Here is a 56,300-nt window from a genome sequence, read left to right as displayed (position 1 = left end):
GATCCTGGCCGGAGACTCGGTGAACGGCTGCCCCTGCGGCGCCGGGCTCCTGAAGTGCGGGGTCGCCGAGCGATCCCGCTCCTCGCTCTGCTGCACGATCCGCAAGCGAGACGGAGCACCGCAGCTCATCGTGAAGAACGCGGTCCCGCTCTTCGCGGCGGACGGCCTGCCGGCGGGGACGCTCGAGACGTTCACGGACGTGGCGAGCGCACCGATCGCCACCGCGCCGCCCGCCGGACCCGCCGAGCCCGCGGCGCTCCGGGACGACGGAGCACCCGCCGGGGAGCTGTGCGGCCTCGTCGGTGGTCACGAGGTGATGCGCGAGCTCTTCCGGATGATCGCGCTCGTCGCCCGCACCCGCACGACCGTGATGATCACGGGCGAGAGCGGCACCGGAAAGGATCGCGTCGCCGAGGCGATCCACCGCCTGGGAGATCGCGCCCAGCGGCCGCTCGTGCGCGTGTCGTGCGCTGCGCTCGGCCCGGCCGCGCTCGACGTCGAGCTGTTCGGCGACGCCGACGGCCGGCGCCGCGGCAAGATCGCGGAGGCGGACGGCGGAACGCTCGTCCTCGACGAGGTCGGCGACGCGCCCCCCGCGGTGCAGGCGAAGCTCCTGCGCGTCGTCGAGGAGCGCGCGTCCGGCCGTGCTGGCGAGGAGCGCCCCCTCGCGGTGGACGTGCGCCTCCTCTGCACGACGCACCGGGACCTGCGCCCCTTCGTGAAGGACGGGCGCCTCCGCGCAGACCTCTACTTCCGGCTGGCCGCGTTCCCGCTCCGCGTCCCGCCCTTGCGGGAGCACGCCGAGGACGTGCCGCTGCTCGCGGAGCGCTTCCTCTCGGAGCTCGGCTCGGGGCGCGGCCTGTCGAAGGACGCGCTGCGCCTCCTGCGCGCGTACCCCTGGCCCGGCAACGTCCGCGAGCTCCGGAACGCGCTCGAGTACGCCGCGCTGCGCGCCGGGCCGGGCGAGCTCCGGCCGGAGCACCTCCCGCGGGACGTGCTGGGGTTCCGCGCGGAGCGCCGGTCCGCGCCGGGCGCCGCGCCCGACCCGGAGGCCGAGGCGCGGCGCGCGCTCGTCGAGGCGCTCGAGCGGACGGGCTGGAACCGCACGCAGGCGGCGGAGCTGCTCGGCGTCTCGCGGGTCACGCTCTGGAAGCGGATGCGCCGGCTCGGCATCGCCGACCCGGGCGAGCGCTGACGGCGGCGCGCCGCTCGGGCAGGATTCCCCCGTGCCCGAGCTGCCGGACATCGAGGTGTACGTCGAGGCCGTCGCTGCGCGCGTGCAGGGGAAGCCGCTCCTCGGCGTCCGGCTCGGGAGCCCGTTCGTGCTGCGCTCCGTGGACCCGCCGCTGGAGGAGGCCCGCGGCAAGCGCGTCGAGGCGGTGCGGCGCGTGGGCAAGCGCGTCGTGCTCGCGCTCGAGGGCGAGCTGTTCCTCGCGATCCACCTCATGATCGCGGGCCGGCTCCACTGGCGCGACGAGGGGGCGAAGCTCCCCGGCCGCGTGGGGCTCGCGGCGCTCGACTTCCCCGGCGGCTCGCTCGTGCTCACCGAGGCGGGCACGAAGCGCCGCGCCTCGATCCACCTCGTGCGCGGGGCGGAGGCGCTCGCGGCGCTCGACCGCGGGGGCCTCGAGCCCCTGGGCGTGGATCCCGGCGCGTTCCGCGCGGCGCTCACGCGCGAGAACCACACCCTGAAGCGCGCCCTCACCGACCCCCGGCTCTTCTCGGGGATCGGCAACGCCTACTCGGACGAGATCCTGCACCGCGCCCGGCTCTCGCCGGTGACCCTCACCTCTCGGCTCGGCGACGAGGAGATCGCGCGGCTGCACGCGGCGACGCAGGCGGTGCTCTCCGAGTGGACCGAGCGCCTGCGCCGCGAGGCGGCCGGCGGCTTCCCGGAGGGCGTGACCGCGTTCCGTCCGGAGATGGCCGTCCACGGCCGGCACCGCCAGCCGTGCCCGGTGTGCGGGACCGCGGTGCAGCGCATCGTGCGGGCGGAGAACGAGGTGAACTACTGTCCGCGGTGCCAGACCGGCGGGCAGATCCTGTCGGACCGATCGCTCGCGCGGCTCCTCAAGGAGGACTGGCCTCGCACGATCGAGGAGCTCGAGCGGAACCCCGCGCTCGGCGCCACGCGCCCGCCGCCCGTGGCGGCGCGGAGAGGGAAGAAGCGCTGAGGAGAGGGAGGGGCGGAGTGCGGCGGCGAGAGCGCGTCTGAACTCGACCGCGACCCCGACCCCGACCTGACCGCCCGGCCGCGGCCCCCGCCCGCAGCGCGCCGCTCCACAGCACTCGCCGACTCGGGCGGCCATCACCGCGATCTCGATCTGTCGGGCCGCCCGGCCACGACGGGCCCCCCTACCGCGCAACAGTCCCCGACTCATCGGTGCTCCAACGTTCTACCGAGCGCCCGCCCGTCCTGCTGCCTCCGGAGTGCTAGCTCGCTGGTAGGATCTGCGTGCTGGACGGCGCGCTCACGGCTCCTCTGCAGCCTCTTTTTCGCCCGCCTCGTCGATCGTGCCCCCTCCTGGGAATAACGATCGGCCCCCCTCACGTTCGGTTCGCGTTGGGCCGCTCGCTGCCTCGCCTGGTGTGCAAGCGGCTCCAAGGTGCCTCCAGGCACGCACACCGAGGCGGGTGCCCCCAAGGGCCTGCCGCAACGACGAGGCGAGCACGTGCCCGAGCCGACGCAGCGCCCCATCCGCCGAACCGCCCTTCTCCTCCTCGCCGCAGCCGTCGCCGCACCGCTCCCTGCAGCCGCCGCGCAGGTCTGGACCGCGCTCGCCGCGGAGAAGATCCGCCCCGGCTCGACCGCGAGGTCCGACTCGAGCGCGCGGATCTCCGCCGCGCGGAACGAGTTCGAGGCCTTCCAGGTGGTCGTCACCGGCGCGGCCACGAACGTGCGCGCCACGGCGAGCGAGCTGACGGGCCCCGGCACGATCGGCGGCGTCCGTCTGTACCGGGAGGCGATCATCCAGGTGCAGACCGCCTCGGCGCTCGACGGCGCGACCGGACCCTGGCCGGACGCGCTCGTGCCCGACGTCGACGAGGTCGCCAACGAGCGGCGGAACGCCTTCCCGTTCAGCGTGCCGGCGAGCGAGAGCCGGGCGATCTGGGTGGAGGTCTTCGTCCCGCCCGAGGCGCCCGCCGGCGACTACACCGGCAGCGTGACCGTGTCCTGGGACGGCGGCTCCGCGACGGTGCCGGTGACGCTCACGGTCTGGCCGTTCACCCTGCCCTCCACCGCGTCGCTCAAGACCGCCTTCGGCTTCACCTACGGCGCCATCCCGAGCGGCCACGGCGTCTCCGCCGCCGACGCGTTCGCGGCGATCCGAGCGCGCTACGGGCAGCTCGCGCTCGATCACCGCATCACCCTGTCCCACGTCGACGACGGCAGCTCCGCCCTCGACCACGCCGACGCGCTCTACGGCCCCACGCTCGACGGGACGGCGCCGACGTCGCTGCGCGGCGCGCGCATGACCGCCTACGAGCTCCTCTACGACCCGAAGAGCTGGTCCTCCTTCTTCGACGGGAAGGGCTGGCTCGACCGGCTCTTCCAGTACACCTGTGACGAGCCGCCCCTCACCTGCGCCTGGTCGGACATCCCCCGACGCGCCGCCGCCGCGCACGCGGCGAACGTCCGCACGCTCGTGACGACGTCGATCCAGGAGGCCGACGCGAACGGCGTCACGAGCGCCATCGACGTGATCGTGCCGGTGATCAACTACCTCGACGATCGGGAGGGGACGTTCGCGGGCAACCAGCGCTCGAAGTACGACGCCTTCCTCGCCGCCTCGCCGCGGCGCGAGATCTGGGGCTACCAGAGCTGCATGAGCCACGGCTGCGGCGGCACGGTGAACTTCGGCTCGCCGTCCTCGTCCGACCGCTACTTCACTGGCTGGCCGAGCTACATGATCGACGCCTCCGCGGTCCGGAACCGGGCGATGGAGTGGCTCTCGTTCCGCTACCGGCTCTCCGGCGAGCTCTACTGGGAGACGGCGTACGCGTTCACCCACGACGCCTGGACGAACCAGTGGGACTTCAACGGGAACGGCGACGGGACGCTCTTCTACCCGGGCACGCCGGCGAAGATCGGCGGCGCGACGCACATCCCGATCGCCTCGATCCGGCTCAAGATGATCCGCGAGGGGATGGAGGACTACGAGTACCTGAAGCTCCTCTCCGACGCCGGCGACGACGCGTTCGCGCGGCAGATCGCAGACTCGCTCTTCCCGAACGCGTACTCCACGGAGGTCTCGCCCGCGGCGCTCATGACCGCGCGCGAGCAGCTCGCCAGGCGGATCATCTCGCTCGGCGCGACGGCCCCCACGCCGCCGGGCGATCCGGCGCCGCTGCCCCCCTCGCCGCCCTCCTCGCCGCCGCTCCAGGCCGGTGCCGCGGGCACCCTCGTCCGCGGCGGCTGCGCCGCCGGCGGCAGCTCCGGGCTCCTCGCCCTCGTCGGGCTGGTCGGCACGCTGCGCTTCCGCCGCCGGCGGGCGCGCTGAGCGCGCGCGAGGAGGCACACTCACGGTGAGTGAACGCGGGCGTGCCGGGCGTCTCCGGCACGCCCGCTCGTCCTCTCGTGCCCCCCGAAAGCCGCAGCGCGTCGCTGCGCCACGTCGCGTCAAATGTGGAGCGCTCAGGTGCGGTTGCGGTCCGGTGCCGGGGTCGTCGCCTTGACACTACCGGGCCATGTGCGTTGTGTTCGCGCACCACCCTTACGCAAAGCGCGAAGGAAGGACCATGGCCACGGACTTCACCCCGCCGAAAAACCCGCCGTCCGCACCCATCCCGAAGAAGAAGATCCGGCGGGAGGACGCGCTCGCGTACCACTCGTCCGGCCGCAAGGGGAAGATCGAGGTCGTCGCCACGAAGCCCATGGCGACCGCGCGCGATCTCGCGCTCGCCTACAGCCCCGGCGTCGCCGAGCCGTGCCTCGAGATCGAGAAGGACCAGGATCTCTCCTACCTGTACACGGCGCGCGGCAACCTCGTCGGCGTCATCTCCAACGGCACCGCCGTCCTCGGCCTCGGCGACATCGGCGCCGCGGCGGGCAAGCCCGTCATGGAGGGCAAGGGCGTCCTCTTCAAGCGCTTCGCCGACATCGACGTCTTCGACATCGAGGTCGACCAGAAGGACGTCGACGCCTTCTGCAAGGTGGTGAAGGCGCTCGAGCCCACCTTCGGCGGCGTGAACCTCGAGGACATCAAGGCGCCGGAGTGCTTCATCATCGAGGAGCGGCTCAAGCGGGAGATGCAGATCCCGGTCTTCCACGACGACCAGCACGGGACCGCCATCATCTCGGGCGCCGCGCTCCTCAACGCGCTCGAGCTCGCCGGCAAGGACATCGCCAAGGTGAAGGTGGTCGTGTCCGGCGCCGGCGCGTCCGCCATCGCCTGCACCAAGTTCTATCTCTCGCTGGGCGTGCGCCGCGAGAACGTGGTGATGGTGGACACGAAGGGCGTCATCTACCGCGGCCGCACCGAGGGGATGAACGAGTGGAAGGCGGAGTTCGCCGCCGAGACCAAGGCGCGCACCCTCGCCGACGCGATGAAGGGCGCGGACGTCCTGCTCGGCTGCTCCGCCAAGGGCATGGTGGACCAGGACATGGTCCGCTCGATGGCGAAGGACGCCATCGTGTTCGCCCTCGCGAACCCCGACCCGGAGATCAGCTACCCCGAGGCGAAGGAGGCGCGCCTCGACGTCATCATGGCCACCGGGCGCTCCGACTACCCGAACCAGGTGAACAACGTCCTCGGCTTCCCCTACATCTTCCGCGGCGCGCTCGACGTCCGCGCGAAGGGGATCACGGAGGACATGAAGATGGCGGCGGCCCGCGCGCTCGCCGCCCTCGCCAAGGAGGACGTGCCCGACTCCGTCTCGCGCGCCTACGGCGGTGAGAAGTTCCGCTTCGGCCGCGACTACATCATCCCGAAGCCGCTCGACCCGCGCGTGCTGCTCTGGGTCGCCCCGGCGGTGGCGAAGGCCGCGATGGACACCGGCGTCGCCAGGCAGAAGATCGACCTCGGCGAGTACCGCGACCGCCTGCGCAAGATGCAGAGCCGCGCGAACCAGGTGATGGGCTCCATCACCTCCAAGGCGAAGAAGAAGCTCACGCGCATCGTCTTCCCGGAGGGCCACCACCCGAAGATCCAGCAGGCGGCGGAGATCCTGCGCGAGGAGGCGATCTGCGAGCCCGTGCTCCTCGGCCCGGTGGACGCCATCCAGCGCTCCATCGCCGACCAGCGGCTCGACGACCTCGACGGCGTCACCGTCATCGACCCGATGACGAGCGACCAGTTCAGCCGCTACGTCGCCCGCTACTGGGAGATCCGCCGCCGCCGGGGCGTGACCTTCGAGGAGGCGCAGCGGCGGGTCCGCATGCGGAATTACTACGCGGCCGTGATGGTCGAGCAGGGCGCGGCGGACGGGCTCGTCACCGGCCTCACCTCCGGCTACGCGGCCGCGGTGCGGCCGGCGCTCGAGGTGGTCCGCACGCGGCCGGGGCAGCGCGCCGCCGGCGTCTACATCGTGGTCACGAAGAACGACTTCAAGTTCTTCGCCGACTGCACCGTGAACGTGGACCCGTCCGCCGCCGAGCTCGCGGAGATCGCGCTCACCACGAGCGACCTCGCCCGCTACTTCGACGTCGTGCCGCGCGTGGCGATGCTCTCGTACTCGAGCTTCGGCTCCGCCGCGGGCGACAGCCCGCGCAAGATGGCGATCGCCACGGACCTCGTGCGGCAGCACAGCCCCGACCTCGAGGTCGACGGCGAGATCCAGGTCGACATCGCGACGAACACCGAGGTCCGCGTCCCGGAGTTCCCCTTCTCGACGCTCAAGGACAACGCGAACGTGTTCGTGTTCCCGAACCTCGACGCCGCGAACATCTGCTACCAGATGCTCGCGAACGTCGCGGGCGCCGAGGTGATCGGCCCGGTGCTCATCGGCATGCAGAAGCCGGTGAACGTGCTGCAGATGGGCTGCTCGGTGCAGTCGATCGTGAACCTCGCGGCGATCACGGCGCTCCGGGCGCAGGGCGAGAAGTTCCTGTTTTGAGCTGATCTAACGGGGACTGCGTCCCCGCCCCGCCGACGGCTGACCGCCGTCGGCGGGGCCCCACCCCCGCTCGGCGGGGCCCGTGAACCTGCGCGCCCGCGTTCGCGGGTGCGCGCAGGTTCCCCGCCGGAGGGGCTTCGCCCCTCCCGCGCTTCGCGCGGGGCCCTCCCGCGGCGGATGGGCCCTTGGGGCCGAACGAACCGCTCTCGCTCACCCACGGTGAAGCCGCAGGCTTCTAGCAGCCGTCGGCGTCGTTGCCGTTCTCGTTCGCCCCGTCACGGGGGCGAGGGGGCATTCCTCAAGTGGGTACGCCGAGCCGCGGGAACAGCACCCGCTGCAGGAGGATCCAGCCGGCGAAGAACAGGACGAACAGCAGGAGATCGTTCACTTCACGCCTATCCGATCTTCTCGAGCACCCGCTCGAGACGCGCCCGGACCTCGCCCGCGATCTCGCCCAGCGCGGGCTCCGCCGCGGCGATGGTCTGCATGGGATCGACCGCGCGCACCACGACCTTGCCGTCGTCGCGCTCGTAGACCGCCACGTTGCACGGCAGCAGGACCCCGACCTCGGGGACCGCCGAGAGCGCCCGGTGCGCCAGCGACGGGTTGCAGGCGCCCAGGATGCGGTACCTGCGCCAGTCGACGCCCAGCTTCTCCTTCAGCGTCGCCTGGACGTCGATCTGCGTCAGCACCCCGAATCCCTCGCCCTTCAGCAGCTCGGGGACGCGCTCGAGCGCCTGATCGAACCCCCAGCTGCTCACCTTCTCCATTCCGATGCTCGCCATGGCCCCTCCCGTTCAGGCGTGGTCCGAGCCACCCGCGCTCGGAACGGTTCCTCGCCGAAACGAACTTGCGCCCCGTGGCTCCCACGCGTCAGCGGCGCGTCGCCGCCCCCGGAAGGAGTCCTCGCGATGTCCAGGAGCGTCCTCGTGCTGGGCGGCGGCTTCGCCGGCCTGGAGAGCGCCATCCAGTTCCGGCGCCGCGGCTACGACGTCACGCTCGTGACGGAGCGTCCGTACCTCTTCATCTACCCCACGTCGATCTGGATCCCCACCGGCGAATCACGGTTCGAGGACGCGTGTCTCGACCTCGAGACCGTCGCCCGCGAGCGCGGGTTCCGGCTCGTCGTCGGACGCGTGGACGCCGTCGACGGCGCGGCGAAGCGCGCGACGGTCGGGACGCAGACGTACACCGCCGACCACCTCGTGCTCGCGCTCGGGGCCTCCCGGCTGCGTCCTCCCGGCATCGAGCACACGCAGACGCTCGGCGGGGATCCGGAGGGCACGCGCCGGTTCAAGGACGCGCTGCAGGCGCTCGTCGCGCGCGGCGCCGGCCGCATCGCCATCGGCTTCGGCGGGAACCCCAAGGACGGCTCGGCGGTCCGCGGCGGCCCGGCCTTCGAGATGATCTTCAACGTGGACACGCTGCTCCGCCGGCGCGGCCTCCGCGACCGCTTCGCGCTCACGTTCTTCGCGCCGATGCCGCGGCCCGGGGAGCGGATGGGCGCGCGGGCGGTCGAGGCCGTGGCGCGCATGTTCGCGAGGCGCGGCATCGAGAGCCGCTACGGGAAGAAGATCGCGGCGTTCACGGCCGAGGGCGTGTCGCTCGAGGACGGGGCGCGCATCGACGCCGACCTCGTCGCCTTCATCCCCGCCGGAGACGGGCACCCCGTCGCGAAGGCCTCCGCCCTGCCGCGCAACGAGGCGGGCTTCGTCACCGTCGACGCGGGCTGCGCCGTGCCCGGGCTGCCCGGCGTCTGGGCCGTGGGAGACGTCGCGGCGCTCGAAGGGCCCGCGTGGCGGGCCAAGCAGGGCCACCTCGCCGAGGTCATGGCGCGCACCGCCGCCGCGAACGCTGCGGCGGTGGACGGCGGACGGCCGGCGCGCGCCTCGTACCTCGCGCACATGGCGATCGTGTGCCTCATGGACACGGGCGACGGCGGCGCGTTCGTCTACCGCGACGACGCGAAGGAGCGGCTCGTGCCGCTGCCGGTCGTGGGCCACTGGGCGAAGAAGCGCTGGGCCGCGTACTTCAAGGCGCAGAAGCGCGGGCGCGTGCCGCGCCTCGTGTGAGCCCGGCGCGCCGCGCGGGGCTGCGGCCCCGTCACGGCGTCAGAGGCTCACGCGCAGCGCGACGCCGAGCTGGACGACGGGCGGCGGGACCGAGATGGTGACGTCCGGCGGAAGGCCCGGCGCCACGTCGGAGAGCGGCACGTCCACGCCGAGCCGGAACTCACCCCCGCGCGCCCCGAAGGACGCGGCGACGAAGGACTCGACGCGCAGGTAGGTGAGCGCGAGCAGCGCGTGGTCGAGCCGGGCGACGAAGCTCCGGTCGGACAGGTTCCCCAGGACGGAGACCGTGAAGGTCGTGTCGTTCCAGGTGCCGGGCGAGGGCAGCAGCACGAACGCGCCCGCGTAGTGGCGGCCCAGGTAGAAGGGGCGGAACGCGGTGGGGTCGCGCTGGCGGAGCGGGGCGGAGGGATCGCCGGTGAGCTCGGGCGCCCCGGCGAGCAGGAACGGGTAGACGTCCTTCGAGTCGTAGCCGGCGTCGTCGAAGGAGTACTCCGCGCCGAGCGTGACCGTGTCCTCGTCGCTGTACTTCGCGGACCAGCTCCCGCCGACGACCGCGGCGGGCGTGAAGCCCTGCGGATCGACGCGCCCGAAGCGGGTGACGAGCGGCGCGCCGGGGCTCACCTCGCGCCAGCGGGGCGCGTCGCGGCTCGTGCGGAGCGCCGCCTCGGCGTAGACGTCGAGGTCCCACACGCCGGCGGAGGCGTCGATCCCGAAGCGCGGCCGGTGCCCGTCCTGCGTGAGCGCGTCCGCGCCGAGCTCGACGGTGCCGAGCACCACCTCCGTGCGGCCGCCCACCCCCACCCGGCCGAGCCTGTTCGTGGGCGTGTCCACCCCCGCGGCGTCGTCGAGCAGCGCCACGCCGTAGGCGTTCCAGCCGCGCCGCTCCCAGGGGACGTGGACCTTCACCATCGTCGTGCCGGTCCGCTCGTCGAACACGGCGAGGGGATCGCGGCGGACCGGGTGGAGGTAGTCGGTCGGGTTCCAGAACTTCCCGACGCCCCACTTCACGTGCTGCCGGCCGGCCGTCACGAAGACGCGCCGGGCGACGTCGAAGTTCACCCACAGCTGATCGAGGACCGCGCGCGGGCCGCGCACGCCCGCGGCGATCCCGCCCGTGGAGGTGCCGTAGCCGAGGATCCCCTGCTCCGCCGCGGAGAGGGAGGGCGCCCCGGAGGTCACGGGCGCCGTCGGATCGTAGCGCATGCGCCCGAGCACGAACGCCCGGACCCGGTCGTTCGGCCGCGCGTCGAGCCACAGGTCGAGCAGGTTCGGCGAGGAGAGCGCCCAGTCCGCGGGCGGAACGTCCTCCTGCCAGAGCGCCTGCGCGCGCAGGTAGAGCTGGCCGCCGATGCGCAGCGTCTCCGCCTCGGCGCGGTCCACGAGCCGGCCCGCCGGCGGCGGCGCCGCGTTCGGGGAGCCGGTCCCGCCGAACAGCTCGGCCTCCTCGGGCCGCGCGGGCGCGGCGGGCTCCCCGGGGCGCGGCGCGGGCTCCTTCGGCTCCTGCTGCGCGGCCGCCGGCGGCGACTCCGCGGGCGGCTTCCCGAAGAGCTCGTCCTCCGTGGGTCGATCCTGCCCGAGCGCCGCGGTGGCGGCGGCGAGCGCGACGAGCGCAGCTGCGATCCTCATCGGCCTCTCCATTCCATCGCGACGCCGGCGACGCGGGTTCGTCTCGACCGCGCCAGCCCGCCCCCGCCCCCGCCCCCGCCGCCGGCGGCCGGCGGTCGGGTGGCGGCCCTCACCGGCTCTTCGACTCCAGCCACGCCTTCGTGAACAGGTTCGCGGCGAGCGGGCGGAGGTCGATCTCCTTGATGAGGATGAGCGTCGAGTTGCCCTTCTCGATCTCGTCGAAGAGCCGCATCTCCTCGGGGTACCAGACGTCCGCGCCCTTCGACGGCGAGAACACCTTCTTCCAGCGCGGGTAGTAGGCCGTGCGCATCAGCCGGCCGGAGAGCGCGAGCTCCTGGCGTTTCAGCACGTTGAGGGTCGCCTGGTCCACCCACAGCCGCACCTGGGGGAAGGCCACGTCCACCCCGGGCTTCGCGACGAGCAGGATCCGGTGGACGCCGTACACGCCGAGCTTCTCGTCCGCCTCGAACTTCGCGTCGTACTCCTCGACGAGCCGCGACTCGTCGAGGTCGCCGCGGCGCGTGTCGGTGCCGCCGATCCGCTCGCGCTCGGTGCGCCGCTCCCAGCGCCCCACCGCGGGGTCGTAGAGCCAGAGGTTCTTGTCGATGCGGAGGTAGCCCTTCCCCGCCTCCGCCCGCGGCTTCGTGAAGAGGAACATCTGCTTGTCGTCCTCGTCGCGCCGGTAGACGACGAGCTCGTAGACGACGTCGGTCTTCCCCTTCTCCTTGGCCTCCATGTAGCAGAGGGCCTTCCAGTCGCCGGAGTTGCGCTGCCGCTCGTCGATGGTCGCGACGACCTTGGCGAGCTCCTGCGGGGTGAGCGCCGCGGCGGGGCCGGCGGCGAGGGCGGCGGCGAGCGCCAGGAACGCGAGGGCACGGTGCATGGGAGGGCTCACCCGACGTGGTGCATGGCGGTGACGGGCTTCAGGCGCGCGGCGCGGCGCGCAGGGAACACGGAGGCGGCGACGGCGATCGCGGCGAGGACGAGGGCGTCCGCCGCGATGGCGCCCGGATCGAGCAGGAAGCGGAGCCGCTCCTGCGCGAGGAACACCTGCACCGCCTCGGGGAGCGCGATGCCGGCGGCGTTCACGGCGCCCGCGACGGCGAGGGCGACCGCGACGCCGGCGGCCGTGCCGAGCAGGCCGAGGAGCGCGGTCTCGAGGACGAAGAGCCAGAGCACCTTCCGCCGCTGCATGCCGATGGCGCGGAGCGCCCCGATCTCGCGGGTCCGCTCGCGGATGGCGATGGCGAGCGTGTTGAGGATGCCGATCACGACCACCACCATGAGGATCACGACGAGGAGCCCGGTGACGACGCGCAGCGCCAGGATGAACTGCTTGAACTGGCCCATCTCGTCGTCCGCGGTGGTGACGTCGAGCTTCTGGCCGGTCCAGTCCTCGCTCGGCACCGTCTGCATGAGCTTCATCCAGTAGGGCTGCGCCTCCGGCTCCATCACGCGGTAGCCCGCCTCGGCGAGCGCCGTCCTGAGCCGCGCGGCGACGCGCGCCGCGTCCCTGGGATCGCGCAGGTACAGGTGGATCGCGCCGGTCGTCGCGGGCGAGAGCCCGTACAGCTCGCGGAGGGTGTCGGCCTGGATGAACGCCGAGAACGCGGAGAGGAGCCCCACGTTCCGCGCGATCGCGGCGACGCGCACGTCGGCGGTGTTGTTCACCCCGCGCGCCGTGGGCGCCGAGAGCGTCAGGACGTCGTTCACCTTCAACTTGAGCCGCTCGGCCTGGCCCTCGAAGAGGAGCACCGTCCCCGGCTGCGCGAGCGCCTCGAGGTCCCCGTCCACGACGTGCAGCACCTTGCGGAACGTCGGCTCGTGCGCGACGTCCACGCCGGCGAGCACGAGGTCCATGGAGACGTGCTCCGAGACCGCCTTCGCCCAGCCGCGGCCGCGCACGGTGGCGTAGTCCAGCTCCGGCACCTTCGCGCGCACCGCCTCGAGGACGCGCGGGTACTGCGACACGAGCGGCGCCGCGCTGCCGCTCGTGATCTTGAAGAACCCGCCCACGTTCACGTGGCCGGTCATGAGGGTCGTGGCGGACTGCATCATCGCCGACTCCATGCCGGCGGTGAGCGCGCCGAGGAGGACGAGCAGCGCCGTGACGGCCGCGAGCGCGCCGCCGAGGAACAGGTTCCGCCGGGTGTGGCGGGCGAGGTTCCGGCCCGCGATCATGAGGTCGACGCCGAGCACGCTAGTCCTCCGTGGCCATCGCCTCGACGGGCGTGACGCGCATCGCGATGAGCGCCGGGTAGAGCGCGGAGAGGATCGCCACGAGGAGCACCACCGCGAGCGAGCCCCCGACCGCGAGCGCCCCGAGGCGCGGGAACAGCGCGGGCCCCGAGAAGACGAAGTAGAGGAGGTCGGTCACCGCGGGGATCCCGCCCGCCGCGCGGATGCCCCACACCACCGCGCCGCCCAGCGCCGCGCCGGCGAGCCCGAAGACGAGCCCGACCGTCGCGATCTCCACGAGGAGCATCGTCACGACGAAGCGGCGCTGCGTCCCGATCGCCCGCATCGTCCCGATCTCCTTCACCCGCTGCAGCGTCGCCATGACCATCGCGTTGTTGATGATGACGAGCGCGATGGCGAAGAAGATGACGACCGCGGTGAAGAGCACGACCCGCAGGAGCGTCACGAACTGCCCCACGAGGCCGGCCGCCTCCTGCCAGTCCACGACCTTGAGCCCCAGCCCGGCGTCCGCGATCGCCTTGCGCACGTCCTTCTCGGTGCGGCGGAGCAGGCGCGGGTCGTCGAGGATCAGCGCCGCGTTGAGCGCCACCCCGTGCTCGAGCTCCTCCTGCGAGTACACGTGCGCCGCGAGGTTCGCCGCGCTCGCCCGCTCCTCCTCGCGCCGCTTCACGAGCGCGCCCTCGTCGATCTCGGCGACGTGCGCCTCGCCGACGAGCCCGCCGTCGGCGGCGCCGAACAGCTCCGCCTCCGCCCGCTCGCGGTCGATCTCGCGCGTCCCCATCGACTTCTGCAGCGCCCGGATCTCCGCCGCCTTCTCGGCGGTGAGGTAGCCGTACAGGTCGCGGAAGCTCATGAGGTCGAGGACGCTCATCATGCCGGCGATGCCCGAGCGCTCGATCCCCTTGAACTGCAGGAACCCGTAGACCTTCACGTTCACCGAGCTGAAGTAGCCGCTCTTCGAGGGCGCCTTGATGGTGATCGTGTCGCCGACGTCGATCTGGTAGAGGCGCAGCTTCGGCGCCACGACGTCGTAGAAGATCCGGTACTGCCGGTCGAAGCTCTCGTCGGTGGCCGCGAACAGCCGCCCGAGGAGCGCGTCGAGCGGCTCGGCCGCGGGCGCGCCGAGCGCCGGGCGGAGCTCCTGCGCGAGCGCGTCCGCGCGGAGGGGATCGAGCTGCAGCAGGATCTCCCGGATGCCGCTCCGGTTCTCGCGCACCCAGCGCTGCAGCTCCTCGTCGCCGGCGATCCGCCGCCCGCGCAGGTCGCGCGCGTCCTTGATCTGGTCGAGCCGCCGCGCGTTCTTGAGCTTCAGCCACTCCTCGGCGTACTGCTTGCCGACGAGCACGCCGCGCTGGCCGGTGGGGATCCGCTCCCCCTTCACCACCTCCGCGAGCGGGAAGGCGCGGAAGAACGCGTCCACGTCGGTCCCCACGTAGCGCAGGAACGTGAACGCGGTGTCCATCGCGAGCGGCGCCACGCGGTTCTCGAGGAACTCCAGGCTGCCGTAGCGATCGCGGTCGAGGTCGCGCCAGAACGCGTCGGTGGCGGCGCGCTGCAGCGCCTCCCACTCGCTCTTCCGCTCGGCCGCCTCGCGCCCCTCCGGATCCGAGATCTCGCGCGCCTGCGCGATCTCGTCGCGCAGGAGCTGGACCATGCGGCGCACGTGCGCCGCGTGGGCGGCGTAGTCGCGACGGAGCTCCGGCCCGTCCTCGCCCCCCTCCAGCCGCCGCACGTCGCCCCGCAGCCGCTCGAGGGCGAGGTCGAACGCGTTGCCGGTCGCGACCAACGCCTGGTCGATGCCCATGGGCACGACCTGCTTCACGTTCGGCACCTGGCCGAGCACCGCCTTCACCCGCGAGAAGTCCTCGATGGGCTCGAGCAGCGACTCGCCGCGCAGCCCGCCGTACAGCTCGAGCGCGCCCTCCGAGCGCGCGTCGTACACCTGCAGGTGGCCGCCCAGGCTCCCCTGGATGGAGGTGCGCATCCCGCGGTCGATCGAGTCGAGCACCGACGAGCCCACCACCACGATGAGCGCGCCGACGAGCACGATCGCGCCCAGGATCCCGGTGCGCACCGGGCTCGCGAGGAGGTTCCGGAAGGCGATGCGCAGGAGCACCCGCGCCGCGTCGCGCCGGGGGGCCATCAGCGCCCTCCCGCGCGCCGGGCGGCGTCGAGGTCCTCGCGGCTCGAGATGCGCCCGTCCTCGATCCTGACGAGCGCGCTCGCGTGCGCCATCACCTTGGGATCGTGCGTCGAGAAGATGAACGTGGTGCCGTCGCGGCGGTTCATCTCCTTCATGAGGTCGATGATGTTGCCGCCGGTCTCGGAGTCGAGGTTCGCGGTCGGCTCGTCGGCGAGCACGAGCGCGGGGCGCGTCACGAGCGCGCGCGCGATGGCGACGCGCTGCCGCTGGCCGCCGGAGAGCTCGCTCGGGCGGTGGCGCGCGTGCTCCGCGATCCCGACCGCGTCGAGCAGGGCCAGCACCCGCTCCGCCCGCTCCTTGCGCGTCTGGCCGCCCTGCAGGAGCAGCGGGAACTCGACGTTCTGGAAGACCGAGAGGACCGAGACGAGGTTGAAGCTCTGGAAGATGAAGCCGATGGTGCGGAGCCGGAGCTCGGTGAGGGCGCGCTCGGAGAGCCGGGCCGTGTCCTGCCCGGCGACGATGACGCGCCCCGCGCTCGGCGTGTCCACGCAGCCGACGAGGTTGAGGAGCGTCGTCTTGCCGCTGCCGGACGGGCCGGCGATGGAGAGGAACTCGCCCTTGCCGACCGCGAGCGACACGTCGCGCAGCGCCGGCACGACGGTCTTCCCCAGCATGTAGTCCTTGGAGACGTGCTCGACGGAGACGATGGACATGATGGCGCCTTCCGATTCGGCGGGGCGGGAGCCGCGCGGCCCGCCATTGTGGCAGGTGCGTGTTGCGCGAGTGTGAACTTCCCGCGCTTCCATGCCACGTCGGGGGTCAGTCGTCCACCCGCGCGAGGCCGACCGCGAACCCGCCGGGCTCCTCCTCGCGCGCGTGCACGGTCCACGGCCGGCAGCAGACCGGGCAATCCTCCACGTACGTCTGCTCCTCGCCGCCGCCGGGATCGACGAACACGACGACCCACTCGCCGCAATAGGGGCACTGAACCTCGATGTCCACGCTACGCGCAGTTATAGTCGGACGGTGGGGAAGAAGCCGTTCAACAATCCTTTCGGCAAGCTGAAGGACCTCGCGAAGGCGGCGCCCCCCGCGCCGCGTGCGCCGCCGCCCCCACCTCCGCCGCCGCGCCTCGCGCCCGAGCCGACCGAGGAGGAGCTGTGGGAGGTCGCGCTCTCGGGCGTGCGCCCGCTCGACCCCGGGCACGGCGTCGCGGCCCCCCCGCCCCCGCCGCCCGCGGCCGGCACGTTCTGGCACCCCGACCTCGAGGCCATCGACGAGCTGCGCGCGCTCGTCTCGGGCGACGCGCCGTTCGATCTCGCCGACACCGACGAGTTCATCGAGGGCCGGATGTCCGGCCTGGACGCGAACCTCGCGCGCAAGCTCCGCCGCGGCGAGTTCGCCGTCCAGGGGCACGTCGACCTCCACGGCATGACGCGGGACGAGGCGAAGGGCACGGTCGAGGACTTCCTCCGCCGCTCGCGCCAGGCGGGGAAGCGCTGCGTGCTCATCGTGCACGGCCGCGGCCTCCACTCGAAGGACCAGCTCCCCGTCCTCAAGGACGCGCTCAAGACCTGGCTCGCCACCGGCCGCTTCGCGCGCCACGTGCTCGCGTTCGCGAGCGCCCGCCCCGTGGACGGCGGGGCGGGGGCCATCTACGTGCTCCTCCGCCGCGCCGGGCGCTGACCGCGCTGCGCCGCCTTCGCCGCAAGTCCGTTGTCATCCCGCATCGATCGGCATATTGCTCGATGACCGCACGCCTCTTCGGCTGCGCGAAGGAGCGACATGGCGGCGAGAACGACGAGGCGGACCATCGACGAGGCGATCGAGGCGGCGGTGGAGGCAGCGATCACCCGCGCGCTCCCATCCCTCCGGCGGGCCATCGACGCCGCCGTGGCGGCGCGCGCGCACACCCAGGCTCCCGCCGCCCCGAGGCGCGCCGCTCGCCGGAACGTCGCGGTCGCGGTCCCGCGAGCCGGCGCGATCACGCGCTGGGTCGCGGATCACCGCGCCCGGCGCGTCCCGACCTTCGTCATCGAGGCGACCGGGCTCGACACGAAGAAGAAGATCGTCGCGCGCTACGGCGAGAACGCCGCCTTCGCGAAGGGCAAGCCGCTCCCCCACGTGAAGCTCGCGCAGGCGACCGCCGAGCCGGCGAAGGCGGAGCGCGTCGTGAAGGCGAAGCCGCCGATCGTGCGGAGGGCGGGGGCGCCCACGTAGTAGCTCGCCTTCGCCGCTTCGGGCGGTGCGCCGCGATCAGGTCCTGCAGGCGCCGTCCTGGCACGTCTGCCCTTGGGCGCAGGCCTTCAATTGCGGGCAGGGGGGCGGCCGGCGTCTTCGCCGGATCTCCCACATCTCCGCAGCGCATCGCACGCGCGGACACGATGGCTCCGCTTCACCCCCGGTCGCTGCACGCACGGTGTTGGCGAAGCAGCGCGCCATCTGCTACCAGTCCTCCGACCCTGCGGGTCGCGCCTCCGCGGCGTACCCCATCGTCGAGGGGGATCCATGCGCATTGCGGCAAAGTGGTCGTGCGTCGTGCTGGCGGTCGTGGCGGCGGGATGCAGCAGCGGCTCGTCGTCCGGCTCGGGTCCGCGTCCCGGAGCGCCGGGCGCCTTCACGCTGAGCGCGAACTCGGCGTCCTTCTCCGTGCTCCAGGGAACGACCCCGCCCTCGAGCGTCAGCTTGAGCCTGCAGGTCACCGGTGACGGGGTGACCTACGTCGGCGCTGGCTACCGCAACGGCCAGACCCAGCCGAGCTGGCTCGGCATCACCATCCCGTGCCAGGGCCGGTCGTGCAGCGTCGTCGTCTCGATCCTGACCACGTCCATCGCGCCCGGGCAGTACTCGAGCACGTTCGCGGTCGGCACCGCCGACGCGAACGGAAACGTGCTCGCGTCGCAGGACGTGACCGTCACCTTGACGGTGGCGCCCCGGATCGCCATCACCGGGACCGCCTACGCGTCCACGTTCACCTACGGCGGGACCCGGACGCAGGACTCCGTCTCGCTCGCCGTGCGCGCTCCCGGGCGCGACTGGACGGTGTCCACCGACGCGAGCTGGCTCCGCGTGCCGACCGGCGTGCAGAGCGCGGACGCGACGCTCGCCGTGAGCGTGGACGTGTCCGGCCTCGCGCCGGGCAAGTACCAGGGCCGCGTCTCCGTCACGAGCACGGCGAACGCCCAGGACACGGCGAGCCTCGCGTTCTCGGTCGAGGTGACCGCTCCCGTCCTCTCCGTCACGCAGACCGCGATCGTCCTCGGCGGCGCCGATGGCCTGTCGAGCGCGCCGCAGCCCCTCACGTTCACGCTCGGCGCCGGCTCGGCCGGCCACCCGTTCACGGTGGAGCCGACGACGGCCTCCGGCGGGTCCTGGCTCGTGTCGAGCTCCACGAGCGGCACGGTCGACGCGGCCGGGGTCACGCTCCAGCTCACCGCGAACGACGCGGGGATGATCGGCGGGACCTACACCGGCCAGGTCAAGGTCACCGTCACCGTGGGCGAGCTCGTGCTCACGAAGACGCTGCCGGTCACGTTCAACCGGGAGGCGAACCTCCTCGTCGTCGGCGCGGCCGGCGTGGGGCTGTCCTCCTCGCCCTCGCGCTCGGTGCTCTCGCGCGCCGTCCCGGTGGTGAGCCCGACCGGCCGTACCGACGTCCCGTGGGACGCGACCTCCGACCAGGCGTGGCTCACCGTGACCTCGTCGGGCGTCACGGGGCAGGCCGTCACGCTCTCGGCCGATCCGACGGGCCTCGCCGCCGGGACGCACTTCGCCACGGTCACGGTCGTCTCGTCGGATCCGTCCGTCGAGAACACGCAGACGATCCGGGTCGGCCTGACCGTCCTGAGCGCGTCACCGGTGGACACGAGCCTCTCCATCGCGGCGGTTCACGCCGCGGCGAGCCCCGTCGAGCCGATCGTGTTCCTCAACAACGGCGGCGCGGATGTCACGGGCTATGACGTCTACGCTGCGACGGCGGTGCGGACGTTCACCGGCGTCGTCGCAGCGGCCGGCGCGATGACGGTGAGCGGTGACGGCAAGACGCTCTTCGTGTACGACAAGACGAACTTCAGGGTCACCGCGGTGGACTCCGTCACCGGCTCCATCCTGAAGCAGTACGTGTCCACGCCCCTGTCCGGGACCACGCCGTACGGCGGTGGAGTTGCGTGGTTCCAGCCGGGCGGCTCGCCCACGCTCGTCACGCCGTCCTCCCGCATGTACGACCTCGCGACGGGCGTCGAGCACACGGCCCGGTTCAGCGCGGCGATCTGGGCCCAGAGCCTCGCGACCTCCCCCGACAGCGCCTACGTCGCGGCCGACTTCGGGAGCGTCGACAAGGTGAAGCGCACCGCGCTCGCCGGGGGCGGCCTCGTCGTGAGCGACGCGTTCAACGGCCCGGTCTCCGGCGCCGACGGCCAGGCCTGCATCAGCGGAGACGGCCAGATGGCCTACTTCGCGAGCGGCGGCATCTACCAGTTCCCCGGCGTGAGCGTGGTGACGCACACGCAGACCCAGGTGCTCCCGGGCACTGCCTACCCGAACTCGGTCATCTGCCTCTGGAACGGCATGGTCATCGGAGGCACGGACTCCTACTACGACGCGACGGACGTCTGGATCTACGACGGGCCGACCGGCAGGGAGCTGGCGAGGCGGAGCTCGTCGTCGAAGACGAGCTATCGCGCACTGCTCGGCCGGGGGCTCGCGGCCTCCGCCGACGGGACACGGCTCGTGACGCTCGTCGGCCTCGGAGGCTACTTCACGCCGGGCGAGGTGCGCTTCCAGACGCTGCCGACGCCTCCGTAGCGCTCGGCGGCCGGGCCAGGAGAGCCTCGCTCCGGGTGAACTGCTGCGACGCGGTCCCCCCGGAGGTGATCACGTTCGGTTGCTTCCGTGGTCCCGAGTCATAACCTCCGCTGATGAAGCATCCGTTCTTGCGTGTCCCGCTCGCCGGCCGTTCGGGCGCACGATTCCTCCCCAACGCAGGGAGGACACGGTGCATCAGCCGAACACGGTCGGGCAGGGGTCGTACTCTTCGGGTCAGGTCTTCGCGACGATCGGCATCCTCGTCGCCCTCGCGATCATCGTGCCCATCGCGGGCATCCTGATGATTCCAGGCGTGCTGCTCGGCGCCATCGGCCGCACGGTCGTCGATGCCGCGGCCGCGCTTCGCGCCCAGGGCGGGCGCGAGCGCGCGGCGGACGGAGCGACCCCGGCGGCCCGGACGCTCGGCGCCGCGTATCCATCTCCGTGACCGTTCGTGACTCGCGGGCGGTGGCGGCTCGACGCCGCACCGCCCGCGCCGAACGGTCGCCGATGTAAGCACCTCGCGGCCCTGCGCGCGGGCTGTGGGAGTGACGCGCGCGGATCGATCGGTACACTGATCCTCATCCGTGCAAGGAGTGACGAGGCATACCGGCTCGCATCGGCTCACCCTGCGATCCGGGCGTCGCTGGCTGGCCTTGCTCGGCGCCGCGATGTGGGCGGCGGCGGCGTCCGCGCAGGAGGCCGAAGGGGATGCTCCCGTCGCGGAGAGCCAGCTCGAGGATTTGCTGGAGAGCACCTCGCGGTCGCAGCCGTCGCCGACGCACCGTTACACGGACGCGGATCTGGCGCCCTACTTCGGCTCAGGCGAGCTCGCCGAGGCCAAGGCGCTCTTCGACCGGGGCCGCCACGCGCGAGCGCGGGCGATGCTGCGCGGAGAGCAGCCGCCGGTGCGCTACCTGCGCGCGCTGGCCGCGCTGGCCGACGATCCCGCCGCGGCGGCGGCGGAGCTTCGCGCGCTCGCCGACGACTACCCGCGGATGCGGGACCACTGCCTCTTCCACGCGGCGCGCGCCCTGGAGCGGCTGCGGAAGCGCCGCGCCGCGGCCGACGTCTACGCGCAGGTGAGCCCCGGCTCGACGCTCTTCGCCGAGGCGCGGCTGGGCCGGTCGCGCGTGCTCGAGCGTGGGCTGGAGCTCGACGGAGCGCTCGAGGCGCTGCTCCCGCTGCGCGAGCTGCCGGCCATCCCTCGCCACGACGGCGTCCGGCGGAAGGCGCTGCTCGCCTCGGCGCGGTTGTGCCAGAAGAAGGGCGACTACCGCTGCGAGCACCGCGCCATGCTCGAGCTCTGGGCGACGAGCCCCCTCTCGCCCGAGGCGAAGGTCGTCTGGGAGCGCCTGAAGGAGCTCCCCGTCCCGAACCGGTGGCGGCTGCGGCGCGCCGAGTCGTTCCTCGCGTTCCACGACAACGTCGAGGCCCTGCGGCTGGCGCGGCAGGTGAAGGCCCCGCTGCCGGACGAGGACGCCTGCAGCGCGTCGTTCGTGATCGGCAACGCGCTCCGGAAGGAGCGGCAGCACCGCAAGGCCGCCGCCGCGCTCGCACCGATGGTCGAGGCGTGCAAGGGCTCCGAGCTCCGCCCCCAGGCGATGTACGTGCTGGGCTACTCGCAGTCGGTGTGCGGGCAGGACGCGGTGCGCACCTACGAGGCGCTGGCGCGCGAGTACCCCGATCACCCGTTCGCCGACGACGCGCTGTTCTTCGCCGCCGAGCTCGAGCTGCGCGGCGGGAGGCGCGCTGCCGCCCTGGCGCGGCTCGAGCAGGTCGCCGTTCGGTACCCCACCGGCAACTTCGCCGCCGAGGCGCTCTTCCAGCTCGCGTGGCAACACCGCACCGCCGGCGCCCACGCCGAGGCGCTGGCCGCGCTCGACCGGCTGGATCGCCTGCCCGGCCTCGGACGCGACCAGCGGCTCCGCTCTCGCTACTGGCGGGCCCGGACGCTCGCGGAGAAGGGCGACGCCTCGGCCGCGCGAGCCTTCGCCGCGCTCGCCTCGGATCATCCGACGGAGTGGTACGGGCTGCTCGCCCGCGGGCGACTCCCCCAGGACGTGGTGCAGACGGCCTCCTTCTCCGCCGCCTCGTCCGGCGGGGCGGCTCCCGTCTGGCCGCTGGAGGCCGGTCCTCTCGGCGACGACCCGAGGTTCCTCGCCGGCGTCGAGCTCCTGCGGATGCAGCTGCCGGAGGCCACGGCCGAGCTGCTCGCCCTCGATCGACGCAACCTGCCCGAGGACGCGGCGCGCCTCCTCGTGGAGGCCTTGCAGCGAAGCGGGAGCGCGAACGCCGCGGCCCTCGTCGCTCGCACCACGCTCGGGCCCGCGCTGAAAGGCGGGGTGGACGACCGCACCGCGGACGTCTGGCGCGCGACGTATCCGCTGCCGTTCCGGGAAATGGTCGAGCAGTGGGCGAAGGCCTCGAGCCTCGATCCGGACCTGCTGCAGGCCTTGATGCGCGAGGAGAGCCGCTTCAATCCCTCGGCTCGCTCGACGACGGGGGCGCTCGGCCTCACGCAGCTCATGCCGCGAACCGCCCGGGACGTCGCGCGGGGGCTGAAGCTCGGCCGCGTGAACCCGCGCATGCTCCACCGTCCTGGACTCAACATCCGGCTCGGGGCCGCGTACCTCGCGGAGCTGCTCGCGGAGTTCGAGGGCTCGACCGCGCGGGCGGTGGCGGCGTACAACGCCGGCCCGGTCGCGGTGTGGCGGTGGGTGCGGGCGAGCCCCGACGAGGAGCTCGACGCGTGGGTCGAGCGGATTCCCATCTCGGAGACGCGCGACTACGTGAAGCGTGTCCTCGGGAGCTACGGGGCGTACCGCCTCGTCTATGGCAGGTCGCGCGGCCCCCAGAACGATCGCGCGGCAGCGCCGCCGCACTGAAGGCGCTCGGCTCGCGGGGGAGCCCGTCCGTGAGGGCGACCCCGGTCAGGGCCAGTCCAGAGTCATGCCGGTGCGCGGCAGCCGGTGAGCCAACGCTTTCCGACGCGATTGAATGGCCGCGTGGACTCCTCGCGCGCACGTTCCCTACCTGCCGAGCCGCACTTCTTTCTCGGAGGTCTCGAAACCATGCGCGTGGCCAAGGATGACGTGGAGGTGAAGCTGCAGGTCCCCGGTGCCGTTCTCCGCCAGAGGACGGACATGGGCGACGCGACGGGGCTGGGCAGGATCAGCGGGGAGTACTTCTCGCTCGCGGCCGGGGTGGACACGACGGCCCTCTTCCAGGGGCTCGAGGGCAACCTCTGCCAGTGCCCGCACTGGGGCTACGTGCTGCGCGGCGAGCTGACCACCACCGACGCGGCTGGAAAGCAGGAGACGGTGCGCGAGAACGACCTGTTCTACTGGCCCGCCGGACACAACGTGAAGGTCACGGTCGACGCCGAGCTCATCATGTTCAGCCCGCAGCGCGAGCACACGCACGTGATCGATCACATGCGGAAGAAGGTTGGAAGCTAGCCCGCACGGTCGCGCGACGCCGCGGACCGCAGGGCAACCTCGAGGAGAGATCGCGGGGGCACGCCCGCGAGGCCGTAGAGGCGTCAACCGACGCCGACGCCCGGGGGTGCGTGCGGATCGACGTCCACGCCGTCCACGAGCACCGTGGGTGAGCCGCGGAACCCGAGGCGCTCCGCGTCCTCGAGGGTCCGCACGTGGACGATCTCGATCGACGCCTCCAGCGCGAGGGCGGCGACCACGTCCTGCAGCAGCGCGACCGTCTGCTCGCCGTGACCGCAGCCGGGGCTCATCTGGACCTGGATGGTCATTGCCATCACGACCTCCTCGTCTGCTTCCAGTCGTCGAAGCGCCGGAGCAGCTCCTGCTCCAGGTCGGGCGACAGCTCGGGCACGGGCAGCGCGCCGAGCGCGGCCGCGGTCGCCTTCACCTGCCGGACGTACCGGCGGCAGTCGCGGCACATGCCGATGTGCACGCGGAACCGGAGGCGATCCACGAACGAGAGGTTCCCCTCCGCGTAGTCGGTGACGAGCTCCGTGAGCTCCTTGCAGGTCAGCATGGGCGTCCGCCTCGCATGTACGCCTCGAGCGCTTGCCTCACGCGCGTCCGCGCGCGGTGGAGGAGCACTCGCTGGTTCGTCACGGTGAGCCCGAGGAGATTACAGATCTCATCCGTCTCGAGACCCTCCTCGTCGCGGAGGACGAGCACGGCGCGCTGCGTGGCCGGCAGCGCCGCCACTGCGACCTCCATCACGCGGCGGGTCTCGGCCTCGAGCGCCAGCCGCTCCGGGGTCTGGTCGGTCCAGCCGACCGGGGGGTCGCGCCAGCGCCCGGCGGCGTCGAAGCGCTCGGGGTCCACGCGCTCCTCGGGACCCGCGTCGGCGAGCGCCGAGAACGGGACGCTCCGGCCTTCCCGGACCGCCCGGCTCCGGGCGCGGTTCGCGAGGATCCGGTAGAGCCAGGTCTTGAACGACGCGCGCTCCTCGAACCCGTCGAGGCCCTCGAGGACGGCCATCCAGGTCTCCTGGACGACCTCCTCCGCCATCGAGCTCTCGCGGGTGAAGAGGCGGGCGAGGCGGAGCAGCCCTCCACCGTGCCGCCGCACGAGCGCGGCGAACGCGCCCCGGTCTCCGGCTCGGATGCGCCGTACCAGCTCGGAATCGTCGAGCTCCGCTGCACGCCCTTCGGCAGCATCATCGCCCGTGGTGGTCGCGCTCCGCATCGGAGGCGCTCGATGTTGTCGGCTTTCGCGAGGGACCGCCACGGGAAACGACCCCGGACCTTCGTGAGCCCCCCGCTCCGCGCCGCTCATGCAGGATGGTCCCGCGAGACGCTCGAACATTACGGCGCCACCGCGGGACCTGGCGGGCCCCGGTCGGCGAGCAGCGCCGTAATCTCGAGCCTCGCTCGAGGACGGATCGTCAGGGACGCCGATCGCGGGATTCTCCCGCACGGTCGCCTCGGGGAGGTTTCCATGACTCGACTGAACTGGACGCGCGCCATCGTCGGCGGCCTCGGCGCCACCGCCGCGATGACCGCCCTCATGCTGATGGCCCCGGCCATGGGGCTGCCGCCGATGAACATCGGCGCGATGCTCGGATCGTTCCTGGGCGGGAGCCTCGTCCTGGGCTGGCTCGCGCATTTCGTGATCGGGACGGTGCTCGCAGTGATCTACGCCGCCGGCTTCGTGCACCGCCTGCCGGGCCCCGCGTGGATCCGCGGCGCGGTGTTCGGGCTCGTCCCCTGGATCGTGGCACAGCTCGTGGTGATGCCGATGATGGGCGCGGGGCTGTTCGGCGGCTCGTTCGGTGCCGGATTCGGCAGCCTCATGGGCCACCTCGTCTACGGCGCGGTCCTCGGCGGCGTCTACGGCACGGCGCGGGAGACCCACGCCGTGGGTCACCCCGTGCAGGCGCACGCGTGAGCGGGGAGACGCTTCCGGCCGCCGCGACGTGATGCGTCGGGAGTCGTTGACGCGTCGGGATATTCCGACCTATGTTGCGTCCATGCCGCAGACCGACGTCTTCTCGGCGCTCGCGAACCCCGTCCGCCGGAACATCCTGATGCAGCTCCGGAAGGGCCCCCGCGCCGTGAAGGAGCTCGCGCGCGGCTTCGACGTGGGCCGGCCGGCCATCTCGGAGCACCTCCAGGTGCTCCGCAAGGCCCGGCTCGTCCGCGAGGAGCCGCGCGGCCGCGAGCGGTACTACCACCTCGATCCGCGTCCCCTCTCCGAGGTCGACGCCTGGCTCGAGGCGTTCACGCGCTACTGGGATCGGCGGCTGGCGGCCCTCGGCGAAGTCCTCGACAAAGAGAAGACGAGATGAGCACCCCTGGAATCATCCACCTCGAGCAGCTCTACCCGCATCCGCCGTCTGCGGTCTGGCGCGCGCTCACCGACCCCGAGCTCCACGCGCGGTGGTGGGCCGCCGGCGACGTCCGCCCGGTGGTCGGACACCGCTTCACGCTCGACATGGGGCAGTTCGGGAAGCAGCCGTGCGAGGTGATCGCGGTCGAGCCCGAGCGGCTCTTCAGCTACCGGTTCGCGACGGGCTCACTCGACACGACCATCACGTGGCGGCTCTCCGCCGAGGCGGGGGGCACGCGCCTCTCCCTCACGCACGAGGGGTTCGATCTCGACTCGCCCATGGGCCGCGCAGCGTGGGAAGGAATGAAGGGCGGCTGGCCCGCGGTCCTCGAGCGCCTCGGGTCGGCGCTGGGCGCCTAGCAGGAGCTCGCCACGTCCCCGCGGGGATCCTGCTCGGCGCGCCCGTCGGTCTCGTCGCCTACACCCTGGGCAGGCGGAACAGCCGGACTCCGAAGGCCGAGCCCGCCAGCGCGAGAACCAGGAGGGGCAGGACGTGTCCCAGGAGGACGTGCGACCCCGTCGCCAGCGGGCACCAGAGCTCGACCATCACCGCCGCCCAGGCGCCGGCCACGGACCCGAGGGCGGCGCCGGCCGTCCCGGGGTGCCGCGGCTCCACGCGCCGGCTGGCGTAGGCCAGGGTCGCGAAGGGCCAGGGAGCGGTCAGGGCGGTGAGCGCGAAGCAGCGCCAACCGACGCGGGTGAACGGATCGGCATAGGTGCCGTGCCAGAGCACCAGCCACGCCCCAACCAGCAGCGGCACGCCGATTCCGACGGCCAGCAGCAGTCCGCGCGGCGGCGAGAGCATCGAGCGCCGCGAAGGGAGGACGAGCCACGTGGAGGCGAGGGCCAGGGCGACGGTGCCGGCCAGGATCCAGGCTCCGCTCGAAGCCGGCCGTCCAGCGGCGTGCGCCAGCCCCGCGACCTCGCCGAAGAGGGGCGGGACCCACAGCAACACGCCGGACATGGCCACGGCGGCGAAGGCGGCGAGCCCGATGGTGAACGGGAGCGGATCCGTCCGGCGCGGCACGGGGTGCTGCCGGACCGCCTCCAGGACGCGCATCTTCAGGGACTCGGGGGGCATCATGTCGGCGTTCCTCCCTCGATGTCGCGCGGCGACCGGAGAGCCGGGCGAGTCGTCGACTCCGAGGAGCCATGGAGCCGCCGGGCCTCCTCGCGGAGCGCCGCGGTGGCGCGGTGCGCGCGGATCTTCACCATTCCGCGGGTGATCCCGAGCACCTCGGCCGTCTCTGCCACCGAGAGCCCCTCGAACTTCACGAGCTCGAAGGCCTCGCGCCAGCCTGACGGCAGGGAGGCGAGGTTGCGCCGCGCCTCGGCCGCGACGCGCCTGTGGTGGAGAGCCTCCTCCGGTGACGGGGCCGCCGACGGCTCCTCGGGATCGCGGACGTCGTCAGCCCGCAGCACCTCACGCACCCCGCGGCGGCCGAGGTCGATGAGCAGGCGGCGCGCGATGGCGTAGGCCCAGGGAACGACCGCGGCGCCGCGAGCGAAGCGATGGCGGGCAGCGTGGATCTGGAGGAGCGTCTGCTGCACCGCGTCCTCCGCCGCGCTGCGGCTGCGGGTCCATCGCAGGGCGAAGCGGTGAAGGCGTGGCGCCAGCTCGTCGTAGACGTCGCCGAACGCCGCGTCCTCACCACAGGCATACCGCTCCATGGCGCGGTCGGCGCGCGACGCGCCCGCGGCGCCGACGTCGCTTCTACCGTCCATCATGAGCGCGACCTGTCCCATCACTGCCTGCATGGACGCCTCGTCGCACGCAATACGCACACGGGCTCCCCCGGTTACAGGCGCGACGCGAGGCGGCCCGGGACCCGCCATCCGTTCGGGCTGCGGTAGCAGCAGTAGACGGCACGGTCGGGGACGCGAGCGACCCCGCCGTGCGAACGGACGCCATCAGCGGAATCGAGCCGGCGGCCGACCGGCTGAAATCAGCAGGTCCCGCCCGTAGCGCCGGGCGCTCGACTATGGCCCGGCGTGTACCTCGTCGCCGTGTTGCCTTCCCGTCACGCGGCTTCACCCAGGACCGGGCGACTGATCTCGAGCGCCTTCATCCGCGACTTGAACGTCGACGGGCTCACGTCGAGGAGCGCGGCGGCGCCAGCCACCCCGCCCACCCGCCACCCGGCCCGCTCCAGCGCCGCGATCATGTTCTCCCGCTCGAGCTGGCGCAGGCGCCGCGCCGTGAGAATCTCACCGTCGACGCGCCGGGCCGCGAGCGGTCCCACGGACACCGTCGCGAACGGGAGGGCGGGCGTGGGGAGCACGCGGTCGAGGTGCAGCAACCCGTCCGATGAGGTGATGATCGCGCGCTCGACCGCGTTCCGCAGCTCGCGGACGTTCCCGGGCCACGAGTATCCCCGCAGCGCCGCGGCGTCGGCGGGACCGGGCGGCGCAACCTCCCTGCCGAGACGACGGGCGAGGCTCTCCGCCATGGCCGTGGCGAGCAGCACGACGTCATCGCCGCGCTCGCGCAGCGGCGGGAGCCTGAGCGGGAACACGCTCAGGCGGTAGAACAGGTCCTCGCGGAACTCGCCGCGGCGCACCCCCTGCTGCACGTCACGGTTCGTCGCGGCGATCACGCGCACGTCGACCTTCCGCGTTCGAGATCCACCGACGGGCTCGAACTCACCCTCCTGCAGGACGCGCAGGAGCTTCCCCTGGAGCTCGAGCGGCAGCTCGCCGATCTCGTCGAGGAAGATCGTCCCCCCGTCGGCCAGGGCAAACCGGCCCTCGCGCCGCTGCGTCGCCCCGGTGAACGCCCCGCGCTCGTGCCCGAAGAGCTCACTCTCGATGAGCGTGGCCGGCATCGCCGCGCAGTTCACCTTGACGAGCGGCCGATCCCGGCGGCGACTCCGATCGTGGATCGCCCGCGCGAAGAGCTCCTTCCCGGTGCCGGTCTCGCCCAGGAGGAGCACCGTCGCGTCGGTGGCCGCGACCTGCGCCACGCTCTGCAGCGCGCGCCTCAGCGCGGGGCTCCGCCCCACGATGGCGTCGTTCGCGTCCGTGATCTCCACCCTGGGGTCTGTCTGATCCGTGAAGACTTGCATTCGGTCCTCGCTGAGCGCGTTACGGACCGGGCTCGCTCTGGTTACAGCCCCGCTGCGCGAGGGAAGCGATCGGGCGCCCGCTGCCGCGGCGGGCAGGCGTGAGCACCTCGACGGCGGAGGCCCACGACCTGGTTCGCGAACGCCGCCGGGCGCGTCGACTGCGACGGAGGCGGGCTCACCTTCAGTGCGCCCTCATGTCCCGCGGCCGTTCATGGGGTCCTGCCGCGCTTGCCGTACTCCTTGTCCAGATAGAGCGCAGCGCCGGGCCGGTCGCCGACCATGCGGAGCTTCTCGACGATCTCCTCGGCTCGCGCCTCCTCCTCGACCTGCTCCGAGACGAACCACTGCAGGAAGACCTGCGCGGCGGTGTCCCGCTCCTGGCTCGCGGTGGCGTGGAGCTCGTGCACCAACGCCGAGATCTTCCGCTCGTGCTCGAGGACCTTCTCGAACACGTCGTTCACGGTCGTCCACGCAGGAGGGGGGGCGTCGAGGGCGGCCAGCCGTGCCTCGCCCCCGCGCAGCAGGAGGAAGTCGAGGCTCCTGCGCGCGTGCGACAGCTCCTCGTCGTGCTGGACGCGGAGCCATCTCGCGAACCCCTTCCACGTGTTCGCTTCGCACCAGGCGGACATCGCGAGGTAGAGGTACGCCGAGTACATTTCCGCGTGGACGTGCCGGTTCAAAGCTTCCTGCATCTTCGGGCCGATCATCACGAGCCTCCTCCGCAGAGGAGGTACCCATAACCGCCGCGCGGCGGGAGGACATGCGCGAGAATTCGCTGGCCGGCTGGGCGCGCGCGAAAGGGGTGGGATGCATCACCGCGCGTCTGGATAGACGTACACCCGTACGAGCGTGTCCTTCACCCGCTGGTCGGCGTCGTACGCGTACTTCGCCCCGAGCCGCTCGGCCACGCGCACCGCGGCCGCGTTCCCGGCGAGGATATGGCTCGTGACGCCTCGAGCGCCGACGACCTCGTGCGCGTAGCGCAGCGACCGCGCGGCCACTTCGCTGGCGTAGCCCTTCCCCCACGCGGAGGGGACGAGCGCGTACCCCACCTCGACGTCCGTCCAGGGCTCGAACCGCGTGAGGCCGGCGCGACCGACGAACGCGCCCGTGGCGCGCTCCTCCACGGCCCACGGACCGTAGCCGCGGAGATACCAGTGGCCCATGAAGGCGCACAGGGTGCGGAACGCCGCGGCGCGATCCTGGACCTCGCCGATGTACCGCATGACCGTGGCGTCCGCGTTCATCGCGGCGTGCGCGTCGAGGTCGCCTTCGCGAAACGGCCGCAGGATGAGGCGCTCCGTCGTGAGCGTCGGAATGTCCATGCTTGCACCTCGCCGGCGGGCGGCCGCTGCTCCCCGCTCTCAAATTCATCGCAGACCGCTCGCGGCTTGTCATCATGTCGGCCGCTTCGCACGCCGCCGCCCTCCTGTCGGCGGGGGGGTCGAGACCTTCCACTTTCCACTTGTCCGACGCTCGTTCGGCGCAGGACGAAGGACGGGCCCGCTCGTCAGCGGAAGTTCCTCGCCGGGCCCTTCAGGATCCCCACCACGGCCGTGATGGTGTTCCAGTTCCGCGTCGTCACCGTCGCCCCGAGCAGCCTGTCGAGCTGGCCGAGATAGCCGATCGTCTTCATGTGACGGCGGTAGAGCCCGAAGACGAAGCGTTTCCTCGACGCGATCACGCGCAACGACCACTCGCCGTCCGCCGGAAGAACGAACGGAATCGAGGCCCGGACGCGGCGAGGTTTCGAGAGGATGCTCACGAATCGTACGACGTCGGCGCGTGCCGGCTCGGCTTCGAACGGATTCTCCGTCTCGAAGCGGATGAGCTCGCGCCCGTCGCAGAGGACGACCTCCGCCTCGAAGGGCAGCTTCCGGAGCAGGTCGGCGCGGAACCTGGCGCGGGATCCGGGCTTGCGAACGACGAACGTGCCCGCCGCGCCCACGTTCACGACGTCGTACTTGCTCAGCGCTCTCGCGAGGAGGCTCGGGCGGAACGTCCTGTAGCCGCCGACATTGACCCCTCGAAGGAAGACGACCAGCGCCATCGAAAGGTCATAAAGAGAGGGGTCAGGACCTTCCACTTTCCACTTGTCGAAGGCTCATCCGGCAGCGAGATGACGGGGTCGTCCCGCTCCGCGCCCGCATCTGACCTGTGGGTCGCTCGCTCCGGGGACGATCTCGAGTTCTTCCTGGCGAATGGTGCGCGGCGCTCTCTGGCGGAGGCGCAGCGATCACCTGCGGGGCGAGGTCAGGGCAGCATGACCTTGCGGATGAGCCCGCCCTCGACCTCGTAACGCACCCACCCCACGTCCCACGGATCGGGCTTGTCGGGGGCGCGACCCGTGATGATCTCGTGGTCGAGGACGATCCGGTCTGCCTCGGTCTTCCGCTCCACGACGCGAGCCCTGTTCTGCGGGTGCTTCGCGAAGAGGTCGCGGTAGCGCTCGCGCAGCGACGCCTTGCCCGCCGAGAGCGTCCTGCCTTCGGCGGCGCTCTCCACGGCCGCGTCGTCCGCATAGGTCGCGAGGAACGCCTCGAGGTCCTGGGCGTTGTACGCGTCGAGCTGCATCTGCACGACCTCCACGGCCGTGCGCGGGAGGATCTCGTCGGGGCGGAGGGCACGCCCGTCCTTCACGACCAGCGCGATGCGGCTCGTGTTGCGGATGTCGGCGAGCGGGCTCGCCTCGAGCACGACGAGGTCGGCGAGCTTGCCGGGCTCGATGGCGCCGAGGTCCGCGAACCGGCTCACGACGCGCGAGGCGCTCCCCGTGCAGGCCGCGAGCGCCTCCGCCGGCGTGAGCCCTGCCTGGACGAGCAGCTCGAGCTCCCGGTGGATCGCCGGACCGTGGAACGTCCCGGGGTTCCCGGCGTCGCTGCCCGCGACGACCAGGACACCGGCGTCGCGCTCGCGCCGGATGTTCTCGAGCTGGTACGGCCCGAACGGCCCGCGCTCACGGGCGCGCGCCACGAGGTCGGGGGGAAGCTCGACGGGGTCGAGGAGTGTCGCGACGATGAACGGATCGGCGATCTCCACCTCGGCGCGTGAGAGGCGAGGCGCGCGCGTGAGGAACTCGTAGTATCCCTCGCCGACGACGGCGGTCGTCACCCACGGCACGCGTCGGTCGCGCGCGAGCGCCAGGATCGCGTCGTCGAGCGGCGCGTCGCGTACGCCGTGCACGAGGACGTCGGCGCCGGCGAGGAGCGCCAGGCGCGCCGTCTCCAGCTCGGTCGCGTGGACCGCGACGCGCGCACCCGCCGCGTGGGCCTCGTCGATGGCCGCCTGCGCGACGGCGCGCCACGTTTCGGGCGTGGCGCCCTTCGGCACGAGCCACCACAGCTTCACGAGGTCCGGCTGACGTCGGAGCTGCGCCCGGACCGCGCGTCGTGCGCCATCCGGATCCGTCACCTGGACCATTGGCGGATCGTCCAGCGCGAGCTGGGGGCGTGCGACGCTCGACAGGAGCGGGCCGGCGACCGCCACGCGCGGGGCAAGCGGCGACCTCGCGGCGCGCTCGCGTACCTCGAAGTTCCACTCCGGCCCCCCCATGTCCACGACCGCCGTCACGCCGCTCCGCAGGTACCGGCGGAACACATCGTCGATCTTCGCCCGGATCGCGGCCCGCTCCTGCGCGTACGGCATCCGGGCCGTGAGGTCGACGCCGTCGGGCCGTGTGTAGATGCTGCCCGACTGGAAGAAGTGGACGTGCGCGTCGATGAGGCCAGGGATGACCCACCGATCAGGCCCGCCGACCACCTCGGCGTGCGGGGGCGCCGCCACGTCCGATGCCGAACCGACGCGCACGATCCGGTTCCCCTCGATCACGACGACGCCGTCGTCGATCGCCGTCCCGTCGGGGAGGATGACGTGGCCGCGCACGACCAGCGCGTGATCGCGTCCCGGCGCGGCCGACTCCGTGGCCTTCGCGCCGGCCCCGGCCGACGGCCGGGCCGAGCGACAGGCGGCGAGCGCGAGGAGCGCGAGGAGGAGGAGTCTGCGCCGGGCCCGAACGAAGCGCATGCCGCATTCCTTACGGGGCGACCGGACGCGCGCAACGACGGTGGGGTTCCGCCGATCGGCGGACACGGAACCGGCGCCGACGACCTCGTCGGCGCGCTGATCTCCTGGGTTGCCGGCTCGCCGCGCGAGGTCGAGCACGTGCGCGCGCGTCCTCACGGACAGGCGCTTCGACGCTTCCGCCTCACCCTCCGGATTACGCGGCTCCCTCGGAGTGTACGGGCGATGCCGTCTACCCGAGCGCCTTCTTGATCTTCGCGACGTCGGACGCCGCGTAGTAGTTGCACGGCCCCTTCTTCGCGGCCGGCTTCAGCTTCAGCGCCACGATGGCGTTCTTGACCTTCGCGTCGGAGACCTTCAGCTGGACGGCGATCTTGGAGGCGGTGAGCAGCTCGGGCGCGGTGGGCATGCGCGAATCATACACGCGGCTCGGGCGCAGGCGATGCCGACGGGGGGTCGAGACCTCCGCCGCCATCGCACGAGCAACGGCTTCCGACTCACCTGAGCAATGGGCCGGCTTCCCGAGCCGAAACGGCGCGTCAGGGAGCCCTAAGACGGCGAGTGCACCGCGGTCGCGGCGGAGGTCTCGCCCGGCGCCCACTCGCCGGCGGTTCGGCCCCGCTCCCCATCGAGCGCCGCGGTCCGGAGCTTCATCATCAGCGGGATGGTCGTCAGGGCTCCGACCGCGAGGAGCGCCCAGCCCGCGCCCTCGCGCACGCCTCCTCTGAGCCTCCTGGACAGGAGAAGCCCGATCCCGGCGCCCAGCACGACGCGCGTTCCAGCGATCAAGATCATGTCCGGTACCGAGACGATCCTCTGCCTCATGGCGTCCTCCCTCTGCCCATCTTCGTGCGCTCGCCCGTGCGCGGGGACGCGTTCGCAGATGTTGCGGGCGCGCCGCCGTACGCCGGGACGCCGAGCCGTTGCCTGCCTCGCGGGCATGGCCGCGCACGAGTCACGTCGTCAAACCTAGTCCGCTGAGCTCGGTTCCGCCCCGAGTTACGCCGCGGCGTCGGAACGTTGACCTGGGAGATCGGTCCGCCGTCGGCCACGGCTCGAACCGCGCTAGAGCGTCCCCGCGATCGCCCGCGCCGCCGCGGCCGGATCGCCGCCCTCGCGCAGCGGGCGCCCGATGACGAGCACGTCCGCGCCGGCGCGCACGGCCTCCGCGGGCGTCGCGACGCGAGCCTGATCGCCCCTCGCCGCGCCCGCGGGACGGACGCCGGGGATGACGAGGAGCGGGCCAGGCCCGACGGCGGCGCGCACCGCGGCCACCTCGTGCGGCGAGCAGACGAGGCCGCCCGCGCCCGCGCCCACCGCGAGCTTCGCGAGCCGCACCACCGCGTCCTCGGGCGGGCCGGCGAGGCCGATGGCGGCGAGCGCCGCCGCGTCGAGGCTCGTGAGCACGGTCACTGCGAGCACGCGCACGCCCGGGCCGGCGCCGCGCACCGCGGCGCGGACCATCTCGGCGCCGCCGGAGGCGTGCACGGTGAGGAGCGACGCGCCGCTCGCCGCCGCGGAGCGCGCGGCGCCCTCGACGGTGTTCGGGATGTCGTGGAGCTTCAGGTCGAGGAACACCGGCTTCCCGAGCGCCGCCGCGGCGCGCACGACCGGCGGGCCCTCGGCGACGAACAGCTCGAGGCCGACCTTGAGCATGCCGACCTCCGGCGCGACCGCGCGTGCGAACGGCTCGGCGGCGGACCAGGACGGGAAGTCGACGGCGGCGCAGATGCGATCCTTCGGCTGCATGCTGTTGGCTCCTCCCTGTGCGAACGTTCCCGACGGCTCCTCGAGCCGTGCCCACTCGTGGCTCGAGCGGCGTGCAGTCCGCTCGCCGAGCGCCCGCCGAGGGACGAGCGGCGAGGGCCCACCCCTCCGAACCGGCGCTACCCCTTCCCCACCTGCATCCGCCCCACCTCGCGCAAGAGCGCCTCGGCCCGCTCGCGCGGCAGCCGGCTCTTCGCCTCGAACAGCGCGAACGCGAGCAGCTCGTCGAGCGCCTCGAGCGCGCGCGCCCGCGCCGCCGCGCCGCGGAACGCGCCGGCGGCGCTCACGTTGCCGAGCACCTGGCCGACGTCCACGCCGCCGTCCTCGGCGACGCGCACGCCCTCGAACGGCGCGCGGCGCTTCTCGGGGAGCTGCTCGAGGTAGCCGTTGAGCCGGGCGGTGGCGTCGGGCGTGGCCGCGACGAGCGCGGCGTGCACGCGCAGGAAGATGCGCCGGTACGTCTCGAAGGGACCGCTCGCGCGCGCGGGCGCGGCGGGCTCGGGAGGCGCGATCTCGATCGTGACCTCCGGCTCGCCCGGCCCGGGCGTCGTGGCCGCGCGCGCCGCCTCGACCTCCTCGAGCCGCTTCATGCCGGCGAGGAGGAGCTCGCGCGTGCGCTCCGGGAGCTTCACCGCGGTGGCGTCGTCCACCGGGCCCTCCAGGAAGGCGAACTCGCCGGTCGTCTCCACGAACGCGCCGAGGACGATCTCGCGGACCTGGCGCGTCACGCCCTCGTAGAGCTGCCCCGCGCCGAGCGCGCCCTCGTCCACGAGCACCTGCCCGAGCGGGCGCCCGCCGCGCGCGAGCCGCGCGCAGCGCTCGAGCTCCTCGTCCGGGACGAGCCCTTCGCGCCTGAGCACCGCGCCGAGGCGATCGGCGGGATCGCTCGACGACGCGAACACCACCTGCCCGTCGCGGAAGTAGATGCTCTTGCGGCGCAGCCGGTCGGGGGCGTCGGGGGCGGCGCGCGACGCGTCCTCGCCGAACGCGAGGAGGAGCACGCCCGTCTTGAGCGAGGTGAACACGAACTGGATCACCTCGGGCACGGTGAGCGCGCCGAGCGAGCCCGCGAACCAGGCGCGCGGCGCGTCCGCGCGGGCCGGCACGAGCAGCGCGAACGCCCCGCGCGCGGAGACGAGGTCCACCTCCCCGCCGCCGCCGAGCCCGAGCGCCTCCGCCTCGCGCGGAGGCACGAGGACCTCGCCTTCGCGCCCGACCGTGAGCCGCGCGCGCATGACCGGCCTAGCCCCCGGCCCGCACGCGCTCCACGGCGCGGCGCGCCACCTCGCCCACGGGCACGAGCTCCACGGCCTTGTCGCCGCGGAGCTTCCACTCGACCTTGCCCTCGGCGAGGCCCTTCTTGCCCACCGCGATCCGGAGCGGGATGCCGACGAGGTCGGCGTCCTTGAACTTCACGCCGGCGCGCTCCTCGCGGTCGTCGTGGAGCACCTCGAGGCCCGCGTCCGAGAGCGCCTTCACGATCTCGTCCGCGGCCTGCTTCAGCTCCGGCTCCGGCCCGAGGGTGAGCACCGTCGCCTGGAAGGGCGCGATGGAGAGCGGCCAGCGGATGCCGTTCTCGTCGTGGTGCAGCTCGATCGCCGCGGCCATGATCCGCTCCACGCCGATGCCGTAGCTGCCCATCACGATGGGCACCGCCTTGCCGTCCGCGTCGAGCACGGTCGCCTTCATCGACTCGGAGTACTTGGTGCCGAGCTTGAAGATGTGGCCGATCTCGAGCGCCTTGAACACGTCGAGCGTGCCGTCGCAGCGGGGACAGCCCTCGCCCGCGCGCACCGTGCGGAGCTCCGCGAGCTTCGCGTGCGGGCCGGTCAGCACGTCGCGGCGCACGTCCACGCCGCGCAGGTGGAAGCCGTCCTCGTTCGCGCCGGTGACCATGTCCCTGCGGTCGGCGAGCGAGGGATCCACGAACACGTGGACCTTCGAGAAGCCGACCGCGCCGAGCGAGCCGGCGCGGGCGCCCATGAGCGGCGGGATCTCCTCGGCGTGCGCCGGGCGGAGCACCTGCGCGCCGGTGGCGGTCTGGAGCTTCGCCTCGTTGAGCTCCTGGTCGCCGCGCACCACCGCCACGACGAGCTTCTCGTCGCCGACGTACACGAGCGTCTTGAGCTGGCGGGTCGCCGCCACGCCGTACGGCGGCGCCGCGAGCGACTCGATCGTCACCACGCCCGGCGTCGCGAACTTCTCCGGCTTCGGGAGCCCGGCGCCGTCCTGCTCGGCCGGGAGGCGCGAGGTGGCGGTCTCGGTGTTGGCCGCGTAGCGGCACTTGGGGCAGGCGGCGACGAGGTCCTCGCCGGCCTCGGTGCGGACCATGAACTCGGAGGACTCGCTGCCGCCCATCGCGCCGGAGTGCGCCTGCACCGCCACGAAGTCGAGGCCGCAGCGGGTGAAGATCCGCTCGTACGCGCGCCGCTGGTCCTCGTAGCTCTTGTCGAGCCCGGCGCGGTCCACGTCGAACGAGTAGGCATCCTTCATGGTGAACTGGCGGACGCGGAGCAGCCCGGACTTCGGGCGCGGCTCGTCACGGAACTTGGTCTGGATCTGGTACCAGACCTGCGGGAGCTGGCGGTACGAGCGCAGCTCGTCGCGGGCGATGGCGGTGAAGATCTCCTCGTGCGTCATGCCGAGGCAGTAGTCGCCGCCCTTCCGGTCCTTGAGCCGGAACATGTTGTCGCCCATGACCTCCCAGCGGCCCGACTCCTTCCAGATCTCGGCGGGGTGGAGCGCCGGCAGGAAGAACTCCTGGCCGCCGATCGCGTCCATCTCCTCGCGGACGATGGCCTCGATCTTGGTGAGCGTGCGCTTCGCGAGCGGGAGGTAGTCGTAGATGCCGGCCCCGAGCTGGCGGATGAAGCCGGCGCGGACGAGGAGCTTGTGGCTCGCCACCTGGGCGTCGGCGGGCGCTTCCTTCAGGGTGGGGACGAACGCCTGGCTGAGTCTGACGACGGGCATGGTCCGGGGGTTATACACCGCTCGGCGCTGGCCTCGCAGCGCCTCGCGGCCATCACCGGGCGGCATGATCACGGGGCGCGCGCGGCCGGCTTGGCGTGGGGCGCAGCCCCCGTCAGCCCTGAGTCCGGCTCGAGGCGATCGCGATCGCCTCGGCGACCACCGCGTCCTCCAGCTCCTCCGCCTTCATCCGCTTCACGATCTTGCCCTCGCGGAAGAGGAGCCCGACGCCGTTGTGGCCGTAGGCGACGCCGACGTCGGCGGCGGCCGCCTCGCCCGGCCCGTTCACCTCGCAGCCCATCACCGCGACCGCCACCTCGCCCTTCAAGGTGCCGAGCCGCTTCTCGACGCGCTCGGCGATGGGGATCATGTCGACCGAGCAGCGGCCGCAGGTCGGGCAGGAGGTCATCGTCGCGCCGCCGAACTTGAGGCCGAGCGACTTGAGCAGCATGCGCGCGACGCGCACCTCCTCGACCGGATCGGCGGTGAGCGAGACGCGGATGGTGTCGCCGATCCCCTCGCCGAGCAGGATGCCGAGCCCGGCGGCGCTCTTCACCGTGCCGGCGAGGAGCGTCCCCGCCTCGGTCACGCCGAGGTGGAGCGGGTACTCGAAGCGCTGCGAGAAGAGCCGGTTCGCCTGCACCGTCATGGCGACGTCGTGCGCCTTCAGCGAGACCTTGATCTCCCGGTAGCCCTCGTCCTCGAGGAAGCGGATGTGCCGCTCGGCGCTCTCGACCATGCCCTCCGCGGTGGGCCAGCCGTGCTTCTCGACGATGTCCTTCTCGAGCGAGCCCGCGTTCACGCCGATGCGGATGGGCACGAGCCGCTCGCGCGCAGCCTTCACCACCTCGCGCACGCGCTCGCGCGCGCCGATGTTGCCGGGGTTGAGGCGGATGCCGTGCATGCCCGCCTCGATCGCGGCGAGGGCGAGGCGGTAGTCGAAGTGGATGTCGGCGACGAGCGGCACCGGCGAGGCGCGCACGATCGCGGCGAGCGACCCCGCCGCGTCCTTGTCCGGCACGGCGAGGCGGACCACGTCCGCGCCCGCCTCGGCGAGCGCGCGGATCTGGGCGAGCGTCGCCGCGGCGTCGGCGGTCTGGGTGGTCGTCATCGACTGGACGGCGATGGGGGCGCCGCCGCCGATGGCCACGTTGCCCACCCGGATGCCCCGCGTCCTCCGCCGCTCGCCGAGCGTCGCCGCCGCACCCTGCCCGTATCCGCCCATGCCTGGAGGTCCTCTCTCTCCGCCCCGAAAAGGCGAGGCGGCCGGCCCTCTATCTAGGGCACGGCCGCCTGCGGTGCAAACCGAGCCGTCGGCTCGACGGGGGGCTACTTCTTGCCCGCGCTCGCCAGCTCCTCGTCGATGATCTTCTTGAACGCGTCCATCGGCTGGGCGCCGCTCAGCATGCGGCCGTTGATGAAGAACGCCGGCGTGCCGGAGACGCCCGCCTCCTCGCCCGCCTTCTTGTGACCCTCGACGATGCTCGCCTTCTCGCCGGAGTCGAGGCACTTGTCGAACTTGGCCTGGTCGAGCTTCAGCTCGCCCGCGTAGCGCTTCAGATCGGGGACGTCGATCTTGTTGCCCGAGCCGAACAGCTTCTCGTGCATGTCCCAGTACTTCCCCTGGTCCTCGGCGCAGTGGGCCGCCTCGGCCGCCTTGGGCGCGCGCGCGTGCATCGGGAGCGGGAAGTCGCGGTACACGAGCCGGATCTTGTCCGGGTAGGCGTCGAGCACCTGCTTCACGGTGCCCTCGGCGCGCACGCAGAACGGGCACTCGAAGTCGGAGAACTCCACGATCGTGACCGGCGCCGCCTGCGGCCCCTTCGCCGGGCCGGTCGCCGCCACCTGGACCTTCGGCGGCTCGTAGGCCGGCAGGAGCACCTCCACCTTCGCGTCCTTCTTGAGCTGCTCGTAGTAGTCGGCGAGGAGCCCCTGCGCCTTCTGGTTCTTGATGAAGCGCACGATCTCCGGCTTCACCTGGTCGAACGGCGGGAGCTGCTGGCCGCCGGCCTTGGCGCGGTCGTACAGCGCGCGGGCCTCCTCGTCGGAGGGCTCGGCCACCTTCGCGCCGATCTCCTTCTGGACCATCTCCTCCGGCGTGACGTTCTGGGCCTTCGCCTTCTCCTCGACGATGCGCTTGCGGATCATCGCCTCGAGCGCCTGGCGGCGGAGCTGGTACTTCTGCTCCTGGTACTGCTGCTCGAGCTGGGAGAGGTCACGCTTCACGAGCTCGTCGAGCTCGCCGGCGGTGATCGTCTGGCTGCCGATCTTGGCGACGGGCGCGCTCGGGTCCTGCTTCTGCGCCTGACCGTTCGACGCCTGCTGCGCCGGGCGGGGTGACTGGCACGCCGCGAGCGCGAGCGCGAGCGCGGCGACGACGAGGTGACGGCTCTTCATGGGGCGGAGCTCCGGAGGAGATAGGCTTTCGGGGGTACTCTTGAACCGGGGAGATTCGGTCAAAATGCCGAGGAGGTCAACGCATTTGCCCGCCGCCGAGCGCGACGTCTGGGACCCCGATCGCTACGCGCGCTTCGCCGACGAGCGGCGCGCGCCGTTCCTCGATCTGCTCGCGCTCGTCGAGCCGCGCCCCGCCATGCGCGTGGTCGATCTCGGCTGCGGCACGGGCGAGCTCACGCGCCTCGCGCACGAGCGGCTCCGCGCGCGCGAGACGGTGGGCGTGGACGCGTCCGCCGCGATGCTCGCCCGCGCGGCGACGCACGCGGGCGGCGGCCTCGCCTTCCGGCAGGGAGATCTCGCTGCGGTGGACGACGGGCCGTACGACCTCGTCCTCTCGAACGCGGCGCTCCACTGGACCCCGGACCACGAGGCGCTCCTCCCCCGGCTCGCGGCGCTGCTCGCGCCCGGCGGGCAGCTCGCGCTGCAGATCCCCGCGAACGAGGAGCACCCGTCGCACGCGATCGCCCGCGCGGTCGCGCGCGAGCCGGACCTCGCCGCGTCGCTCGGCGGTTTCGTGCGCGAGAGCCCGGTGCTCGCGCCCGAGGCCTACGCGCAGCTCCTCTGGCGGCTCGGGCTCGAGGCCCGGCGCGTGCGGGTGGAGATCTACGGCCACCCGCTGCCCGAGCCGGGCGCGGTGGTCGACTGGGTGCGCGGGACGCTGCTCACCGACTACGAGCGGCGCCTCCCACCCGAGGCGTACGCGCGCTTCCTCGAGCGCTACCGGGCGCGCCTCCTCGAGGCGCTCGGCGACGCGCGGCCCTTCCTCTACACGTACCGGCGCGTCTTCCTCTGGGCGCGGCGCTCGGCCGCGCCCTGACGCGTGGCGCGGGCCGCCCCGCGCACAGAACCTTCCCCATGACACCCGGGCTCTCAGGGGATAAACAACCGTCCGCCCAAGCGAGGGAACCCATGGCTCAGCACGAGAGGCTCGTCATCATCGGCAGCGGACCGGCCGGCTACACGGCCGCCCTCTACGCCGCGCGCGCCAACCTGAACCCGCTCCTCTTCGAGGGGATGCAGCCTGGCGGGCAGCTCACCATCACGAGCGAGGTCGAGAACTTCCCCGGGTTCCCCGAGGGCATCCTCGGGCCCGAGCTCATGGAGCTCCTGAAGAAGCAGGCGGAGCGCTTCGGCACGCGCTTCGAGATGGGCGAGGTGACGCGCGTGGACCTCTCGCGGCGCCCGTTCCAGCTCTGGCAGGACGACCGGCTCTTCACCGCGGACGCGGTGGTGATCGCCACCGGCGCGACCGCGAAGTGGCTGCAGATCCCCTCCGAGAAGGCGTACCAGGGCCGCGGCGTCTCGGCGTGCGCGACCTGCGACGGCTTCTTCTTCCGCGGCGTGGAGGTCGCGGTCGTCGGCGGCGGCGACACCGCCATGGAGGAGGCCATCTTCCTCACGAAGTACGCGACGAAGGTCCACGTGATCCACCGCCGCGGCGAGCTGCGCGCCTCCAAGATCATGCAGGACCGCGCGCTGAAGAACCCGAAGATCGAGCTCGTGCTCGACACCGTCATCGACGAGATCCTGGGCGACGCCAAGGCGGTCACGGGCGTCCGCCTGCGCTCCACGAAGGACGGCTCGACGCGCGAGCTGCCGCTGAAGGGCGTCTTCATGGGGATCGGGCACGAGCCGAACACCCAGATCTTCCGCGGCCAGCTCGCCATGAACGACGTCGGCTACCTCGAGGTGAAGAGCCCCTCGACGGCGACGAGCGTGAAGGGCGTGTTCGCGGCCGGCGACGTCGCCGATCCGAGCTACCGCCAGGCGATCAGCGCGGCGGGGTCGGGCTGCATGGCCGCCATCGACGCGGAGCGGTTCCTCGGCGAGCACGCGACGGAGAACTGGGACTGAACCGATGAAGATGATCGACGTCGGCGCGAAGCCGAAGACGGAGCGCGTCGCGGTCGCGCGCGGGTTCGTGGCGATGTCCGCCGAGACGGTCGCGCGCGTCGAGCGCGGGGACGTCGAGAAGGGCGACGTGCTCGCCGCGGCGCGGCTCGCCGGCGTCATGGCCGCGAAGAAGACGCCGGAGCTCGTGCCGCTCTGCCACCCGATCGCCCTCTCCGCCGTGGACGTCGAGGCGGAGCCGGGGCCGCGCGGCGTCGCCGTCTCGGCGACCGTGCGCACGGTGGACCGCACCGGGGTCGAGATGGAGGCGCTCGCGGCCGTCGCCGCCGCGTGCCTCACCATCTACGACATGCTGAAGCGGTACGAGAAGGGCATGCGCATCGAGGGGCTGGAGCTCGTCGAGAAGAAGGGCGGCCGGAGCGGCCACTGGCGCCGCGACGCCGGCGCCGCCGCTGCCCCTGCGCCCACGCCGGCAAGCCGCGGCCGCGGCCGCGCCCGCCGCCGCGCCTAGCGCTCCCGGGCTCCGCGCCTAGCGACCCCGCCCCGTGCGCCGCGCGGGCGTCCGCCGCCGCGCGCCGCCCGCGAGCCCCAGGAACGCGCGCGCGTTCTCCCCGCACACCCGTCGCACCACCGCCTCCGAGAGCCCCGCCTTCGCGAGCCGGTCCGCGGCGCGCGGCAGCGCCAGCAGATCGGCCCCGGCGACGCCGGCGTCGGAGCCGAGCACGAGCCCCTCCGGCCCGAGCGCCCGCACGAGCCGCACCGCCTCGGCGATCGAGCCGCGCCCGCCGCCGTCCCCGGCGGAGAGCGAGAGGCCGGCGAGGTAGCCGCAGGCGCGCACCGCGCGCACCGTGCGCGCGTCGGCGCCGGCCACGAGCACGCGCCCGGGGTCGAGCTCCGCCTCGCGGAGGATCGCGAGCGCGCGCCGGGTGATCCGCTCCGTCGCCCGCGACGGCGTCGCCACGAGCACGGGGCGCCGGAGCTCGCGCGCGAGCTCGAGCTGCCGGACGAGCACGCGCTCCTCGAGCTCCCCTCCCTCGGCGAGCCCGACGGCGCCGATCGCGGCCACCTCGGGCCGGTCGAGCGCGACGGGCAGATCGGCGAGGAGCGCCTCGAGGCCGCGGAGCGGGATCCGCCGCGGGTGGATCCCCACCGCCGCGTGCCCGTCGAGGCCGGCGCGGCGCAGGCGGCGCGCGGCGGCGGCGGTCGCCTCCCAGCCGGCGCGGATCGCGGCCGCGGTGGCCGGCACGACGGCGTCGTCGGACGGGACGAGGGCGCCCGTCACCCCGAAGAAGGCGAGGTCGTCGAGGTCGCGCGCCCGGAGCGCGCGCGCGTGCAGGAGCGGGTCGAACCACATCTCCTCGCGAACGTACACCGCGCGGCCGCGCCCCGCCGCCATCACGCCCGGGGCGCAGCGGCAGGCGCGCGGGCGAGCCTGAGCAGCGCCGGGGCGATGTCGTCGAGCTCGATCGTGTGGGCGGCGGCGCCGCGCTCGATCGCGGCGCCGGGCATGCCGAACACCACCGCCGACGCGCGCCCCTGCGCCGCCGTCCAGCCGCCGCGATCGCGCACCGCCCTGAGGCCGTCGGCGCCGTCGTCGCCCATCCCCGACAGGACGAGCCCCGCCGCGGCGCCCCCGTACTCGCGCGCGAGCGACTCGAGCAGCGTCGTGCCGGACGGGCGGAAGCCGCGCACCGGCGGCGCGTCCACGAGCCGCACGCGGTCCGCGCGGGCGGTGAGGTGACGCCCGTCGGCGCCCACGTAGACCGTGCCCGGCCGCAAGAGCTCGCCGTCCACCGCGAGCTTCACCGCGAGGCGCGTCTCGCTCCCGAGCCAGTGGACGAGGCCGGCCTCGAAGCCGGGGGCGATGTGCTGCACCACCAGGATGGGCGCCGGGAACTCGCGGGGGAGCGCGCGCAGGATGCGGGCGATCGCGGCGGGCCCGCCGGTCGAGGCGGCGATGCCGAGCGCCCGCGGCGCGCTCGCCCCGGCCCCTCCGGCCGCGCTGGCGGCGGTCGACGCGCCGGCCGCGGCCCGCGGGGCCGGCCCCTGCGCGGGCGCGCCCCCCGGGCGGAACGGGAGCCGCCGGTGGCGGGTGACGAGCTTCAGCCCCGCGACCGCGCGGACGGCGTCGCGGATCGCGTCCGCCTCGCGGGCGAAGCGCGCCGCGTCCGTGGCGCGCGGCTTCGCGAGCACCTCCACCGCGCCGAGCTCGAGCGCCCAGAAGGCGAGCTCCTGCCGCTCGGGCCCGGCCTCCGCCGAGACCACCACGATCGGCGTCGGCGCGACCCGCATGATCTCCTCGATCGCCGCGAGCCCGTCCTTGCCGGGCATCCGCACGTCCATGGTCACGACGTCCGGGCGGAGCGCCGCCACCTGGGCCACCGCCGCCTCGCCGTCGGCGGCCTCGCCGACGACCGCGATGCCGGCGCGATCGAGGAGCGCGCGCAGCAGGGCGCGGAACGAGCGGGAGTCGTCCACCAGCAGGCAGCGGATCATGCGCGGGGCAGGAGCTGGCGGACGAGGTCGAGGAGCTTGCCGCGCTCGACCTCGCGCTTCACGAGGTAGCCGTCGGCGCCGGCGGCGAGGCCGGCGGCGCGATCCTCGGCCGCCTCGAGGGAGGTGACGAGGACGACCGGCGTGCGGCGCAGGCGCGGGTCGGTCTTCACCTTGCGCGTGAGGCCGAAGCCGTCGAGCCGGGGCATCTGCACGTCGGACACGACGAGGTCCGCGCCCGACTCGCGCAGGAGCTGGAACGCCTCCTCCCCGTCGGCGGCGGGGATCACCGCGTAGCCCGCCATCTCGAGGAGCGCCTTCATCGCGGAGCGGGTGGTGAGCGAGTCGTCCGCGACGATCACGCGCCGCCCGCCCTCGGCGCGGCTCGCCCCCATGCCCGGCTGCCCCCGCCGCACGAGCTCCGCCGCGGAGAGGACCCCCGCCACGCGCCCGTCGTCGAGCACCGCCGCGCCGGCGAGGTGCGGCACCGCCGCGACCCGCGCGCCGAGCGAGGAGATCACGAGCTCCTGCTGGCCGACGAGCTCGTCCACCCCGACGGCGACGCGCGCGCCGCCGTGGGCGATCACGAGCGCCACCCGCTGGCGCGGCGGCGTGGCCGCCCCCTCCGGCATGCGCAGGAGCCGCGCGAGCGGTACGTACGGCACGTGCTCGCCGGCGACCTGCGCCGTGGTGCGCCCGGCGACGCTGCCGAGATCGCCCGCGGTGACCAGCACGACGTGCTCGATCGCCTCCGCGGGCAGCGCGATCACGTCGCGCCCGACGCGGAACACGAGCGCGGTGGACGCGGACAGCGTGAGCGGCACCTCGAGGTCGAAGCGCGTGCCGCGGCCCGCCTCCCAGCGGACGTCCACCGTGCCCCCGAGCCGCGCCAGCGTCTCGAGGACGACGTCCATCCCGACCCCGCGCCCGGAGATCTCCGTCACGGCGCGCGCGGTGGAGAGGCCGGGGTGGAACACGAGGCGCGCCGCCTCCTGATCGCCGAGGCGATCCGCCTCCTCGGCGGGGAGGACCCCCTTGCGCACCGCGGCGGCGCGCAGCCCCGCGAGATCGAGGCCCGGCCCGTCGTCCTCGACGATGATGGCGACCCGCGAGCCGCGCGGCTCGACGCGGGCGGCGATGCGGCCGGCGGTCGACTTCCCGGCGGCCCTCCGCGCCGCGGGCGCCTCGATGCCGTGGTCCACCGCGTTCCGCACGAGGTGCAGGAGCGGATCGCGGAGCGCGTCCACGATCTGGCGGTCGAGGCGGGCCTCCCCGCCGTCGATCGTGAGCTCGACCTCCTTGCCCAGCCGGCCGGCGACGTCGCGCACGGCGCGGCGGAGCGGCTCGAGCACGAGCGCGGCGGGCACCATCCGGAGCGCGCGCAGGTCCTCGCGGAGCACGGTGCCCGCGAGCCGCTGCTGCTCGGCCTCGCGCGACGCCTCGCGCGCGACGCGGGTGAGGTCGGTCGCGATCTCGCGCAGCCGCGCGGACGACCGCTCGAGCTCGGCGCGCCCCGCCTCGACCCCGGCGGCGCGCAGCGCCCGGCCCGCCTCGTCGAGCGCCTGCAGCGCGTCCCGCACCGACGCCGCGTGGCCGAACACGTCGCGCGCCCGGCGCGCGCGGCGGGCCTCGGCGAGCGAGAGGAGCTCGACCTGGCGGCCGATGGAGGCGAGCGTGGAGGCGAGCACGCGGATCGACTTCTCGCCCCGCGCCTGCGCGGCCGCCGCGGGGGCGCTCGACGGCGCGTCCGAGGCGATCGCGGGCGCGCGCGCGAGCGCCTCGCGCAGGTCGATGAGGTCGCCCGCCAGGGCCGCGGTGGCGCGCGGCGCGTCGACCCCGCCGTCGGCGAGCCCCGCGAACCCATCCGCCGCGCGGCGCGCGAGCGCGGCCGCGCCGGGGGCGGCGAGCGCGCCCATCCGGACCGCCGCCTGCGCGGCGCGGGTGGCGACCGCGCGGCGCGTCTCGGGATCGAGCGGCGCGCAGAGCTGCTCGAGCGCCTCCTCGAGGGCGTCCATGTCGGCGGGGGCGTCGCCTGGCGCGGGAGCCTCCGCGAGGCGCGGCTCCGGCGCCTCGGGGCCGTCCTCTCCCGGCGTGCCGTCCTCGGGGTCTTCCCCGGCCGGCGCTTCGGCCCGCTCGAGCGCGGGGCGGAGGGCGGCGAGGAGCGTCTCGACCCCCGCGACGGCGATGACGCCGCCCTCGTCGCCGGCCGCGATCGCGTCCTCCATCGCCTCGACCGCCTCGAGCGACGCCTGCACGGCGGCGCGGGAGAGCCCGGCGGCCGGGTCGAACCCCGCGAGCGATCCCTCGATCGCGTGCGCGAGCCGCTCCACGTCGGCGAGGCCGAGGCTCCCCGAAGAGCCCTTGAGGCTGTGCGCGATGCGGCGCACGGCGTCGAGCGCCTCGGGCGCGCGCGGGTCGCGCTCGAGCGTGAGGATCCCCGTGCTGATGGCCTCGAGGTGCTCGCGCGCCTCGGCGGAGAAGACGGGCCAGATCTGGCGGAAGAGCTCGCGATCCATGCGCTACCCGCCGTGCGCCGCCGGGGCGCCGAGCTTGCCGAGGTCGAGCACCGCGAGCCGGTCCTGCGCGATCCACGAGAACGGGCCCTCCGCGGCGCTCGAGAGCCCATCGCGCGGGAGCTCCACCTGGCCCTCGACCGCCTCCGCGGCGAGGCCGAACGCCTCGTCGCCGTGCTCGACCACCAGGATCTTCGCGAGGTCGTTCAGCCCCGCGCCCTCGAGGCCGAGGAGCTGCCGCAGGTCGAGCACCGGCACCACCCGCGCCCGCGCCACCGCCGCGCCGAGGAGCCAGGGGGGCGCCGCGGGGAGCGGCGAGAGCACCTGCGCGTCGAGGATCTGGAACACGTCCTCGACCTCGACCCCGTAGCGCTCCCCGCCCACGCTGAACGCCACCACGGGCAAGGTGGCCACCGCGGTGGTCTCCCGCGCGAAGGCGATCTCCCGCGCCCGCTCCTCGAGGATCCGGCGGCGCGCCTCGGGCGACGGCGCCGGCTCGAGCGCGTCCGGCGGCTCGGCCGGAGCCGCCCTGAGCTCGCGCCCCTGTCCCGTTGCCGTCACGCGCTACCTCCTCGCGGGGAGCTGGAGGATCCCGCCCACGGTCTTGCGGAGCTCCTCCACCGAGACGGGCTTCGTCAGGAACGCGGTCGCGCCGACGAGCTTGCCCTTCTTGCGGCTCGCGTCGTCGGCGAGCGAGGTGAGGAGGACGATGGGCGTCTTGTGGAGGATCGGATCGGCGCGGATCGCGGCGCACAGCTCGAAGCCGTCCATCCCGGGCATCCGCACGTCCGAGATGACGAGATCCGGCTTGTGCTCGCGCGCCCGCGCGAGGCCCTCCGTGCCGTCCTTCGCCTCCACGAACTCGATCTGCCAGCCCATCAGGTAGACCTGGATGAGCGACAGGAGCGTCCGCGTGTCGTCGACGAGCAGCACCTTCATGGCTCGCTCCTTCCGGCGCCCGCGCGGGGCCGGCGAACTTCGCCGAGCGCGCTGCGCAGCGCACCGGCGGTGATGGGCTCGACGCCGCGGAGCGGCGCGCCGTCGTCCAGGCCCTCGACGGCCTCGATCGCGTTCCGCCGCGCGCGCGCCGCCTCGTCGTGCCGCCCGACGCGCGCGTAGAGCGGCACGAGCGACGCGTGCGCCATCGCGAGGCCGGGCTCGAGGTAGAGGGCGCGCCGGAGGGCGTCGATGGCGCCGCCGAGATCGCCCCGCGCGTCGGCGGCCATGGCGAGGAGCAGGTAGGACTCCGGGCAAAGGTGCCGCTCGGCCACCTCGCGGGCGAGCTGCTCCGCGAACTCGAGGTCGCCGCGGCGCGCGGCGGCGCGGGCCTGCTCGAAGCCGGGGATGGGGATCGCGGCTTCGCTCGGAACCGGCGTGTCCAGCGCGGTGGGCGTCACGACCGCGGCCGGGGCGGGAGTCGGGGCCGGGGTGAGCGTCGCGGCGGCCGGGGTGGGCGTCGCGATCGGAGCGGGGGTGGGCGCCGGAGCCGCGCTCGCGCTCCTCCCCCGGCTCCGCGCCTTCGCAGGCACCGCTCGCTCGGTCCGGACCTCCCCCGGCGCGAGCCGGCGGAAGATCACCGTGCCGCCCACCTCCAGCCGCTCCACCGCGAGCTTCTCGGCGATGGGCACCTCCACCGGGCCGAGCAGGAGGAACCCCCCCGGCGCGACCGCCTCGAGGAGCCGCGCGGTGATCGCGCGCGCGGTCTCGGGGTCGAAGTAGATGAGGACGTTGCGGCAGACGACGAGGTCGAACGGGCCGGCGGGGGCGGGCTCGGAGTAGAGGTTGTGGCGACGGAACTCCACCGCGGCGCGCACCTCCGCGCGGACGCGCACCTGCGGCCCCTCGCCCTCGAGGTGGCGAGCGCGCGCGCCCGGATCGAGCCGGCGCAGCGACCACGCCCCGTAGACCGCCTCGGCGGCCACCGCGAGCGCGCGGGCGGACACGTCGGTCGCGAGGATCCGGTCGCGGCACGCCGCCCGGCCGGCGTCGCGGAGCAGCATCGCGAGCGAGTACGGCTCCTCGCCGGTGGCGCACCCGGCCGACCAGATCCGCAGCGGGCGCTCGCGCTGCGCGCGCGCCAGCACCACCTCGCGCACGGCGTCGAGCTGCTCGGGGTGGCGGAAGAAGTAGGTCTCCCCGACCACCGCCGCCTCGACGAGCTCGCCCAGGCAGCGCGGATCGCGGGCCCGGAGCCGGGCCCGGAACGCCTCGGGCTCGAGCTCCACCGCCCGCGCGGCGCGGCGGAGCGCCTCCTCGAGCGTGGTGCGGAGCCCCTCGGTGAGCGTGATGCCGCACGCGTCGCGCAGCGCCCGCTCGACGTCCTCGACGCCGGCGGCGAAGGTCGCGCCGGCGGCGGTCAAGGCCGCTCCGGGAGGCCTTCGGCGAGGGGCGCGGGATCGAGGAGCGGCACGACCTCTCGGTCGAGCAGGCACAGCCCGGCGACGAGCGGCGTGCCGCGCCAGGCCGGGGGCGTCCCGGACGCCGCGTCCCCGTGGAAGAGCCGGGGGCCGTCCACGAGCCGGTCCACCCGGTCGACGACGACGCCGAGGGTCGGCGAGCCGGGGAGGATCGCGATCTGGGCGTCGAGGGGAGGCTCGCGAACGGCGCCGAGCCAGGCGGAGAGATCCACCGCGACGACCGGCTGGCCCCGGCACACGAAGGTCCCGAGCACGTGCGGCGGGGCGCCGGCGAGCGGCGCGGTGGCCACGAGCCGGATCACCTCCGAGACGCGGGAGGCCGGGAGCAGCGCGCGCCGGCCGGCGGCCTCGACGAGGAGGTGCATCCCGGGGAGCGCGTCGCCGCCGTGGGCGACGAGGTCGCGCTGCGCGGCGCGGAGCGCCTCCTCGAGCCGGCGCACCTCGGCGGCGAGCGCCGCGCGCGGCGTACGGACGCCGCCCGCGGCGGCGGTGGGTGCAGGTCTCGAGGTCACGATCCGACAAGCAGGATAGCGGACGGCCGCCCGCCCGTCGAACCCGCGCCAGCACGCGATCAGGGCGCCGACGGGGCTCCGTCGTACCTGGGATCGCTCGCCGCTTCCCAGCGACCGTCCGGCCGGCGCCGCACCGCCTGGGCGTTGCCCCAGGGCCGTTCCGCCACCTGGAGCCGGTGTCCCCGTGCCGCGAGCGCGCGGGCGGTCTCGGCCTCGAGCGCGTTCGGCTCGACGCGCAGGGCGTCCGGTTGCCACTGATGGTGCAGGCGTGGAGCGGCGAGCGCCTGCTCCAGGGACATACCGTCGTCCACGAGGTGGGAGATCGCCTGCGCGACGGTGGTCGGGATGGTCGAGCCGCCCGGCGCGCCGACGACGAGCCAGAGCGCCCCGCCCGGCGCGAAGACGAGCGTCGGCGCCATCGACGAGAGCGGCGTCTTCCCGGCCGCGGGCGCGTTCGCGCCGGTGCCGACGAGCCCGTACGCGTTCGGCGCGCCCGCGGCGGCGTCGAAGTCGTCCATCTCGTCGTTGAGCAGGATCCCCGTCCCCGGGACGACCACGCACGCGCCGAACAGGTAGTTCACGGTCGTGGTGATCGCGACCGCGTTCCCCTCCGCGTCCACCACCGAGAGGTGGGTCGTGTGCTTCCCCTCGTCGCGCGGCGGCGTGTCCGCGGCGACGGGGCGCGCGCGCTCGCCGAGCTCCGCGGAGAGGCGGGCAGCGTACGCGGGCGAGACCATCTCCTCGACCACCCCCGCCGCCCCGGGCACGAAGTCCGGGTCGCCGAGCGCTGCGCGCCTCGCGAAGAGCCGCTTCTCCGCCTCCGCCATGGCGTGCAGGAAGCGCACGGGCCGGTACCCGCCCTCGCGCGGCGCCTCCCGCTCCAGCGCCTGCAAGAGCCCGATCACGATCGCGCCTCCCGCGGAGGGCAGGCCCATGGAGACGATCCGGTAGCCGCGGTAGCTCCCCTCGACCGGCGCGCGGTCGCGCACGCGGTAGCGCGCGAGGTCGCTCGCGGCGAGCACGCCGCCGTCGTCTCGCGCGGCCCGGGCGATGCGCTCCGCGAGCGGGCCGCGGTAGAAGGCCGCGGGATCCCGGCCAAGGAGCCGCAGCGTGCGGGCGAGGTCGGGGCGCACGATCCGCTCGCCGGGCGCGGGCGCCGCGGGCCGGCCGTCCGCGCCGGCGACGAGGAGCTCCCTCGCGGCCGCGGGCCGGGCGGCCAGGCACGCGAGGCGGGCCCTCGCCGCGTCGGAGTAGGAGGGGGAGGCCGGGAACCCGCGCTCGGCGAGGCGCGCCGCGGGCGCGGCGAGCGCCGCGAAGGATCGGGTGCCGAAGCGGCGCGCGAGCTCCGCGTACCCCTTCACGGCCCCCGGAACCGCCACCGCCAGGCCGCCGTCGAGGGAGCGCGACGGCGTCGCCGGGGCGCCGCCCCGCGCCGCGAACAGGTCCGGGGTCGCCGCGCCGGGCGCGACCTCGCGGAAGTCGAGGGCGTGGACCTTCTTCTCGCGCGCGTCGTAGACGAGGGCGAAGCCGCCGCCGCCGATTCCAGAGGACTGCGGCTCGACCACCGCGAGCGCGAGGGCGGCCGCGACCGCCGCGTCGGCGGCGTTGCCGCCCCGGCGCAGGACGTCCGCGGCGACCTCGCTCGCGAGCGGGTGAGCGGTCGCGACCGCCCCCCGGCTGGAGACGGCGGTCGCGGACAGGACGATCGCGAGCAGGACGGGCATCCACCACCTGTACCACCGCGCGGCAGCCTTTCCGGGCCCCGCCCCCGCTCCTCGGGCTTGATCACCACGCGGGGGCGAGCCTAGCCTGCCGCGACATGACCCGCTCTCCCACCCCCCTCGCCGCGATCGTGCTCGCCGCCGGCAAGGGCACCCGGATGAAGTCGCAGAAGGCGAAGGTCCTCCACGAGGTCGGCGGCCGCCCGCTGGCCTGGTTCCCGCTGCTGCGCGCGCTCGAGCTCGGGGCGAACCCGGTCGTCGCGGTGGTGGGCCACCAGGCGGAGGCGGTCGAGGCGGCCCTCGCGGCCGCGCTCCCGGGCGCGCCGCTGCGCTTCGCCGTGCAGCGCGAGCAGCTCGGCACCGCGCACGCCGTCCTCGCCGCCCGCGAGGCGCTCGGCGCGTACGACGGCCCGATCGTGATCCTCTCCGGCGACACGCCCCTCCTCACGGCGGAGACGCTCGCGCACGTGGTCGGCGCGCGGGCGGGCGCGACCCTCGCGCTCGCGACGATGAAGCTCGCGAACCCGCACGGCTACGGGCGCATCGTCCGCGACCCCGCGGGCAACCCGGCGCGCGTGGTCGAGGAGAAGGACGCGAACGAGGCCGAGCGCGCCATCGACGAGGTGAACGCCGGGCTCTACTGCGCCGAGGCGGCGTTCCTGTGGGACGCGCTCTCGAAGGTGGGCAGCGCCAACGCCCAGGCCGAGTTCTACCTCACCGACCTCGTCGCGATGGCGGCGCGCGCGGGCGGCGCGGTCGCGGTGCCGGTCCCGCCCGAGGAGGCGTCGGGCGTGAACGACCGCGAGGAGCTCGCCCGGGCCGGGCGGGTGCTCCTGCGCCGGCGGGCGTCGGAGCTCATGCGCGGCGGCGTGACGATCGAGGATCCGGAGCGGTTCGACTGCGACGAGGGCGTCGAGATCGGCGCGGACACCGTCATCGAGCCGAACGTCCGGCTGAAGGGGCGCACCCGCGTCGGCGCGGGCTGCCGGCTCGGCGCGGGCGCGATCCTCACCGACGCGACCCTCGGCGACGGCGTCACGGTGAGGCCGTACACGGTCGTCGACGAGTCCACCGTGGCCGCGCGCGCGATCCTGGGGCCGTTCTCCCGGCTCCGCCCCGGCAGCGAGATCGGCGAGGAGGCGCACGTCGGGAACTTCGTCGAGACGAAGAAGGCGCGCCTCGGCAAGGGGGCGAAGGCGAACCACCTCACGTACCTCGGCGACGCCACGGTGGGCGCGGGCGCGAACGTCGGCGCCGGCACGATCACCTGCAACTACGACGGCGAGAAGAAGCACCCCACCGTCATCGGCGAGGGGGCCTTCATCGGCTCGGACTCGATCCTGGTCGCGCCCATCGAGATCGGCGCCGGGGCGTACGTCGCGGCGGGCTCCACCCTCACGGACAGCGTGCCTCCCGGTGCACTGGCGCTCGGGCGCGCCAAGCAAGTGACGAAGGAGGGGTGGGTGGCCAGGCGGCAGGCGGAGAAGCAGAACAAAGGGGCGGCCGAGGCCGCGCCGCCGCCGGCTCCGGGCGAGGGCCCGCGCGGCGGACGAGCGAGCTAGCGGGCGAACCGCTTCCCCGTGGTAGAAGGCAGGCCCTCATGTGCGGAATCGTTGGCTACGTCGGTCCCCGGCAGTGCGTCGACCTCATCGTCGGCGGCCTCAGGAAGCTCGAGTACCGCGGCTATGACTCCGCGGGCGTCGCGGTGGTCGGGCCGTCCGGCCTCGCGGTGAAGCGGGCGAAGGGCAAGCTCCAGAACCTCGTGACGATCCTGCGCGACGGGCCCCTGCCCGGCTGCACGGGCATCGGCCACACGCGCTGGGCGACGCACGGCCGGCCGTCGGACGAGAACGCCCACCCGCACGCGTACGGCGGGGTGGCGGTGGTCCACAACGGCATCATCGAGAACCACCTCGACCTCAAGGCGGCGCTCACGGGGCGCGGCCACAAGTTCGCCTCCGAGACCGACACCGAGATCTTCGCGCACCTCATCGCCGACGCGCTGCGGGACGGCGCCCGGGACCTGCAGGCCGCCGTCCGCGCGGCCCTCGCGCAGGTCCAGGGCACCTACGCCATCGCGGTCGTCTCGGAGAAGCGGCCGGGCGAGATCGTCGCCGCGAAGAACGCCTCGCCGCTCGTGGTCGGCTACGGCGAGGGCGAGAGCTTCCTCGCCTCGGACGTGCCGGCCATCCTCGAGCACACCCGCGAGGTGAGCTACCTCGAGGAGGGCGAGCTCGCGGTCCTGACCGCCGGGGGGATCACGCTCTTCGGGCGCGACGGCGAGCCGGTCGAGCGCAAGCCGCGGCGGATCGAGTGGAGCGCGGTGGCCGCCGAGAAGGACGGCCACAAGCACTTCATGCACAAGGAGATCTTCGAGCAGCCCCGGGCCGTCGCGGACACGATCCGCGGGCGCGCGTCGCTCGAGCAGGGCGACGTCACGCTCGACGGGGTCGAGCTGCCCGAGGACTACGTCAAGCAGCTCGAGCGGATCGTCATCGTCGCCTGCGGCACCTCCTGGCACGCCGGGCTCTCCGGGCGCCAGATGATCGAGGCGCTCGCGCGCATCCCGGTGGAGGTGGAGCTCGCGAGCGAGTTCCGCAACCGGGATCCGCTGGTCTCGGAGCGCGTGCTCTGCCTCGCCATCTCGCAGTCGGGCGAGACGGCCGACACGCTCGCGGCGGTGAAGATCGCGCGGGCGCGCGGCGCCAAGGCCTACGCGATCTGCAACGTCGTGGGCTCGGCGATCGCGCGCGAGTGCGACGGCGGGACGCTCTTCACCCGCGCAGGCCCGGAGATCGGCGTCGCCTCGACGAAGGCGTTCACGACCCAGCTCGCGGGCCTCTATCTCCTCGCGGTGAAGCTCGGCCGCCTGCGCGGCACGCTCTCCGCCGACGCCGCGCGCGAGCACCTCGAGGCGCTTCGCCACGTCCCCTCCTGGATGGAGCAGATGATCCGCCAGGAGGCGGCGCTCATGCCGATCGCGAAGCGCTGCGCCGCCGCGCGCGACGTCCTGTTCCTCGGGCGCGGGAGCCAGTACCCCGTCGCGCTCGAGGGGGCGCTCAAGCTCAAGGAGATCTCGTACATCCACGCCGAGGGCTACGCCGCGGGCGAGATGAAGCACGGGCCCATCGCCCTCATCGACGAGGAGCTGCCGGTCGTCGTCCTCGCCACGCAGGAGCGCGCGTACGAGAAGACGCTCGGCAACATGGAGGAGGTCCGCGCCCGCGGAGGCCACGTGTTCGCGGTGGTGTCCGAGGGCGACACGCACGCGGCGAGCCTCGCCGAGGTGGCGCTCACGGTCCCGCCCGCCCCGCCGCTCCTCGCCCCGCTCGTCTCCATCATCCCGCTCCAGTTCCTCGCCTACCACGTCGCCGATCTGAAGGGCACGGACGTGGATCAGCCCAGGAACCTGGCCAAGAGCGTGACGGTCGAGTAGCAGCGCGCGGCGGCGCGGCCGGCAGAGGCCGCGCCAGAGCGCGCCGGGGGCCCGGGGGAGCGTCTCGCTCCCCCGGCACGATGCCCAGCCGAGGAACCTGGCCAAGAGCGTGACGGTCGAGTAGCAGCGCGACCCCTCTCCCTTCTCGCCATCCGCCCCACGGTCCGCTACACCTCGTCCCGTGGAGGGCAAGAGTCACCGCCTCTTCGTCGCGCTCGAGCCGACGGATCTCGTCCGTCGCCGCATCGCCGCGACGGCCGCGCACCTGCGCCGCTCGGCGGGCCGCGCGGCCGACGACGTCCGCTGGGTCGTCCCCGAGAACGTCCACCTCACCTTGCAGTTCCTGGGCGCCGTCCCGGAGCCGCGCGTGGAGGCCGTCGCGGACGCCGTGCGCGCGGCGGCCGCCGGGTCGCACCCGCTCGCGCTGGAGGTGCACAACGCCGGCGGCTTCCCGAACGCGCGGCGGCCGCGGGTCGTGTGGGCGGGCATCCAGGGCGACGTCGCCGCGCTGGGGGCGCTCGTGCAGGACCTCGGGCGACGGCTCGCGCCGCTCGGCTTCGCGCCGGAGGCGCGCCCGTTCTCCCCGCACCTGACGCTCGGCCGGGCGCGCGACGTCCGCGGCGCGCCCGGGCTCGGTGGGGCGCTCGCGGAGGCGGCGCAGGGCGACGGCGTCGCGTGGCGCGCCGGCGAGCTCGTGCTCTTCGAGTCGCACCTGTCGCCGAAGGGACCGCGCTACGAGGCCATCGTGCGCGCCCCGCTCGGACGCTCGAGCGAGGGACGCTGATCGAAGTGATCGCCCGGCTCAGCGCCCGGGCGCCGGGGCCGGCGCAGGGCGCGCGCCCGTGTCACCGGAGGTGGAGTCGGTGCCGCCGCGACTCGGAGCGGCGGGTGCGGGCGCGGGCGCCGGGGCAGCGGCCTGCGGCGCCGGCGCCGAGGTCGTCGCCGACGGCCGCTGCGGCGCGGGCGCAGCCGGTGCAGGCGCCGCCGACGCGCCCGACGGCCGCTGCGGCGCGGGCGCGGCCGGGCCCGGGGCAGGTGCCGCGGCCGCTCCGGACGATCTCTGCGGGGCAGGTGCAGCGCCCGGAGTCCGGCCCGCGCCGCTCGTGCCGCCGCGCGACGGCGCCGGCGCGGGGCGCGCACCCTCGGTGGACCGCTGCGGCGGCCGCCCAGGCGACGCGGGGACCTGTGACCGGGTGGGCGCCGGCGCGGCCGCGACGCCTGGCCGGTACGCCGGGATCGCCCCACCCGGCCGTCCGCGGGCCCCCGCCGGAGTGGGCACCGAGACGATCGGCGCCGGCCTCACCGGGTGTCCGACCTCCGTCTCGACCATGCGCAGCGGCGGGCCGCCGCGCGGCGGCGC

At 73.9% G+C, this 56,300-nt stretch carries 52 protein-coding genes and 1 pseudogene (1 of these 53 running past the window's edge); 21 read left to right on the top strand and 32 right to left on the bottom strand.

All coding sequences use genetic code 11. From position 1 onward, the window contains the following. From MLV88_RS13285 to MLV88_RS24850, 4 genes are all read left to right on the top strand, one after another. Positions 1-1,195 carry the 3' portion of a sigma-54 interaction domain-containing protein gene (locus tag MLV88_RS13285; protein ID WP_242338877.1) on the top strand. 191 nt of this gene lie to the left of the window's left edge, so the window shows 1,195 of its 1,386 coding nt (coding positions 192-1,386); its start codon lies off the left edge, out of view; its stop codon occupies positions 1,193-1,195. Positions 1,196-1,226: 31 nt separating this feature from the next. After that, positions 1,227-2,174 (top strand): Fpg/Nei family DNA glycosylase, encoded by a 948-nt coding sequence (locus MLV88_RS13280; protein WP_242338875.1) that lies wholly within the window; start codon positions 1,227-1,229, stop codon positions 2,172-2,174. Positions 2,175-2,672: 498 nt separating this feature from the next. After that, complete coding sequence (locus MLV88_RS13275; RefSeq protein ID WP_242355487.1) at positions 2,673-4,502, top strand: DUF4091 domain-containing protein; 1,830 nt, start codon at positions 2,673-2,675, stop codon at positions 4,500-4,502. 238 nt (positions 4,503-4,740) lie between these two features. After that, positions 4,741-7,056 (top strand): NADP-dependent malic enzyme, encoded by a 2,316-nt coding sequence (locus tag MLV88_RS24850; RefSeq protein ID WP_242338869.1) that lies wholly within the window; start codon positions 4,741-4,743, stop codon positions 7,054-7,056. A gap of 395 nt (positions 7,057-7,451) precedes the next feature. Here the strand turns inward: MLV88_RS24850 and MLV88_RS13265 are convergent, their stop codons facing one another. Next, positions 7,452-7,841 (bottom strand): DUF302 domain-containing protein, encoded by a 390-nt coding sequence (locus MLV88_RS13265; protein ID WP_242338867.1) that lies wholly within the window; start codon positions 7,839-7,841, stop codon positions 7,452-7,454. 126 nt (positions 7,842-7,967) lie between these two features. Here MLV88_RS13265 and MLV88_RS13260 point away from each other — a divergent pair, with 126 nt between their 5' ends. Next, positions 7,968-9,128, top strand: a complete 1,161-nt coding sequence (locus MLV88_RS13260; protein ID WP_242338865.1) for an NAD(P)/FAD-dependent oxidoreductase — start codon at positions 7,968-7,970, stop codon at positions 9,126-9,128. 39 nt (positions 9,129-9,167) lie between these two features. Here the strand turns inward: MLV88_RS13260 and MLV88_RS13255 are convergent, their stop codons facing one another. The 6 genes from MLV88_RS13255 to MLV88_RS13230 form a co-directional block, all read right to left on the bottom strand. After that, on the bottom strand, positions 9,168-10,754 hold the full coding sequence (locus tag MLV88_RS13255) for a hypothetical protein (protein ID WP_242338862.1): 1,587 nt from the start codon (positions 10,752-10,754) through the stop codon (positions 9,168-9,170). A gap of 109 nt (positions 10,755-10,863) precedes the next feature. Further along, on the bottom strand, positions 10,864-11,637 hold the full coding sequence (locus tag MLV88_RS13250; protein WP_242338860.1) for an outer membrane lipoprotein-sorting protein: 774 nt from the start codon (positions 11,635-11,637) through the stop codon (positions 10,864-10,866). A gap of 8 nt (positions 11,638-11,645) precedes the next feature. Then, positions 11,646-12,953, bottom strand: a complete 1,308-nt coding sequence (locus MLV88_RS13245; RefSeq protein ID WP_242338859.1) for an ABC transporter permease — start codon at positions 12,951-12,953, stop codon at positions 11,646-11,648. Between the two features lies 1 nt (position 12,954). Continuing rightward, positions 12,955-15,096 carry an ABC transporter permease gene (locus MLV88_RS13240; protein WP_242338857.1) on the bottom strand — a complete coding sequence of 714 codons (2,142 nt, stop codon included), beginning with the start codon at positions 15,094-15,096 and terminating at the stop codon, positions 12,955-12,957. Further along, entirely contained in the window at positions 15,096-15,809 is a 714-nt protein-coding gene (locus tag MLV88_RS13235) for an ABC transporter ATP-binding protein (protein ID WP_242338856.1), read from the bottom strand. Before MLV88_RS13235 ends, MLV88_RS13240 begins: the two co-directional genes overlap by 1 nt. Before the next feature lie 106 nt (positions 15,810-15,915). Continuing rightward, on the bottom strand, positions 15,916-16,098 hold the full coding sequence (locus MLV88_RS13230) for a CPXCG motif-containing cysteine-rich protein (RefSeq protein WP_242338854.1): 183 nt from the start codon (positions 16,096-16,098) through the stop codon (positions 15,916-15,918). 24 nt (positions 16,099-16,122) lie between these two features. Here MLV88_RS13230 and MLV88_RS13225 point away from each other — a divergent pair, with 24 nt between their 5' ends. The 6 genes from MLV88_RS13225 (at position 16,123) to MLV88_RS13200 (ending at position 23,360) form a co-directional block, all read left to right on the top strand. After that, positions 16,123-16,782 (top strand): Smr/MutS family protein, encoded by a 660-nt coding sequence (locus MLV88_RS13225; RefSeq protein ID WP_242338852.1) that lies wholly within the window; start codon positions 16,123-16,125, stop codon positions 16,780-16,782. Positions 16,783-16,881: 99 nt separating this feature from the next. Continuing rightward, positions 16,882-17,316 carry a hypothetical protein gene (locus MLV88_RS13220; protein ID WP_242338850.1) on the top strand — a complete coding sequence of 145 codons (435 nt, stop codon included), beginning with the start codon at positions 16,882-16,884 and terminating at the stop codon, positions 17,314-17,316. Positions 17,317-17,604: 288 nt separating this feature from the next. Further along, positions 17,605-19,899, top strand: a complete 2,295-nt coding sequence (locus MLV88_RS13215; RefSeq protein ID WP_242338848.1) for a BACON domain-containing protein — start codon at positions 17,605-17,607, stop codon at positions 19,897-19,899. Between the two features lie 190 nt (positions 19,900-20,089). After that, complete coding sequence (locus MLV88_RS13210; RefSeq protein WP_242338846.1) at positions 20,090-20,347, top strand: hypothetical protein; 258 nt, start codon at positions 20,090-20,092, stop codon at positions 20,345-20,347. Between the two features lie 208 nt (positions 20,348-20,555). Beyond that, entirely contained in the window at positions 20,556-22,787 is a 2,232-nt protein-coding gene (locus MLV88_RS13205; RefSeq protein ID WP_243337669.1) for a lytic transglycosylase domain-containing protein, read from the top strand. A 186-nt stretch (positions 22,788-22,973) separates the two neighbouring features. Beyond that, positions 22,974-23,360 carry a cupin domain-containing protein gene (locus MLV88_RS13200; protein WP_242361049.1) on the top strand — a complete coding sequence of 129 codons (387 nt, stop codon included), beginning with the start codon at positions 22,974-22,976 and terminating at the stop codon, positions 23,358-23,360. Here MLV88_RS13200 and MLV88_RS13195 read toward each other — a convergent pair. From MLV88_RS13195 to MLV88_RS13185, 3 genes are read right to left on the bottom strand one after another with little or no spacing between them, the layout of a single operon-like run. After that, complete coding sequence (locus tag MLV88_RS13195) at positions 23,357-23,668, bottom strand: DF family (seleno)protein (protein ID WP_456298408.1); 312 nt, start codon at positions 23,666-23,668, stop codon at positions 23,357-23,359. The two genes, MLV88_RS13200 and MLV88_RS13195, sit on opposite strands and share 4 nt — an antisense overlap. A gap of 5 nt (positions 23,669-23,673) precedes the next feature. Next, entirely contained in the window at positions 23,674-23,916 is a 243-nt protein-coding gene (locus tag MLV88_RS13190; protein ID WP_242338838.1) for an anti-sigma factor family protein, read from the bottom strand. After that, positions 23,910-24,578: an RNA polymerase sigma factor gene (locus tag MLV88_RS13185; protein WP_243337665.1), complete on the bottom strand. Its 669-nt coding sequence runs from the start codon at positions 24,576-24,578 to the stop codon at positions 23,910-23,912. The genes MLV88_RS13190 and MLV88_RS13185 overlap by 7 nt, the downstream gene beginning before the upstream one ends. A 252-nt stretch (positions 24,579-24,830) precedes the next feature. Between MLV88_RS13185 and MLV88_RS13180 the strand changes: the two genes are divergently transcribed. From MLV88_RS13180 to MLV88_RS13170, 3 genes are all read left to right on the top strand, one after another. Continuing rightward, a complete protein-coding gene (locus MLV88_RS13180; protein ID WP_243337663.1) occupies positions 24,831-25,280 on the top strand; it encodes a DUF1440 domain-containing protein in 450 nt (149 codons plus the stop codon). Positions 25,281-25,362: 82 nt separating this feature from the next. Beyond that, positions 25,363-25,680: an ArsR/SmtB family transcription factor gene (locus MLV88_RS13175; RefSeq protein ID WP_242338830.1), complete on the top strand. Its 318-nt coding sequence runs from the start codon at positions 25,363-25,365 to the stop codon at positions 25,678-25,680. Beyond that, positions 25,677-26,081, top strand: coding sequence for an SRPBCC family protein (locus tag MLV88_RS13170; RefSeq protein ID WP_243337660.1), 405 nt, complete (start codon positions 25,677-25,679; stop codon positions 26,079-26,081). Before MLV88_RS13175 ends, MLV88_RS13170 begins: the two co-directional genes overlap by 4 nt. A gap of 58 nt (positions 26,082-26,139) precedes the next feature. On the opposite strand, the gene MLV88_RS13165 is transcribed toward MLV88_RS13170, so the two are convergent. The 14 genes from MLV88_RS13165 to MLV88_RS13100 all read right to left on the bottom strand — a co-directional run bounded on the left by MLV88_RS13165 (position 26,140) and on the right by MLV88_RS13100 (position 39,937). Further along, positions 26,140-26,805 carry an NrsF family protein gene (locus MLV88_RS13165; RefSeq protein WP_243337658.1) on the bottom strand — a complete coding sequence of 222 codons (666 nt, stop codon included), beginning with the start codon at positions 26,803-26,805 and terminating at the stop codon, positions 26,140-26,142. Further along, a complete protein-coding gene (locus tag MLV88_RS13160; RefSeq protein WP_242338824.1) occupies positions 26,802-27,479 on the bottom strand; it encodes an RNA polymerase sigma factor in 678 nt (225 codons plus the stop codon). Before MLV88_RS13160 ends, MLV88_RS13165 begins: the two co-directional genes overlap by 4 nt. 263 nt (positions 27,480-27,742) lie before the next feature. After that, positions 27,743-28,786 (bottom strand): sigma-54 interaction domain-containing protein, encoded by a 1,044-nt coding sequence (locus MLV88_RS13155; protein WP_279324277.1) that lies wholly within the window; start codon positions 28,784-28,786, stop codon positions 27,743-27,745. A gap of 209 nt (positions 28,787-28,995) precedes the next feature. After that, positions 28,996-29,493, bottom strand: a complete 498-nt coding sequence (locus MLV88_RS13150; RefSeq protein WP_242361062.1) for a ferritin — start codon at positions 29,491-29,493, stop codon at positions 28,996-28,998. 105 nt (positions 29,494-29,598) lie between these two features. Continuing rightward, a complete protein-coding gene (locus MLV88_RS13145; RefSeq protein ID WP_242338820.1) occupies positions 29,599-30,111 on the bottom strand; it encodes a GNAT family N-acetyltransferase in 513 nt (170 codons plus the stop codon). Positions 30,112-30,296: 185 nt separating this feature from the next. After that, on the bottom strand, positions 30,297-30,836 hold the full coding sequence (locus tag MLV88_RS13140) for a DUF1697 domain-containing protein (RefSeq protein ID WP_243337656.1): 540 nt from the start codon (positions 30,834-30,836) through the stop codon (positions 30,297-30,299). A 203-nt stretch (positions 30,837-31,039) separates the two neighbouring features. Continuing rightward, the gene (locus tag MLV88_RS13135) at positions 31,040-32,809 is read right to left on the bottom strand and encodes an amidohydrolase family protein (protein ID WP_242371353.1); all 1,770 of its coding nucleotides are present in this window, start codon (positions 32,807-32,809) and stop codon (positions 31,040-31,042) included. Between the two features lie 229 nt (positions 32,810-33,038). Beyond that, on the bottom strand, positions 33,039-33,215 hold the full coding sequence (locus MLV88_RS13130) for a hypothetical protein (RefSeq protein ID WP_242338814.1): 177 nt from the start codon (positions 33,213-33,215) through the stop codon (positions 33,039-33,041). A 140-nt stretch (positions 33,216-33,355) separates the two neighbouring features. Then, on the bottom strand, positions 33,356-33,631 hold the full coding sequence (locus MLV88_RS13125; protein WP_242338812.1) for a hypothetical protein: 276 nt from the start codon (positions 33,629-33,631) through the stop codon (positions 33,356-33,358). Between the two features lie 240 nt (positions 33,632-33,871). Further along, positions 33,872-34,555: an orotidine-5'-phosphate decarboxylase gene (gene pyrF / locus MLV88_RS13120; protein WP_242338810.1), complete on the bottom strand. Its 684-nt coding sequence runs from the start codon at positions 34,553-34,555 to the stop codon at positions 33,872-33,874. Positions 34,556-34,692: 137 nt separating this feature from the next. Next, positions 34,693-35,808, bottom strand: coding sequence for a DUF4388 domain-containing protein (locus tag MLV88_RS13115; protein WP_242338808.1), 1,116 nt, complete (start codon positions 35,806-35,808; stop codon positions 34,693-34,695). 7 nt (positions 35,809-35,815) lie between these two features. Then, complete coding sequence (locus MLV88_RS13110) at positions 35,816-37,543, bottom strand: proline--tRNA ligase (protein WP_242338806.1); 1,728 nt, start codon at positions 37,541-37,543, stop codon at positions 35,816-35,818. A gap of 112 nt (positions 37,544-37,655) precedes the next feature. Continuing rightward, positions 37,656-38,765 (bottom strand): flavodoxin-dependent (E)-4-hydroxy-3-methylbut-2-enyl-diphosphate synthase, encoded by a 1,110-nt coding sequence (gene ispG, locus MLV88_RS13105; protein WP_242338804.1) that lies wholly within the window; start codon positions 38,763-38,765, stop codon positions 37,656-37,658. A 104-nt stretch (positions 38,766-38,869) separates the two neighbouring features. After that, the gene (locus tag MLV88_RS13100) at positions 38,870-39,937 is read right to left on the bottom strand and encodes a thioredoxin domain-containing protein (protein ID WP_242338802.1); all 1,068 of its coding nucleotides are present in this window, start codon (positions 39,935-39,937) and stop codon (positions 38,870-38,872) included. Positions 39,938-40,001: 64 nt separating this feature from the next. Here MLV88_RS13100 and MLV88_RS13095 point away from each other — a divergent pair, with 64 nt between their 5' ends. From MLV88_RS13095 to moaC, 3 genes are all read left to right on the top strand, one after another. Continuing rightward, positions 40,002-40,814, top strand: coding sequence for a methyltransferase domain-containing protein (locus MLV88_RS13095; RefSeq protein ID WP_242338801.1), 813 nt, complete (start codon positions 40,002-40,004; stop codon positions 40,812-40,814). A gap of 92 nt (positions 40,815-40,906) precedes the next feature. Then, positions 40,907-41,851, top strand: a complete 945-nt coding sequence (trxB, locus tag MLV88_RS13090) for a thioredoxin-disulfide reductase (protein WP_242338799.1) — start codon at positions 40,907-40,909, stop codon at positions 41,849-41,851. A gap of 4 nt (positions 41,852-41,855) precedes the next feature. Continuing rightward, positions 41,856-42,359, top strand: coding sequence for a cyclic pyranopterin monophosphate synthase MoaC (moaC, locus tag MLV88_RS13085; RefSeq protein ID WP_243337653.1), 504 nt, complete (start codon positions 41,856-41,858; stop codon positions 42,357-42,359). An 18-nt stretch (positions 42,360-42,377) separates the two neighbouring features. Here moaC and MLV88_RS13080 read toward each other — a convergent pair whose 3' ends face one another. The 8 genes from MLV88_RS13080 to ggt are packed head-to-tail and all read right to left on the bottom strand — an operon-like array spanning position 42,378 to position 51,507. Further along, positions 42,378-43,202, bottom strand: a complete 825-nt coding sequence (locus MLV88_RS13080; protein WP_243337650.1) for a TatD family hydrolase — start codon at positions 43,200-43,202, stop codon at positions 42,378-42,380. Between the two features lie 41 nt (positions 43,203-43,243). Next, positions 43,244-44,344 (bottom strand): chemotaxis protein CheB, encoded by a 1,101-nt coding sequence (gene cheB, locus MLV88_RS13075; protein WP_243337649.1) that lies wholly within the window; start codon positions 44,342-44,344, stop codon positions 43,244-43,246. Further along, on the bottom strand, positions 44,341-46,857 hold the full coding sequence (locus tag MLV88_RS13070) for a hybrid sensor histidine kinase/response regulator (protein ID WP_243337647.1): 2,517 nt from the start codon (positions 46,855-46,857) through the stop codon (positions 44,341-44,343). Before MLV88_RS13070 ends, cheB begins: the two co-directional genes overlap by 4 nt. A 3-nt stretch (positions 46,858-46,860) precedes the next feature. After that, the gene (locus tag MLV88_RS13065; protein ID WP_242356804.1) at positions 46,861-47,415 is read right to left on the bottom strand and encodes a chemotaxis protein CheW; all 555 of its coding nucleotides are present in this window, start codon (positions 47,413-47,415) and stop codon (positions 46,861-46,863) included. A 3-nt stretch (positions 47,416-47,418) separates the two neighbouring features. Then, complete coding sequence (locus MLV88_RS13060; protein ID WP_242341214.1) at positions 47,419-47,793, bottom strand: response regulator; 375 nt, start codon at positions 47,791-47,793, stop codon at positions 47,419-47,421. Then, positions 47,790-49,214, bottom strand: a complete 1,425-nt coding sequence (locus tag MLV88_RS13055) for a CheR family methyltransferase (RefSeq protein WP_242372620.1) — start codon at positions 49,212-49,214, stop codon at positions 47,790-47,792. The genes MLV88_RS13060 and MLV88_RS13055 overlap by 4 nt, the downstream gene beginning before the upstream one ends. Continuing rightward, complete coding sequence (locus tag MLV88_RS13050) at positions 49,211-49,783, bottom strand: chemotaxis protein CheW (protein ID WP_242356805.1); 573 nt, start codon at positions 49,781-49,783, stop codon at positions 49,211-49,213. Before MLV88_RS13050 ends, MLV88_RS13055 begins: the two co-directional genes overlap by 4 nt. A 59-nt stretch (positions 49,784-49,842) precedes the next feature. Then, positions 49,843-51,507 carry a gamma-glutamyltransferase gene (ggt, locus tag MLV88_RS13045; protein ID WP_242372623.1) on the bottom strand — a complete coding sequence of 555 codons (1,665 nt, stop codon included), beginning with the start codon at positions 51,505-51,507 and terminating at the stop codon, positions 49,843-49,845. 95 nt (positions 51,508-51,602) lie between these two features. Between ggt and glmU the strand changes: the two genes are divergently transcribed. The 4 genes and pseudogenes from glmU to MLV88_RS13025 form a co-directional block, all read left to right on the top strand. Continuing rightward, the gene (gene glmU, locus MLV88_RS13040; RefSeq protein ID WP_242372626.1) at positions 51,603-53,066 is read left to right on the top strand and encodes a bifunctional UDP-N-acetylglucosamine diphosphorylase/glucosamine-1-phosphate N-acetyltransferase GlmU; all 1,464 of its coding nucleotides are present in this window, start codon (positions 51,603-51,605) and stop codon (positions 53,064-53,066) included. A gap of 38 nt (positions 53,067-53,104) precedes the next feature. Beyond that, the gene (gene glmS, locus MLV88_RS13035) at positions 53,105-54,940 is read left to right on the top strand and encodes a glutamine--fructose-6-phosphate transaminase (isomerizing) (RefSeq protein ID WP_242356812.1); all 1,836 of its coding nucleotides are present in this window, start codon (positions 53,105-53,107) and stop codon (positions 54,938-54,940) included. A 181-nt stretch (positions 54,941-55,121) separates the two neighbouring features. Beyond that, positions 55,122-55,724, top strand: a complete 603-nt coding sequence (gene thpR / locus MLV88_RS13030) for an RNA 2',3'-cyclic phosphodiesterase (protein WP_242361955.1) — start codon at positions 55,122-55,124, stop codon at positions 55,722-55,724. Positions 55,725-55,803: 79 nt separating this feature from the next. Beyond that, a pseudogene (locus MLV88_RS13025) lies at positions 55,804-56,300 on the top strand (hypothetical protein); the annotation flags it as partial.

The sequence above is a fragment of the Anaeromyxobacter soli genome, from assembly GCF_022808855.1.
Classification (GTDB): domain Bacteria; phylum Myxococcota; class Myxococcia; order Myxococcales; family Anaeromyxobacteraceae; genus Anaeromyxobacter; species Anaeromyxobacter soli.
This window is presented reverse-complemented; position numbering and strand designations above follow the sequence as displayed.

Coding starts and splice junctions, on each gene's coding strand:
- MLV88_RS13160 (WP_242338824.1), bottom strand. CDS start 27,479: ATGCAGGCAGTGATGGGACAGGTCGCGCTCATGATGGACGGTAGAAGC.
- MLV88_RS13100 (WP_242338802.1), bottom strand. CDS start 39,937: ATGAAGAGCCGTCACCTCGTCGTCGCCGCGCTCGCGCTCGCGCTCGCG.
- MLV88_RS13180 (WP_243337663.1), top strand. CDS start 24,831: ATGACTCGACTGAACTGGACGCGCGCCATCGTCGGCGGCCTCGGCGCC.
- MLV88_RS13200 (WP_242361049.1), top strand. CDS start 22,974: ATGCGCGTGGCCAAGGATGACGTGGAGGTGAAGCTGCAGGTCCCCGGT.
- MLV88_RS13250 (WP_242338860.1), bottom strand. CDS start 11,637: ATGCACCGTGCCCTCGCGTTCCTGGCGCTCGCCGCCGCCCTCGCCGCC.
- MLV88_RS13235 (WP_242338856.1), bottom strand. CDS start 15,809: ATGTCCATCGTCTCCGTCGAGCACGTCTCCAAGGACTACATGCTGGGG.
- MLV88_RS24850 (WP_242338869.1), top strand. CDS start 4,741: ATGGCCACGGACTTCACCCCGCCGAAAAACCCGCCGTCCGCACCCATC.
- MLV88_RS13140 (WP_243337656.1), bottom strand. CDS start 30,836: ATGGCGCTGGTCGTCTTCCTTCGAGGGGTCAATGTCGGCGGCTACAGG.
- MLV88_RS13080 (WP_243337650.1), bottom strand. CDS start 43,202: ATGTGGTTCGACCCGCTCCTGCACGCGCGCGCGCTCCGGGCGCGCGAC.
- ggt (WP_242372623.1), bottom strand. CDS start 51,507: ATGCCCGTCCTGCTCGCGATCGTCCTGTCCGCGACCGCCGTCTCCAGC.
- MLV88_RS13165 (WP_243337658.1), bottom strand. CDS start 26,805: ATGATGCCCCCCGAGTCCCTGAAGATGCGCGTCCTGGAGGCGGTCCGG.
- glmS (WP_242356812.1), top strand. CDS start 53,105: ATGTGCGGAATCGTTGGCTACGTCGGTCCCCGGCAGTGCGTCGACCTC.
- MLV88_RS13150 (WP_242361062.1), bottom strand. CDS start 29,493: ATGATCGGCCCGAAGATGCAGGAAGCTTTGAACCGGCACGTCCACGCG.
- MLV88_RS13170 (WP_243337660.1), top strand. CDS start 25,677: ATGAGCACCCCTGGAATCATCCACCTCGAGCAGCTCTACCCGCATCCG.
- MLV88_RS13185 (WP_243337665.1), bottom strand. CDS start 24,578: ATGCGGAGCGCGACCACCACGGGCGATGATGCTGCCGAAGGGCGTGCA.
- MLV88_RS13240 (WP_242338857.1), bottom strand. CDS start 15,096: ATGGCCCCCCGGCGCGACGCGGCGCGGGTGCTCCTGCGCATCGCCTTC.
- MLV88_RS13265 (WP_242338867.1), bottom strand. CDS start 7,841: ATGGCGAGCATCGGAATGGAGAAGGTGAGCAGCTGGGGGTTCGATCAG.
- MLV88_RS13215 (WP_242338848.1), top strand. CDS start 17,605: ATGCGCATTGCGGCAAAGTGGTCGTGCGTCGTGCTGGCGGTCGTGGCG.
- MLV88_RS13260 (WP_242338865.1), top strand. CDS start 7,968: ATGTCCAGGAGCGTCCTCGTGCTGGGCGGCGGCTTCGCCGGCCTGGAG.
- MLV88_RS13190 (WP_242338838.1), bottom strand. CDS start 23,916: ATGCTGACCTGCAAGGAGCTCACGGAGCTCGTCACCGACTACGCGGAG.
- cheB (WP_243337649.1), bottom strand. CDS start 44,344: ATGATCCGCTGCCTGCTGGTGGACGACTCCCGCTCGTTCCGCGCCCTG.
- MLV88_RS13220 (WP_242338850.1), top strand. CDS start 16,882: ATGGCGGCGAGAACGACGAGGCGGACCATCGACGAGGCGATCGAGGCG.
- MLV88_RS13110 (WP_242338806.1), bottom strand. CDS start 37,543: ATGCCCGTCGTCAGACTCAGCCAGGCGTTCGTCCCCACCCTGAAGGAA.
- MLV88_RS13145 (WP_242338820.1), bottom strand. CDS start 30,111: ATGGACATTCCGACGCTCACGACGGAGCGCCTCATCCTGCGGCCGTTT.
- MLV88_RS13060 (WP_242341214.1), bottom strand. CDS start 47,793: ATGAAGGTGCTGCTCGTCGACGACACGCGGACGCTCCTGTCGCTCATC.
- MLV88_RS13070 (WP_243337647.1), bottom strand. CDS start 46,857: ATGGATCGCGAGCTCTTCCGCCAGATCTGGCCCGTCTTCTCCGCCGAG.
- moaC (WP_243337653.1), top strand. CDS start 41,856: ATGAAGATGATCGACGTCGGCGCGAAGCCGAAGACGGAGCGCGTCGCG.
- MLV88_RS13130 (WP_242338814.1), bottom strand. CDS start 33,215: ATGCCCACCGCGCCCGAGCTGCTCACCGCCTCCAAGATCGCCGTCCAG.
- glmU (WP_242372626.1), top strand. CDS start 51,603: ATGACCCGCTCTCCCACCCCCCTCGCCGCGATCGTGCTCGCCGCCGGC.
- trxB (WP_242338799.1), top strand. CDS start 40,907: ATGGCTCAGCACGAGAGGCTCGTCATCATCGGCAGCGGACCGGCCGGC.
- MLV88_RS13125 (WP_242338812.1), bottom strand. CDS start 33,631: ATGAGGCAGAGGATCGTCTCGGTACCGGACATGATCTTGATCGCTGGA.
- MLV88_RS13135 (WP_242371353.1), bottom strand. CDS start 32,809: ATGCGCTTCGTTCGGGCCCGGCGCAGACTCCTCCTCCTCGCGCTCCTC.
- MLV88_RS13155 (WP_279324277.1), bottom strand. CDS start 28,786: ATGCAAGTCTTCACGGATCAGACAGACCCCAGGGTGGAGATCACGGAC.
- MLV88_RS13095 (WP_242338801.1), top strand. CDS start 40,002: ATGCCGAGGAGGTCAACGCATTTGCCCGCCGCCGAGCGCGACGTCTGG.
- MLV88_RS13255 (WP_242338862.1), bottom strand. CDS start 10,754: ATGAGGATCGCAGCTGCGCTCGTCGCGCTCGCCGCCGCCACCGCGGCG.
- pyrF (WP_242338810.1), bottom strand. CDS start 34,555: ATGCAGCCGAAGGATCGCATCTGCGCCGCCGTCGACTTCCCGTCCTGG.
- MLV88_RS13175 (WP_242338830.1), top strand. CDS start 25,363: ATGCCGCAGACCGACGTCTTCTCGGCGCTCGCGAACCCCGTCCGCCGG.
- ispG (WP_242338804.1), bottom strand. CDS start 38,765: ATGGGCGGATACGGGCAGGGTGCGGCGGCGACGCTCGGCGAGCGGCGG.
- MLV88_RS13115 (WP_242338808.1), bottom strand. CDS start 35,808: ATGCGCGCGCGGCTCACGGTCGGGCGCGAAGGCGAGGTCCTCGTGCCT.